The organism is Paraburkholderia sp. GAS33 (assembly GCF_050436645.1).
In the GTDB taxonomy this organism is placed as follows: domain Bacteria; phylum Pseudomonadota; class Gammaproteobacteria; order Burkholderiales; family Burkholderiaceae; genus Paraburkholderia; species Paraburkholderia phenazinium_B.
The window spans coordinates 513,911-571,125 of record NZ_JBNDMP010000001.1 but is presented as its reverse complement, the minus strand read 5'-3'; the positions used below and the strand labels follow the sequence as shown (position 1 = coordinate 571,125).

Sequence of the window (57,215 nt, the reverse complement as noted above, 5' to 3'; positions counted from 1 at the left end):
TGTCTTCGATCGGTGCATTCATTGTCGCGGACAGTCCCAGGCCGAGCACATCGCGGGTCTGAGCCGGGTCGATCACACCGTCGTCCCACAGGCGTGCACTCGCATAGTACGGGTGCCCTTGATGCTCGTATTGCTCGCGGATCGGCTGCTTGAACGCCTCTTCCTCCTCCGCACTCCAGGCGCCGCCCTTGCCTTCGATCCCGTCGCGTTTAACGGTGGCCAGCACGGAGGCCGCCTGTTCACCGCCCATCACCGAGATGCGCGCGTTCGGCCACATCCACAGGAAACGCGGCGAATACGCGCGGCCGCACATGCCGTAGTTGCCCGCACCGAACGAGCCGCCGATGATCACGGTAAATTTCGGCACCTTGGCCGTCGCGACGGCCGTCACCATCTTCGCGCCGTTGCGTGCGATACCTTCGTTTTCGTACTTGCGACCCACCATGAAGCCGGTGATGTTCTGCAGAAACACAAGCGGGATCTTGCGCTGGCAGCACAACTCGATGAAGTGTGTGCCCTTGAGAGCCGACTCCGAAAACAGAATGCCGTTGTTAGCGATAATGCCGACCGGATGGCCCCAGATATGCGCGAAGCCAGTGACAAGCGTCGTGCCGTAGCGGGCCTTGAATTCGTCGAAAGCGGAGTCGTCGACGATACGCGCGATCACCTCGCGGATATCGAACGGCTTGCGCGTATCGACAGGGATCACGCCGTAGATGCTCTGCGCGTCGTAACGCGGCGGTTTCGGCTCCTGCAGCGCCACCGGAACCTGCTTGGTACGGTTCAGATTACCGACGATGCTGCGCGCAATCCCCAGCGCATGCGCGTCGTTTTGCGCCAGATGATCGACCACGCCCGACAGGCGCGTGTGCACGTCGCCGCCACCGAGGTCTTCCGCGCTCACTACTTCGCCGGTCGCGGCTTTCACGAGCGGCGGCCCGCCGAGAAAAATCGTTCCCTGGTTCTTCACGATGATCGACTCGTCACTCATCGCCGGCACGTAAGCGCCACCCGCCGTGCACGAACCCATCACCACCGCGATCTGCGGAATGCCGGCTGCGGACAGGTTCGCCTGGTTGTAAAAGATGCGCCCGAAGTGATCGCGATCGGGGAACACGTCATCCTGATTCGGCAGATTGGCGCCGCCCGAGTCCACCAGATACACGCACGGCAGATGGTTTTCAGCGGCAATCTCCTGCGCCCGCACATGTTTCTTCACGGTGACCGGATAGTACGTACCGCCTTTGACGGTGGCGTCGTTGCAGACGATCATGCATTCCTGACCGGCGATGCGGCCAATACCGGTGATCACGCCGGCACCCGGCGCATCGTCGTTATACATGCCGAACGCCGCCAGTTGCGACAGTTCCAGAAACGGCGTGCCCGGGTCGAGCAGTTGCGCGATCCGGTCGCGCGGTAAAAGTTTTCCGCGTCCCACGTGCTTGTCGCGCGCGGCCTGCCCGCCGCCAAGCGCAAGCTTCTCGACTTTGGCGCGCAGGTCGGCAACCAGCACCTCGAGCGCAGCCGCGTTGTTGCGGAAATCGTCCGAGCGGGGATTCAGCTTTGTTTCGATGATCGGCATTGCTTGGCTCTCCTGAGCGCCGCTGTTCTATGCGCCGCCCGGTCCGACCAGGCGGGTTGAGTGGCAACTGAGTGGCAACCGGGTGCCACCAGTCAGGCCGTTTCAGCAAACAGTTCGCGGCCGATCAGCATACGGCGGATCTCGCTGGTGCCCGCGCCGATCTCATAGAGCTTCGCATCGCGCCACAGACGGCCCACCGGGTACTCGTTGATGTAGCCGTTGCCGCCGAGGATCTGGATCGCTTCGCCGGCCATCCACGTGGCCTTTTCAGCGGTGTAGAGAATCACACCGGCGCAGTCCTTGCGCATCTGGCGCACGTGCTCGGAGCCCATTGTGTCGAGTTGGCGACCCACCGCGTACAGATACGCACGGCAAGCCTGCAGCGTGGTGTACAGATCGGCCACCTTGCCCTGGATCAGCTGGAATTCGCCGATCGACTGGCCGAACTGCTTGCGGTCATGAATATACGGAACCACCGCGTCCATCACCGCGACCATGATCCCGGTCGGGCCGCCAGCCAGCACGGCGCGCTCGTAATCGAGCCCGCTCATCAACACCTTCACGCCGCCGTTCAACTGGCCGAGGATATTTTCTTCCGGCACCTCGACGTTCTCGAACACCAGTTCGCCCGTGTGCGAGCCGCGCATGCCGAGCTTGTCGAGCTTCTGCGCCACCGAGAAGCCCTTCATGCCCTTCTCGACGATAAACGCCGTGATGCCGCGCGGGCCGGCTTCGAGATCGGTTTTCGCATACACCACCAGGGTGTCGCAATCCGGACCGTTAGTGATCCACATCTTGGTGCCGTTCAGCACATAGTGGCCGCCCTTCTTGTCCGCGCGCAGCTTCATGCTGACCACGTCCGAGCCGGCGTTCGGCTCGCTCATGGCGAGTGCGCCGACGTGCTCGCCGGACACGAGCTTCGGCAAGTACTTCCGCTTTTGCGCCTCGGTGCCGTTGCGATGAATCTGGTTCACGCAGAGGTTCGAATGCGCGCCGTACGACAGACCCACCGAGGCCGACGCCCGCGAGATTTCCTCCATGGCGATCATGTGGGCTGTATAGCCCATATTGGCGCCGCCGTACTCCTCCGACACCGTCATGCCCAGCACACCCAGGTCGCCGAATTTCTTCCACAGGTCCATCGGAAACTGGTCGGTGCGGTCGATTTCAGCGGCGCGCGGCGCGATTTCTTTCGCCGCAAAACCCGCGAGGCTGTCACGCAGCATTGCGATCTCTTCACCGAGCGGGAATTGCAAACCGGGCAGGTTACTCATTGCAGTGTCTCCAGGAATTCGTGGGATTAGCGAATTTCACGCTAGATTTACGTATACGTCAATAGGTATTTTTGAGTGATACTCAGATACGGGAAATGTCCTCCAAAGCGCCGTTTCAGCGTGCTAAACTCGCCCACACCGGCAGCCTCCAAGGCTCAAAACTGAACTGGACTCATATGATGGCCGCATCGAAGCCTGCACCGACCGCCATGGCGAGGGCCACACCCAGGACAGAGGCGCTTGCATCGCGCCGCGAGCCGGCAGGGCGTAAATCGCAGCAACGCGTGAAGGAAATCCTTCAGGCGGGCCGCGACGTGTTCTCCGAAAAGGGTTACGAACGTGCGACCACGGCAGAGATTGCGCAACGGCTCGGTATCTCCGAAGCGACCGTGTTCAGTTATTTCCGCGGCAAGCGCGAGTTGTGCGCACGGGTGATCGGCGACTGGTACGACGAAATCATCGGTGCAATTGAAGCGGGCCTGCCGCGCGACGGCAGCGTGAGGCAGCAATTCGCGTTCATCGTCCGCATGCATCTTCGTTTGATGCTGGTGAACGGCACGGATCTGTGCGCGCTGGTGCTTTCCGAGGGACGTGCGCGGCATCACGAGTTGAGCGAAGCGTTGACCGATCTGCAGCGGCGCTACACGGCCCCGCTGATGCGCGTGCTCGCCCATGGCCAGGAAACCGGTCAGATTCGTGCGGATGTGCCGTTACGGCTGCTGCGCTCGATGGTGTTTGGACCCATGGAACACGTGCTGTGGGATGCGACGCTCGCCAAGCGCCGCACGGATATCGAAGCCACTGCCGACAGTCTGATCGAGGTGCTATGGGCGGCGCTGCAGCCGCCCGATGCGGCGCTCGCCGCCCTGGTGCAGTTCCGGCATGAGGTGGGTGAAGCGAGCCGGCGGCTGGAAAAGGCACAAGCGGCAGAAGCGGCGAAGGCAGCACACAAGGCCGCCAGCGCCTAGGAATGCGCGAGGTTTACACCGGCGCCACGCCAACATAGTTCTCCGCCATCGCAGTAGCCGCTGCCCGCGAGGTAGTGACATGCTCGAGCTCCGCCACCTGCAGTTGCTGCTCGAACGGCGAGGCATCGTCGAGCCGGTGCATCATGCGCGTCATCCAGTACGAGAAGTGCTCCGCGCGCCAGACGCGTTTGAGCGCGGTAGCGCTGTAGTTATCCAGCAGATCCCGGCGGTTTTCCGCGTAAAAGGCCAGCAAGGCAGCGGTCAACACACGCACATCGGCGATCGCCAGGTTCATGCCCTTGGCGCCCGTCGGCGGCACGATATGGGCCGCATCGCCAGCCAGAAAGAGCCTGCCGTGCTGCATGGTGGTCGAGACAAAGCTGCGCATGGCAACAATGTTCTTCTGGAAGATCTTGCCGTCCACCACTTTCTGACCGTCGGAAGAATCGACCCGCGCGTGCATTTCGGCCCAGATGCGATCGTCGGACCAGTTGTCGACGGAGTCCTTCGGGTCGCACTGGAAATACATCCGCTGCACGTTCGCCGAACGGGTACTGACCAGCGCAAAACCCCGTTCGTGGCGCGCGTAGATCAGTTCGTCGGAAGACGCCGGCCCTTCGCACAGGATGCCAAACCATCCGAACGGATAGACGCGCTCATAGTCCTTGCGCAAGACCGCAGGAATCGACGCTCGCGACACTCCTTGCGACCCGTCGCAGCCAATCACGAAGTCGCACTGAAGCTCGCACGCCTCGCCTTGATGGCGAAAGCGGATTGAAGGCGTATCCGTATCGATACCGTGAATCGAAGTATCCGACACGCTAAACAGCAAGGTGCCACCCGCCTCCAGCCGCGCCGCCACGAGGTCCTTGATGACCTCGTGCTGGGCATAGACGGTGATCGAGTGGCCTGTTAGTCCGGTCAGGTCGATCCGGCGGCGCTTGCCCTCGTAAGCCAGTTCAAAGCCATGATGCAGCGCGCCCTCGGCCTTCATGCGCGCGCCGACACCGGCCTCGCAGAGCAGATCCATGGTGCCCTGCTCGAGCACGCCGGCGCGGATGGTGGATTCGATCTGCGCGCGCGTGCGCGATTCGAGCACGACGGACTCGATGCCACGCAGATGAAGCAGATGGGAAAGAAGCAGGCCTGCCGGCCCGGCGCCGATGATGCCGACTTGGGTACGCATAGATGTCTCCTGTCGCGGTCGGTGAGAGTTGGCGCTTTAGCGCCGACGCTCACCCCATGCAACGCAGTTGCGATTGGCGGTAATTGATTTGTGGATCAAGTGTGCCGACCGCGGACCGTATCGCGCAACGCTATATGACAGATAACAACTATGCCGTTTTGAGATAAGGCCGTGACTTCAGGTCAACATCGGCGTCAAGTCCGGATCGCCTTTGGCCATCGCCCGCTGATAAGCAGGCCTTGCACCGATGCGCTGCAGGTACGCGAGTATGTTGGGATAAGGCGTGAGATCGAGAGGATGGAACAGGCGCATCGTGGTCAGCGAGAAAACGCTCATGATGTCGGCTGCGGTGAATTCGCTGCCCGCGAGATAGTCGTTATGCGCGAGGCGCGTCTCGACCAGTGCCAGCACTTTTTCAAGGCGATCGAGCGACGACGTTTGAACCGGATGGTCCGGCGCCAGTCCGCAACGTCCCACAGTCATGGTTCGAAGCATGACCGGCTGCAGATTGCCGTTGGCGAAGTGAAACCAGTAGAGATACGAAGCAAAATCCGCATGGTCCGATGCGTGCTGCAAACGTCCATGACCATAGCGGGCGAGGATGAACTCGACGATAGCAGCGGACTCGGCCAGCAACATGCCGTCGACTTCCACAAGCGGCGCCGCGCCAAGCGGATGCAGCGCCTTCAGCTCCGGCGGCGACAGGCGCGTGACGGAGTCGCGCGTGTATTTCTCGAGCTCGTAGGGAACGCCGAGCTCTTCGCAGAGCCACACGATCCGTTCGGATTGCGAGTGGCCCAGGTGATGGATCTTCAGCATGTAACTTTCCTTGTAAGAAGCGTGGCGGTGATCAGGCGGGGTTCAATGGACAAGCGTGCCACCTCGCGTTTCAGGTTCCATATAACCTGAATTCCAATACGTTAGCGTGAAAGTCGCCACTCTTGACATGGTCGCGCTCGCAACTCATGGACACATGCGATCGGATTTGCCAGGATAAGGGAAGGCATCGAACTTGCTGAGCCCCTTGGAAAAGTCGTCGCACCACGCGGCACCCCAAACAACGAGGACAACCGCATATGGCAACGCGCACGAAACCGCAGATCAGGGTCGGCATTGGCGGCTGGACGTACGCCCCATGGAGAGGCGTGTTCTATCCAGAGGACCTGACGCAAAAGCGCGAACTGGAATACGCGAGCCGCCAGTTGACCACCATCGAAATCAACGGCACCTTCTACGGTTTGCAAAAGCCCGAGAGCTACATGAAGTGGCACGACGAGACACCCGACGATTTCGTGTTCTCGCTCAAGGCGCCGCGCTACGCAACCAACCGGCGCGTGCTGGCAGAAGCCGGTGACAGCATGGAGCGCTTCTTCGCCAGCGGCCTCACCCACCTGAAAAACAAGCTCGGGCCGATCAACTGGCAATTCGCCACAACCAAGCAATTCGATGCAGAGGATTTCGAAGCATTTCTGACGCTGCTGCCCAAAAAGCTGGACGGGCTCACGTTGAGGCATGCGGTCGAAGTCCGGCACGAGAGCTTCCGTAGCGAGGCCTTTGTCGCGCTGGCGCGCAAATACGGCGTCGCTATCGTGCTCGCGGCGGAAGGCGAGTATCCGCAGATCGCCGACCTCACCGCGCCCTTCGTGTACGCCCGGATCATGGGGACTTCCGAAAAGCAGGCCCAGGGCTACTCGAAGAAGGCGCTCGACACATGGGCGGAACGGGCCAGCCAGCTCGCCGCGGGCACAGTACCGGACGACCTCGAACCGGTCGCGGCAGACACCGGCGCGAAAAAGGGACGCGACGTATACCTCTACGTGATCAGCGGCTTCAAGGAACGCAATCCCGCAGCAGCGCTAGGGATCATCGAGCGACTACATCAATAACTCATCCGCCCTCGAAAGAAACAGCTTCAACACTGCAGACGTATTCGATTTGCTGTAGCCGATCACCAGATCGATCGTCGGCGCCTCGCCTTCGAGCGGACGGCTCACTACCGACCATGGCAGCAGATTGTTCGCGTACTCGGGCATCAGCGCCAGACCGCGCGTAGAGGCTACTAACGACATCGCCATCGCGAGGTTGTCGACACCATGTTCGGGCGCGACCTCAATCGCCTTGTCCTTCAGATACTTCAAGATCACCTGATGCAGCACCTTGGCCTTGTTGGTCGCCATGATGAAAGGCTCACCCGCGAAATCCCCGGGGCGGATGGTGGCCCGCTCAGTGAGGCGGTGATCGCTCGGCATCAGCACGACCAGTTTCTCCTGGCTCACGACGCGATAGTCGAGATCGAAGCCCGGTTCCGCGCGTAGAAACGCGAGGTCGAGCTTGCCGCGCGCGAGGGCGTCCGCCAGATCCGGCGAGTAGTGGCTCGACACCGTCACGTCGACCTTCGGCAATTCCTCGCGCAACACCTGCATCGCGCGCGGCAACCACGTCATTTCCTGCCCTGTCAGAAAGCCGAGCGCAAAGACCGGCTTGCTCGGCTGCGCCGCGCGCCGCGCCGCTTCGCCCGCTGCATCCACCTGCGAGAGCGCGAGCCGCGCGTGATCGAGAAACGCCTTGCCTGCGGCCGTCAGTTCGACCCCGCGCGCGCTGCGGCTAAACAGGTCGGCACCGACCTCCTCCTCCAGATCGCGGATCTGCCGGCTCAACGACGGCTGCGAAGTGAACAGCCGACGCTCGGCCGCGACCGTCAGGCTGCCGGTCTCGGCAACCGCAATGAAATACCGCAAATGGCGTAGTTCCATAGGCCCTCGAATTCGATCCATGCCTGATAGGCATGCCTGCCAGCTTACAAAGTCTTTTAGCTTTCGACAAGACCTCACTACATTACCCATCAGGCGGCGACGGGACGGCGGTCCACTCATTCAATCCATGCTTGCAATATATATCTACCCAGCAAAGGAAAGATCATGGCTCACTTGTTCACTCCCAGGAACGTCGGCGCTTTCGGTGTTCGGCGCCGAGCGCGTAGGTGTACGGATCTCGCCGTCCGTCGAATGGGGCGGTATCTCCGATAGCAACCCGGAAGCCACCTTTAGCTACGTGGCTAAAGTACTCGACGGTTACGGTTTGGCCTATCTTCACGTGATCGAACCGCGCATCAAAGGAGACGGCACGTTGCATGAAGGTCACGCACCGGTGGCGGTGAAGTATCTGCGCGCGCACTTCTCAGGTCCGATCATCGCCGCAGGCGGCTTCAATGGCGCCAGTGCTGAAGCGATCGTCGCATCCGGCAATGCCGATCTGGTGGCTTTCGGTCGTCACTTCTCGTCGAACCCGGATCTGCCCTATCGCCTGCAGCACAACCTGCCGCTCACGCCATACGTGCGCTCCGCGTTCTGGGGCGGCGACGAAAAGAACTACTCGGACTTCCCGGCTTACGAAGAAGCCGAGACGGTGTGCTCCTGAGCACTCGCCGTAACGCTCAACGCACGACACCACCAGCATCCACTCACATCACGAGGTTTCTATGTCACGCACAGTTCAGTTTGCCAAAGCCGGCGCTCCCGAAGTGCTCGAATTCGTCGAGCATCAGGTGCGCGCCCCCGGCCCGCATGAAGTTCGCATTAAAGTGAAGGCAATCGGCATCAACCGCGCCGAATCGATGTGGTGTCTCGATGACTATATCGAGCCCGTCAAGTTTCCGGCCGTTCTGGGGTACGAGGCCGCCGGCGTCGTCGATGCGGTGGGACCGGAAGTGAACGGCATCGCGGCCGGCGACGAAGTCAATGTCATGCCGTCGTTCTCGATGAACAGCTACGGCACGTACGGCGAAATCGTCATCGTGCCGGAACATGCGGTCGTGAAGCATCCCAATTCGCTGTCCTATGCTGAGGGCGCCTCGGTGTGGATGATGTTCGTCACTGCATACGGCGCGCTGATCGAAGACGCCAAGGTCACGAAGGGCGACTTCGTCATCATTCCGGCGGCCTCGAGCAGCGTGGGACTTGCGGCGATCCAGATCGCCAATTACGCGGGCGCAACCTCGATCGCGCTCACACGCACCTCGGAAAAGCGTCAGCAGTTGCTCGACGCCGGCGCGGCACACGTGATTGCCACGGAAGAAACCGACCTGGTGCAAGAGGTCAAGCGCATCACGGGCGGCAATGGCGCACGCGTCGCCTTCGACCCGGTCGGCGGCCCGACCTTGACCAAGCTGGTCGAGGCGCTGTCCTTCAACGGCATCCTGTACATCTATGGCGCGCTCAGCACCGATGTCACACCGCTGCCGATCCTCGACATGATCGCCAGGGTCATCACCGTCAAAGCTCACAACATCTGGCTGACGAGTGGTGACGAGGCCCGGCGCAAGGCCGCAGTCGAATATGTCCTGAAGGGACTGGAAAGCGGCGCGCTCAAGCCGGTGATCGACCGCACCTTCAAGTTCGACGAAATGGTTGAGGTGCACCGCTATCTGGAGAAAAACGGCCAGTTCGGCAAGATCGTCGTCACTGTCTGAGCACAAGGGGCGCCTCGCCGCGCCCCTTCATTGTTGGCCGAACCCAAACATTGTTTTCAGGGAACGCGCATTTATCTCGCGTGAGCCGGCCGATAAGATGCGTTCGAGGGTGTCGCCAATGACACCAGCCTTCCGCCTTCAGCCCCGTTGTGCCGCGCGCCGTCACGACGGGCGTTCGCGTCTTTGCGACGCGTCGCGGGTTGCCGCGCTCAGCCGTCCCGACCCGTCGTGGCGGGCAGAGGCGGTCCCGGGGAGCGGAATCAGATAAAGGATTCGACGTGAACGTTACAGGACCCGAGCCAGACCTGGCAGCCACGATGAACGCACCCACGGGGCGCAGCCGGCACCTGAAGGCAGATGCGGCGCAGCGTAACACTGTGGTTGAACGTGCCTTTTCGACCGCTGGCGAGGCGCTTGCGCGTCCCCGCCTCGCAGATCCATGGGCAGTGGTGATTGCCGGATTGAAAGAAAGCGCCTTGTCCACGCAGGACGAGATGGGTGATAGCGATGTGGAAGAAGCGGCGGCTACGGGCCGCATGCAAGGCGCGCCTCGCCTCTCCGCGACGCGCTCCGGTCGCGATTGCGCCAACCCGGCGCGCCGAGGTGCAGCGGCTGATCGTTCGCGCGGAAGGGCCGCCGAAAACAAAAGCGCCGTGGTGACGTTTGTCGAGCGTTTCACCGCCAAATCGGTTTCGATTACGTGGCGCGACTCCACCGCCGCCAACTACTGCGAACAGTTGTGGATTCGCAGGATCGCGCGCTCGCAGGGCATTTGCGCCATCACGGGATCCAGCATCGTACGCGGCGACGCGGTTTATGGGCCCGCAGGCCGCACTGCGGCACGGCCGGCCAATGCCGCGCAAATGGTGCTCGCCGAAGCGATCGAGGAACTCGAAGCGTCGCTGTAACGCGCATCGAATCTGCAGGGTGGTCTTCCGGCCGCGCGACGGTACCACAGCGCGGCCAGATCACCAGGCTGTGGCTGCCTGGGAGGTTTTTTTGATCTTCCGGTCGTGCACGCCCCAACATACTTTCATTTCCCCGACACCCTCCTATAGCAAGCCTCATTGGGCCACTCAGCGCCCATCATGCGGCATTGCGTTTGCAGCACATGCCCGCGAGGCATGGCCACCAGCCCACAAAGTCTTTTTCCTTTGTGCTGTGCACCCCTAAATTAGCTCTCATGGCAGCGACGCGAACGTCCACCCCCCGCGCGTCACAGCTCTGAACTACCGGATGACGAACACGCATCCGAACTTCACAGGCACAGCAGCTTTTAACCTCACTGGAGATTGACCATGACTAGCCTGACTGGAAAAACCGCTCTCGTCACCGGCGCTTCGCGTGGCATCGGCCGCGCCAGCGCCCTCGCACTCGCCAGACAGGGCGCAGAGGTCCTGATTCACTACAGCAGTGGCGAGAAGGAGGCCGACGCTGTCGTTGCCGAGATCCGCGCAGCCGGCGGCAAGGCAGAGAAGGTTGGCGCCAATCTGCGTGCGGCAGACGGTCCGCACAAGCTAGCAGCAGCGGTGCGTGAAATGGTCGGCGAACGGCTGGACGTTCTGGTGGCCAATGCCGGCATCTCCAAGGCCGCGAGCATCGAGGACACCACCGTTGAAGATTTCGACAATCTGTTCGCGGTGAATGTGCGGGCGCCCTATTTCCTCGTGCAACAGCTGCTGCCGGTGCTTGGCCAGGGCAGTAGCGTCGTACTGCTGTCGTCGCTTGCCGCCCATTCCGCGGTGGGCGTGCTGTCGGCCTATGCCTCGACCAAAGGCGCGGTCGATACGCTCGTCAAGCATTTCGCCTCCGCACTCGGCGAACGTGGCATTCGCGTGAATGCGGTTGCGCCTGGCGTAGTCGCCACCGACATGTCGAACTTCACGAAGACGGATGCCGGTCGCGACATCACGCTAGGCATGCAGGCATTGAAGCGCATCGCGCAGCCCGACGACATTGCCGGTGCGGTCGCGTTCCTCGCTTCCGATGCGGCCCGCTGGGTCACTGGCGACACGCTGCACGTGGATGGCGGCTCGAAGCTCTGATTGAACAGTAATCTGGAGGCGGCCTTTGTTATTTCGCCGGACGTCCGAACGCGTATGGTCTAGCCTGTCTTCATGTGATCGAACCGCGTGTGACAGGCATCGAGACACTCGTGGAAGACCTGGCCACCGGTCGCGTCATCGTTCCTGCGCAAAATCGTCAAAGGGCCGATCATAGGGGCAGTGGCCCGCAACACCCGTCTCGCCGAGCGCGGCCCACGCTGCGCGGCGAATCAACCCAAGGAGTGTTTCAATGTCAAGCAACCTGAACCAGACAGGCAAGACCGTCAAGATTCCAGGCGCCGATCATCCGATCACCGTCGAGCCGAACCCGGCGCGCATCGTCGTCAAGCTCGGGGGCAAGGTGATCGCCGACACCCGCGAAGCATTGACGTTGCGCGAAGCGGCCTACCCTGCTGTCCTGTACATCCCCAGAAAGGACACGGACATGACGCTGCTGGAGCGCACCGAACATACGACCTATTGTCCGTACAAGGGCGATTGCTCGTATTTTTCGATCCCGTCGGGCGGAGAGCGTTCGGTGAATTCGGTCTGGACCTATGAACATCCGTACACGGCAGTCGCGGCAATCAAGGACCACCTCGCCTTCTATCCGGACCGTGTAGATTCGATCGAAGTGCACGCCTGAGCCGGCGAACTTCGCGACTTCATGACGGTTATGACTTACCGCGTGAGCAGCGTCCCAGCTTGCTCACGCGGTCTCTCTCTTCAACGATCTTCCACAGACGACCGCTCACCCGCCAAACACCTCGACCATCTGGGCATTGAACCCGTTCACGAGTTCATGTTCACCCGGCCCGGGATTGCCGCGGAACAGCACGGTCGCATCCACCAGCACCTCATCGGTGTCCGTACCGAGCACTGCGATAGTCTCGTTGATAAACGCATCCAGCGGCATCGCCTGTTCAGCTTCGCGGCTGTTCATCAGGTCGGTGCGCACCCACGGCGGCGCGATTTCGAGGACTCGCACCGTGGTATCGCGCAACATGAAGCGCTGCGACATGATGTATGAATGCAACGCGGCCTTGGTCGACGAATACACTGCAGTCACGGCCAGCGGCACGAACGCCAGCACTGAGGTCGTATAAGCGACCACCGCATTGTTCTTCGTCTTGAGATGCCCGAGCAGCGCCGAGGTCATGCGGATCGGCCCGATCAGATTGGTCTCGACGGTAGAAACCAGCAGCACATCGTCGATCCGGCCCGCAGCGCTATCCGGTTGCATGATGCCGGCGTTATTGATCAGCACATTGAAGTCGGGATAGTCGCGGATCAGTTGCGCCGCGGCCCGCTCGATGCTTGCCGCGTCAGTCATGTCCAGCTCGATGGCGGCCATGCCGGGGTTGGCTGCGACCACCTCGTCGAGAAGGCCGCGACGGCGTCCGCTAATGATCACCTTGTTGCCGCGCTGATGCAGCGCCTCGGCCAATGCGCGCCCGATACCCGAGGTGCCGCCTGTGATAAAAATCGTGTTTCCTGTCAGTTTCATGATGGTGTCCTAAATAATGTTCAAGGCATCGTGGTTTCGAAGTCCAATGTTTCTGGGCTAGGACTTCACTCCGGGAAACGGTCGCCGAACATCGGCAGACCGCTCGCGGATTGCTCCCTGGTTGCCTCGTCCTGCAATACGTCCCAGTGCTCGGCGAGCTTGCCGTCTTCGAAGCGGACCACGTCCGCTGCAATCCACGCGGCTGGCCTGCCGCTGCCGGAGAAACGGCCATGCGCGATCACGTAGTCGCCTTCGGCCACGATCAGCTGGTTCTCGTAACGTAGCGTGTCAGGCAGCGTGCGGATCAGACCGAACAGCCCGTCGCGCCCCGGTGCAATGTGTGCGCTGTGCTGGATATAGCGGTCCGACCAGAAGCGTTCGGCGGCCGCGTAGTCGCGCTTATTGAAAAGCGTATCGAAAGCCTCGAGGACGAGGGCCTTGTTCTGCTCAGGCGTGGTTGTGCTCATGTCAGTCTCGATAGATGAAGGTAGATGAGTCGAAGCGCCGCCGGACATCTCGGACGTCGACGGAACGCAGAGCCGGAACGGTTGCGTGGTGAAGTAAAGATAAGGGCGGCTGAACGGCAGCGGTAGCCGCTCTTTTTCGCTATCTCTTATGTATGCGGCGCATAGATGGCCGCGCTTCACGGCGCAGATCGGCCATGAGGTGTTCGACGACTGCGCGCCCTGCCGCGCGGGTTGCCCGGCCCATTGGAAAGTACGCATGCACTGGGACGGCGTCGGTCGTCCAGTCGGCGAGCAGCCTGACGAGCGAACCGTCGGCCAGCTCGCGCCGGCAGGCCCATTCGGTCGTGGAGGTAATGCCGATACCTCCTACCGCGGCGGCGACAGCGCCCTCGTTTTCATTGGTCGAGAAATGCGCTTCGAGATCGACCACCACCTCTTCGCCGGCACGCTCGAATTTCCAGCCCGACGGGACCACCGACGCCGGCCCGCCGACGATGCGATGCCGCGTGAGATCCTCCGGCCTCTCCGGCGCGCCATAACGGTCCACATAGTCGCGCGAGGCGATGATCACGCGCTGGATCTGCGTAATCAGCGTGGCGGTTGCGCTCGAATCGACCAGCCGCCCGAGCCGGATAGCGACATCCACCGCGTCCTTGACGAGATCCTGCGGACGGTCGCCCAGCAAAACCTGCAGACGTAGCTCCGGATGAAGTTCGAGAAACGGTGTTAGACGCGGGATGACCTCGCGAATCGCCACACTGGCCGGCATGCTCATGCGCAGCATGCCGCGCAGTTCGCCGCCATCGCGCACGCTGTGTTCGGCGTCTTCGAGCGCGATCAGGATTGAATCGAGACGCGCGAGGAACTCGGCGCCGGCCTCGGTCAGCACGACGGCACGCGTGGTCCGCGTGAGCAGCCGCGCGCCGAGGTCGGTTTCCAGATCGGCGATGATGCGCGATACCTGCGATTGCGACAGCCCGCATTCGCGCGCCGCAGCGGAGAAGCTGCCAAGACGGGCGACGCGGGTGTAAAGCTTGAGGGAGAGGATGTCCTTCACGGTGGCGGCTGTAGGTGGTTGCTGGAGGCGGGTGAGCCTGGGCAAAGGCTATACGATTGATGCATATTTCGCAAATGTCAGGCGAATCCAGTGCATGGTTGCCGGGCCGCGTGTCATCCTGATGTTCGAACCAGGTCGCATTGCAAAAATCGCTTGCCCTATTTTTTGGGAAAGGCTACCTTTACGCCGTTCTACACGCTGTCGCGGGAGAGACTGTCACGCCGAAAGGCGGTGGCGGCGCCGACGGAGCAACCGCCCCGGAAACTCTCAGGCACAAGGACCGCCCAGCGGGAACATCTGGAGAGCGGCGCTTTCAGCGCCCACCGAAGGGGATTTCCGTCCGCCCGGCAACGGGGTGCGCACGGAAAGAAACTCTCAGGTACATGGACAGATGGGGCATGGAAGCCGGAAACGGCCGTGCTCACTCACTCTGGACCATGACATGTCACGTATCGCCATCATCGGCGCCGGCATTACCGGCGTCACGACCGCTTACGCCCTTGCGCAACGCGGCTTCAACGTCACCGTGTTCGAACGCCATCGCTATGCTGCGATGGAAACCTCTTTCGCCAACGGCGGCCAGCTCTCGGCCAGCAACGCGGAAGTGTGGAACAGCACCGCGACGGTCCTCAAGGGCCTGCGCTGGATGCTGACCCGCGACGCACCGCTCCTGCTCAATCCCCTGCCGAACTGGCACAAGTACTCGTGGATGGGTGAATTTCTGCGGCAGATTCCGCACTACCGCGCGAACACGATTGAAACCGTGCGGCTCGCGATTGCCGCGCGGCAGCATCTGTTTTCGATGGCGGAACGCGAGGGGATCGATTTCGACCTCGAACGGCGCGGCATCCTGCACGTGTACAAAACCCGCAAGGAGTTCGATGCAGCCGCGAAGGTGAATGCATTGCTCAAGGAAGGCGGTCTCGAGCGCGAGCCCGTAAGCGCTGACGAAATCCACCGGATCGAGCCCGCGCTCGACGGCACCTTCCACGGCGGTTTCTTTACACCGTCCGATTCGACCGGCGATATTCACAAGTTCACGCGCGGTCTCGCTCAGGCATGCGAGCGCCAAGGTGTCGAATTCCATTACGACACGGAGATTGCTTCGATCACGCGTGATCAGACTGGCGCATTCAGCATTGCGGCCACGAAAACGGGGCAGCCGTTTCAGCAGTCGTTTGCGCGGGTTGTGGTGTGCGCCGGTGTCAGGAGCCGCGAATTCGCCTCGATGCTGGGCGACCACGTCAACATCTACCCCGTCAAAGGTTATTCGATCACCGTCTGTCTCGACGATGAAGCGAGCCAGCAAGGCGCTCCGTGGGTCAGCCTGCTCGACGACAGCGCGAAGATCGTCACCAGCCGCCTCGGCGCCGATCGCTTCCGCGTGGCAGGAACCGCTGAAATCAACGGCTTCAACCGCGATATCAGGGCCGAACGGATTGCGCCCCTGGTCGACTGGACGCGCCGTTATTTTCCGCAGGTGAATACGTCGCGCGTCATACCGTGGGCCGGTCTGCGCCCCATGCTGCCGAGCATGTTGCCGAAGGTGGGCAAAGGCCGTTTGCCGGGCGTGTTCTATAACACCGGCCACGGGCATCTCGGCTGGACACTTTCGGCGGCCACGGCTGCAGGTGTAGCGGACGTGATCGAGCAGACCAGCCAGCGCGCGGCCTAGCCCTCTCCGGCTGCTCGCGGGCGTTCAGAAGCAGCTTGCGCTCTCGCCTCAACGTGTGCATCATGCATATATGCACACTGCACACGTTGAGGCATCGCCATGACGCAGCGCACCGAAAACCTCCTCGGCGTACTCGCCCTGCTGGTGACAGACGAGATGAACGCGCAAAACACCGTGGCCACCCTCGCCGGCCCCACGGCGCGCGCCATGCTCAATGCCGTTGGCCAGTACCCCGATTCGTCCATCGAAGTACTGCGCGATGCGGTGGACCTTTCGCATCCGGCGGCAGTCCGTGCGGTGGCGGGGCTTGTCGAAGCGGGCCTGATCGAGAAAAAGCCCGGCCCCGACAAGCGCGCTGTAGCGCTCGCCCTCACCGCCGCCGGCAAGCGTGAAGCAAAGCGCATGCAGGCCGCGCGCGAACGGATGTTGCAGCGCGTGGTCAGCCGTCTCGACGCGGACGAACGCATCGTGTTCGAAGACCTGCTGATCAAGATTCTCTGGCATGAAACGCGTGATCCAGCGCATGCCATGCAGTTGTGTCGTCTGTGCGACGAGGGCCCTTGCCTGAAGGCAGGCTGCCCGGTCGAATGCCGTGACCAGGGCTTGCCCATGCCACAGCGGAGCGGCGCATGAATGCCGCGGTCTCTGCACGCTGGCGTGCGATTGGAGCGCTGACCGCCGTGTCGGCGTTCACGCAGATCGGCCAGTTCGGCATCGGCTTCATGGTCTTGCCTGTCTGGCTGGCTCATCAAGGGCTCGACGCACCGCGAGCCGGGCTCTTTTCCGCAGTTCAGTGGGCGGGCATGTTTACCGGGTTGCTTTCGGCGCCACGACTGGTGGAGCGGTTCGGCGCCAGGCGCACCGTGTTGCTCGCGCTGGCGGCAACGGTCATCGCCTTCGCCAGCATCCGCGCACTAACCTGGCCTCTATGGATCGTCCCCGGCTTTCTGATCGGGCTCGGCATGGGGCTGCGCTGGATCGCGAACGAGACCTGGCTTTACCGGCTGGTTCCTGCGGATGCCAGCGGGCGCGTGGTCGGCATGCACGAAGCGTTGATCGCCGTCGCGGGGGTGATTGGTCCAGCGCTGGCCGCGTGGTGCGGAGTCGACGGGCCAATCATTTTTATAGCCGGCGCGGCATGTACGTTCGCCGCGGCCGTCCCGCTCTGGCTGGCAGGTTCCGATGCCGCCGATGATGCAAACACACAAAGCAGCCAACTCGCTCGTGCGTCCGGGGTTCATGAAGTTCCTGAGGATACCGAATCTGACGAAGCCGCCGATGCGCTCCAGGCCGCCCGGTCGGCTCAGCGCGCCGCCAGCAGACAGGCAAACGGTATCGACCCGCTGATCGCCCTGGGCATGGTGGTCGTGGTGGTAGGCGGCCTGGGCGATGGCGCGCTATTCGGCCTCTTTCCCCTCTTCGCCAATGGCCGCGGCCTAAGCGTCACACAGACCGCCACACTGCTGACGTGTTTCGGCGTTGGCGGCATGGTCCTGCAGTTTCCGGTCGGCTGGCTAGTGGATCGCACCGGCCTGCCGACAGCGGTCATGTTTTGCGCCGCAATCAGTGCGCTATCGATTGTCTCGTTCGGACTCGCAGCGCCCGCTTCATGGCTGCTCGGCGCGAGCGCGCTGCTGCTAGGCGGTCTGAACAGCGCATTCCTCACGCTCGGCGTCTACGCCGCGGCCTCCGGCGCGAAAGCTGCACTCATCCGCAATATGCGGCTGATTTCGCTGACTTTCTGCGCCAGTTCGATTGTCGGCCCTTTGCTCGCCGGTTTTGCAATGAAAGCGCTCGGCAACGACATGCTGATATGGCAGTTGGCGCTGGCAAGCGGCGCACTTGCCGTCTACACGCTGGGTCTGCTCGAGGGCCGGCGTCAGCCGCGCGGAGCGTCCTCCACGAGCTAACGCCAACGTCAGTGCCGCTGAAGCATCAACGTGTACCGGCTACCTTGCGCTGCCGCCACAGGCACAACACATCGCATGCAATATGCGCCGCGGCAATCGCGGTGATCTCGCTTTGATCATAGGCCGGCGCCACTTCCACGACATCGGCGCCAATCAGATTCACACCGGTCAGGCCGCGCACGATCGCCAGCCCTTGCGCCGACGACAGGCCGCCTGCGACCGGCGTGCCCGTACCCGGTGCAAAGGCCGGGTCGAGGCAGTCGATATCGAAGGTCAGATAAGTGGGACGCTCGCCGACAATCGACATGATCCGCTCCACCGCGGCTCGCGTACCGTGCTCGTGCACCCACGCCGCATCGAGGATATTGATGCCCATGAAGTCGTCGTTCCACGTGCGGATGCCGACCTGCACCGAGGTCTGCGGGTCGATCAGGCCGTCCTTGACCGCCTTGTAGAACATTGAGCCGTGATTCAGGCTGTCCGGGCTGTCGTCGGCCCAGGTATCGCAGTGTGCGTCGAAGTGGATCAGCGACAGCGGCTTGCCATACTTCTCGGCATGCGCGATCAGCAGCGGATAGGTGATGTAGTGATCGCCACCCAGCGTCAGCATCTTCGCACCCGAGCGCAGGATCGTGCGCGCATGCTCGACGATTGCCGGCTTGATAGTCAGCGGATTGTGCGCGTCGAACCAGCAGTCGCCGTAGTCGGTCACGGCGAGATCGTCGAACGGATTGAATCCCCACGGATAAGGGTACAACTCGGACAACTGCACGCTTGCCGCACGCACCGCAGCAGGACCGAGGCGCGCACCGGAGCGAAAGGTGGTCGCCAGATCGAGTGGAACACCCGAAATAGCCACGTCGACACCGTCGAGCTCGCGCGTGTACTTGCGTCGCATGAACGACAGCACGCCCGCATAGGTGTTTTCGATCGAGGAACCGTACAGGGACGGACGGCGGATTGCACCGTCGCCATAGAGAAGTTCAGTCATGGGATGACCTGATAAAACATGCCGGCAACACGCGCGAGGTTTCCCGAGGTTGTACGCGTATCGCCCGGCTTCGGATTCATTGGGAACGCGACGGTGCCGTAATCGCGCACCGCCGCGCTGGCTTGCGAATCCTTTAGCGCAGCCGCACCAGCGTAGACTTCAGCTCGGTGTACTTCTCCAGTGCGTGCAACGACTTGTCGCGGCCGTTACCCGATTGCTTGTAGCCGCCGAACGGGAAATTCATGTCTCCCCCTTCGTCGTAGCAGTTGACCCATACAGTGCCGGCCCGCAGGCTGCGCGCCATTTCGTGAGCGGTGGTCAGATTCGAAGTCCAGACTGCGGCAGCCAGGCCGTATTCACTATTGTTCGCAATCCTGATGGCCTCTTCCGCCGTATCGAACGTGATGACCGACAGCACCGGTCCAAAGATTTCTTCACGTGCAATTTTAGCATCGGCCTGGGTGTCGAAAATGGTCGGCTCGATATAGTAGCCACCGCTCTCCTGCTTCACGCGGCCGCCCCCGAGCAGCAGCTTCGATTCCGCGCGGCCCGCTTCGATATAGCCCAGCACGCGGTCCAGTTGCACCTGGTCGACGATTGCGCCCATCGAGGTCTTCGGGTCCAGCGGATTGCCCGGTGCATAACCGCGTGCAGCGGCGATCAGCTTGTCGAGGAACACGTCCTTGATGTCGCGATGCACGAGCAGGCGCGAACCAGCCGTGCACATCTCGCCCATGTTGTAAAAGATCGCGCCCGCGGCGGCGTTGGCGGCGCGGTCGAGGTCCGCACAGTCCGGCATCACGATGTTGGGTGACTTGCCGCCGAGTTCGAGCCATACGCGCTTCAGATTCGACTGACCGGCGTACTGCATGATGAGTTTGCCCACGTTGGTCGAGCCGGTGAAGGCGAGACAATCTACGTCCGGATGCAGCGCGAGCAGCTTGCCCGGTTCACCGGCGCCCGGCACGACATTGAACACGCCCGCCGGAATACCCGCTTCGTGGGCAAGTTGCGCGATACGGATGGCCGTCAGCGGCGACTTCTCGGAGGGCTTCAGCACCACGCTATTGCCGGCCGCCAGCGCCGGGCCGAACTTCCACGACGCCATCAGGATCGGGAAATTCCACGGCACTACCGCTGCCACGACGCCGATCGGCTCACGCGTGACCAGCCCCACCAGATGATGATCGGCCGGGGCCACTTCGCCACCGATCTTGTCGATCGCCTCGGCAAACCATTCGACGCAGTACGCGGCGCCTGGCACGTCCACCGAAGTCGTATCGCCAATCGGCTTGCCGGCGTCGAGCGTTTCGAGCAGCGACAGCTCGTCGAGGTGCTCGCGCATCAAGCCGGCCCAACGCAGCAGGACAGCTTTGCGCTGGCGCGGATTCAGCCCGGACCACACACGCGAATCGAAGGCGCGGCGCGCGGCCGCAACCGCCGCGTCGACATCGTCCGCCGCGCTATCGGCCACCTTGACGAGCAGCTTGCCGTCGATCGGGCTCAGGCAATCGAAGGTGCGCCCGTTCGCGGCATGGCGATATTCGCCGTCGATAAACGCGCGGCCTTCGATCGAAAGCGTTGCGGCCTTGTCCTGCCAGTAAGCCAGAGTCTTTTCCATCAGGATGCCTCAATGTTATGCGTTCGACGTCCAGCGTGAGAGCCGCCCTCGCAGCCATCACGAGCGTCGCAACGACGTTGACGCGGAAAGTCTAGAAGCTCGGCGGCGAATTCGCCGAGACGATTTCGCAGACGTGTTCCGCGCTGGGATTGCGAAAACGGTGCGGCAAGCGGCTTTCGAAGTAGTAGCTGTCACCGGGGTCGAGCAGCCACGTAGCGCCGTCCACGGTCAACTCGATCTGACCGCTGACGATCACCCCGCCCTCGTGTCCGGTGTGCACGAGCATCTCCGGTCCGGTGTCCGAAAGCGGTTGATAGACTTCGCGCAAGATGCCCATGTTGCGGTCTTTCACACCCGCACCGGCGAGATAGAACTCGATCGACTCGTTGCCGAGATTCGGCATGTCGGCGCGGCGCGACACCACGGAGCGGTCAGCTTCCACTTCGAACGTGAAGAATTCGGCGAGGCTCATCGGTATGCACTCGAGCAGCTTCTTGAGCGACCCGACTGAGGGACTCACGCGATTTTGTTCGATCAACGAAATAGTTCCGTTAGTGACGCCCGCCCGTTTGGCCAGCTCGCGCTGAGACAGGCCATTCTTCTTACGGATGTACTGCAGGCGGGACGCAACTTCGATGGACATCGCTGCACTCTCAGAGTGGATGAACCCGTGTAAGGAATCAGCAGGATCGCGTCGGGTCTGCGCGAGTGTTGAATATTCTAATCACTTTAAGGCTGCCGCTGCTGGGGAAAACCCTTTGATGCATTCGAAATACCGGCTATTGCAATACGCATACCCAACCCGCGGGTTTTGGCCTATTGCCTCGGGTAAGCCCTGATAAATCTTTTATAAAAATGATTTGACGGCAATATTGGCTCGTATATGCTGGTTCACAGGCGGTCGTCATGCCAACGTCACAGATCCTCCAGCGAGTGTTTTGCGACGAAGCGAAGCAGTTTCGCTGCGGCACCAGGCGATCAACCCGCGTCACGTTTCTTTAAACGCCCTGTGCGTTTCTGAACGAGGCGTTCAATACTTTCAACGTCGCTAGTCGAGTGTAATCGTGAGAGTCCGAGGCCCTTTGGTTAGGTGGGAACGCAGTCAGGCGAGATGTCTTCGTCCTGAAGGCACCATCGCCGACGGCAGCAACGGCAGCCTTGCGTTTCGCCGCTTTCTGTCCGTCTTCACGATCCTGTCCCGCCGTTCTGTCCGACGCCACAATTCCGTCTCTGCGCGCGCTTTCATCGCCGTACGCACCGACGAAGTCGCTTCCCTGCTGCCCTAGCGCCTCTCTATTTACCGTTCGGTTCACCTGTTTGCCTGAGCGTATGCGTGTGCCTTTACCGGCACCAGCGCTTGTGCATGCGTCGTGTCGTCTGTTGTCTGCGCATTCGTATCCGTTGCGCCAGGTAATGGGCTGAACCGAACGGCTTTCCTGATAGCAATGCGCGGCATGGTCCGCTAACGACCTCCGCCTGCACTTCCGGTGGCTTTGCGCCCTGCGCACGGCTGCGGAATCGTGCCGCGCCTGTTTTAACGTTGTTCGCGCCGCGTCCCGCGGGGAATAAACACGTCCATTCATTTAGTCATGCGAACCAGACCCCTGGTCGGCATTAGCGCCGACAGAACGATGACGGGAGTGCACCCGTCGCACACGGTCGGCGAGAAATATATCGCCGCTGTCGTCGACGGCTCACACGCGCTGGCGATGCTGCTGCCCGCGCTCGGCAACCGTCAGGCCGCTGCCGAGATTCTCGCGACGGTCGACGGCTTGCTGTTTACCGGCAGCTATTCGAATGTCGAGCCGCACCATTACGGTGGCGAGCCCAGCGTACCGGGCACGCTGCACGATGCTGCACGCGACGCGACGACGCTGCCGCTCCTCGCTGCAGCGATCGACGCCGGTGTGCCGGTCCTCGCCGTCTGTCGCGGCTTTCAGGAAATGAATGTGGTGTTCGGCGGGACGCTGCATCAAAGCGTTCACGCGGTGGCGGGTTTGAACGACCACCGTGAGAACAAGGAAGACGAACTGGACGTGCAATACGCACCGTCGCATTCCATCGCGCTGACCGAGGGCGGCCTGCTGCAGCGCCTTGCAGCGGGAGCGAATGAGGCACGTGTGAATTCCTTGCACGGACAAGGCGTCGAGCGGCTAGGCAACGGCCTCGTGGCCGAAGCCACTGCGCCGGACGGACTGATCGAGGCGGTGAGCGTCAGGAATGCGCGTGCCTTCGCTTTGGGTGTGCAGTGGCACCCCGAGTGGAAGCACGCGAACGACGCGCTGTCCACCGCGATCTTCCGGGCATTCGGCGATGCATGCCGCGATCGAATGCGCACCAGGGCCGGCTATGGCGCGGCATCCGCCGCCACGCACGCCTGAGCTGGTCCGCGCAAAAACTGAGAGAACAATCATGCAAGACATCGACGAATTTCTGAAGCAACACCGCATCACCGAGATCGAAGCAATCATTCCCGACATGGCCGGGATCGCGCGCGGCAAGATCATTCCGCGCAGCAAGTTCGAATCCGGGGAATCCATGCGCCTGCCGCAAGCGGTGATGATCCAGACCGTCACAGGGGACTATCCGGAGGACGGTTCACTGACCGGCGTCACCGATCCCGACATGGTCTGCGTTCCCGACGCTTCGACCATCCGCCTGATTCCGTGGGCAGTCGATCCCACCGCGCAGGTGATTCACGACTGCGTGCACTTCGACGGCACACCGGTCGCCATCTCGCCGCGCCGGGTACTGCGCCAGGTGCTCGAACTGTACAAGGCCCGCGGCTGGAAGCCGGTTATTGCGCCGGAACTCGAGTTCTACCTGGTCGACATGAACAAGGATCCGGACCTGCCGCTGCAACCGCCGATCGGCCGGACCGGCCGTCCGGAGACGGGCCGCCAGGCGTACTCGATCGAAGCGGTCAACGAATTCGATCCGCTGTTCGAAGACATCTATGAGTATTGCGACATTCAGGAGCTCGAAGTCGACACGCTGATCCACGAGGTCGGCGCAGCGCAGATGGAAATCAACTTCATGCACGGCGACCCGCTCAAGCTCGCGGACAGCGTGTTTCTGTTCAAGCGCACGGTGCGCGAGGCCGCGCTGCGTCACAAGATGTATGCGACGTTCATGGCCAAGCCGATGGAAAGCGAGCCGGGTTCGGCGATGCACATGCATCAGAGCCTCGTCGACGAGGAGAGCGGGCACAACCTGTTCACCGGCCCCGACGGCAAGCCCACGCAACTATTCGACGGCTATATCGCCGGCCTGCAGAAATACACGCCCGCGTTGATGCCGATTTTCGCACCGTACATCAACTCCTACCGCCGCTTGTCGCGTTTTATGGCGGCTCCGATCAACGTGGCGTGGGGCTACGACAACCGCACGGTGGGCTTCCGGATTCCGCATTCGGGGCCGGCTGCACGACGCATTGAAAACCGCATTCCAGGCGTGGATTGCAATCCCTACCTCGCCATTGCCGCAACGCTTGCGGCCGGCTACCTCGGCATGACGCAAAATCTGCGGCCTACCGAGCCGCTGATCAGCGACGGCTACGAACTGCCCTATCAATTGCCGCGCAATCTCGAAGAGGGCCTGACGCTGATGGGCGGGTGCGAACCGATCGCCGAAGTGCTCGGCGAGAAATTCGTCAAGGCCTATCTGGCATTGAAGGAAACCGAGTATGAAGCGTTTTTCCGCGTGATCAGTTCGTGGGAACGCCGGCACCTGCTGCTGCACGTTTAAGACGTGCGTAAGCCAAGAGAACAACTGGAGGCAACATGAGCTACAGAACAGAAGAGGTCGCGTACGTGCAACCGGCCCAGCCGGTGGCGTTCGCGCAGGTATCGCAACAACGCAGCACTGCTGAGTATCGCGCGCTCGACGCGGCACACCATATTCACCCGTTTTCGGACATGGGTTCGCTCAACAAGGCCGGCAGCCGCGTGATCGTCAAGGCCAAGGGCGTGTATGTATGGGATTCCGAAGGCAACCAGATCATCGACGGTATGGCGGGTCTGTGGTGCGTGAACGTCGGCTACGGCCGCAAGGAACTCGCCGACGCCGCCTACCGGCAGATGCTGGAACTGCCCTACTACAACACCTTCTTCAAGACCACGCATCCGCCGGTGATCGAACTGTCGGCGCTGCTCTCGGAACTGGCGCCGGCTCCGTTCAATCACTTCTTCTATTGCAACAGCGGTTCGGAAGGCAACGACACCGTGCTGCGCATCGTCCATCAGTTCTGGGCCACGCAGGGCAAGCACGCGAAGAGGTACGTGATTTCGCGCAAGAACGGCTATCACGGTTCGACAATCGCCGGCGGCACGCTCGGCGGCATGGGCTACATGCATGAGCAGATGCCGTCGAAAGTCGAGAACATCGTTCACATCGACCAGCCGTATTATTTCGGCGAAGCCGAGGGCAATCTGACGCCGGAAGAATTCGGTCTCGCCCGCGCACAGCAGCTGGAAGCCAGGATCCTCGAGATCGGCGCGGAGAACGTCGCCGCGTTTATCGGTGAGCCTTTCCAGGGGGCGGGGGGCGTGATTTTCCCGCCGTCGACTTACTGGCCGGAAATCCAGCGCATCTGCCGCAAGTACGACATCCTGCTGGTGGCAGATGAAGTGATCGGCGGTTTCGGGCGCACCGGTGAATGGTTCGCACATCAGCACTTCGAGTTCGAGCCCGACCTCATCACACTCGCCAAGGGCTTGACGAGCGGCTATGTGCCGATGGGCGCGGTCGGTCTGCATGACCGCGTCGCCAAAGTCATTGTCGAAAACGGCGACTTCAACCACGGCCTCACCTACTCGGGCCATCCGGTTGCGGCAGCGGTGGCGGTCGCCAACCTGAAGCTCTTGCGCGACGAGAAAATCGTCGAGCGCGTCAAGACCGACACCGGTCCGTACTTCCAGAAGCAGTTGCGCGAGGCCTTCGCGAACCATCCGATCGTCGGCGATATCTCCGGCGCTGGGCTGGTAGCCGGTCTGCAACTCGCGCAGGAGCCTAAAACGCGCAAGCGTTTTGCCAATGGAGGTGAAGTCGGCACCATCTGCCGCGACTTCTGCTTCAACGGCAACCTGATCATGCGCGCTAGCGGCGACCGGATGCTGCTGTCGCCACCGCTCGTGATCACGAAGCAGGAAATCGACGAGATCGTGTCGAAGGCGAAAAAAGCCATCGACGCGACCGCACAACAACTCGGAATTTCGTAACGGCAGTTCTTTTCCGGCCCGGGCGCAACAACCATGACACGCGCCCATGCCGGGATTCTAACTTCAAGGGAAAAACGCCATGAGCGCTAGTCATACTGGACGTCATCTTCGACATGCGGTTGCGGGGGCCGCGCTTCTCGCCGTCACGAGCTTTACTGCGCTGTCGGTCTCACCGGCGCTTGCGGCCGACACGGAACTGAACGTGTACAACTGGTCGGACTACATCGCCAAAGACACGATTCCGAACTTCGAGAAGCAGGACGGCATCCACGTGAAGTACGACAACTACGACAGCGACGATACCTTGCAGGCCAAGCTGCTCGCAGGCAGCTCGGGCTACGACATCGTGGTGCCGACGTCCAACTACATGGCCAAACAGATTCAGGCCGGCGTCTACCAGAAGCTGGATAAATCCAAGCTGCCGAACCTGGCGAACCTCGACCCGGTTCTGATGAAGATGATTACCGACGCCGACCCCGGCAACCAGTACGGGGTGCCCTGGGCATACGGCACGGACGGCATAGGCTATAACCTGCAAGCCGTACAGAAGGCACTCGGCGCCGATGCGCCGGTGGATAGCTGGGCGCTGGTGTTCGATCCGGCCAACCTCTCCAAGCTGAAGGGCTGCGGCGTGTCGTTCCTCGACCAGGCTGTCGACGTGTTCGCTGCCGTGCTGCAATACATGCACAAGGATCCGAACAGCACGAACCCGGCTGACTATCAGGCCGCCTTCGAAGTGCTGAAGAAAGTCCGCCCGTATATCACCCAGTTCAACTCCTCCGGTTACATCAACGACCTCGCCAACAACGACATCTGCGTCGCCGTGGCGTGGTCGGGCGACGTCGGCATCGCCAGCCGCCGTGCCGCTGAAGCGAAGCGCTCGTACACGGTCAAGTTTTCCAACGTCAAGGAAGGCGGCCTGCTGTGGTTCGACGTGATGGTGATCCCGAAGGATGCACCGCACGCTGAAGCCGCACTGAAGTGGATCAACTACATCGAAGATCCGAAGGTCAACGCCGCGATCACCAACGAAGTCTTCTACCCGACCGCCAACAAGGCTGCACGTCAGTTCGTGACGCCGGGCGTCGCTCAGGACACCACTGTTTATCCGGGTGACGACGTATTGAGCAAGATGACGCTAATGAAGCCGATGCCGAGCGACATTCTGCGCCTCGAAAACCGTCTTTGGGCTCAGCTCAAAACCGGCCACTAATCTTTAGACACCGCTTATCAGCGGATATAACCGCGGAGCAGGGATCGCTCGATCCCTCTCCGCCTGAATCAGGCAATAAGGCAGTCAGCCTGCGCCTTGCAAGCGCAGTCCCATGTTTCCCGATCGCAGCAGACCTTTGTGAGCCGCCCCGCGCGCCCCACACGGGGACGCTTACGCCCGCGATCCGCAAGGAATGGTTACGCCATGAACTCGACGACCTCAAATAGCGCCGCCCAGGCGGCTCGTAATGCTGCAAAAGCCGCGGTTACGACTAAAAGCAAGTCCGACGAATTCGTCCGCATCGAAAACGTCGTAAAGAAATTCGGCGACAGCACCGCTGTCGATAACGTCAATCTGACCATCGCGAAGAATGAACTCTTCGCACTGCTCGGCAGCTCGGGCTGCGGCAAGTCCACGCTCCTGCGCATGCTCGCCGGGCTGGAAACGGCCACCTCGGGACGCATCTTCGTCGACGGCGAAGATCTCGCGGCGATGCCGCCGTACAAGCGCCCGGTCAACATGATGTTCCAGTCGTATGCGTTGTTCCCCCATATGAGCGTGGAGTCGAACATCGCCTTCGGCCTCAAGCAGGAAGGCACGCCGAAGAACGAAATCAAGGAACGCGTTGCCGATGCGCTGCATCTCGTGCAGATGAGCCGGTTCGCAGGCCGCAAGCCGCACCAGCTTTCGGGTGGCCAGCAGCAGCGTGTGGCGCTGGCCCGCTCGCTCGTCAAGCGTCCCAAGCTGCTGCTGCTCGACGAGCCGATGTCCGCGCTCGACAAGAAGATCCGCCAGAAGACCCAGCTCGAGCTGGTCAACATCATCGAGAAGGTCGACGTGACCTGCGTGATGGTGACCCACGATCAGGAAGAAGCGATGACCATGGCCGGGCGCCTCGCCGTGATGAGCGAAGGCCGCATCGTGCAGATTGGTACGCCCTCCCAGGTTTATGAGTTTCCGAACAGCCGCTTCTCGGCCGAGTTTATCGGCACGACCAACATGTTCGAAGGCGTGGTGGTGGAGGACGAGCCCGATCACATCTTCGTCGAAAGCGAGGATCTCGAAGCACGCATGTATGTGAGCCACGGCATCACGGGTCCGCTCGGCATGCCGGTGGGCATCTCGGTACGCCCGGAGCGCGTCAGGGTTTCGCTCGAGAAGCCGGGCACGCCGCACAACTGGGCTCGTGGAGTCGTCTCGGATGTCGCTTACATGGGCAGCTATTCGCTGTATCACGTACGCCTGCCGAGCGGCAAGACCGTGGTGTCGAACCTGTCCAGCTCGCACCTGATGAGCGAAGGGGCGCCCGCCTATAACGACGACGTGTTCGTCCATTGGTCGCCGGCGAGCGGCGTGGTGGTGACGCAATGACACCATCCGTCTCCACCTCCTCCGTGGCGCCCGGCACCCTCACCCGGCTGCTGAAGCGCCTGAGCGCCCTGCTTCCGTCGGGCCGCACAACGGTGATCGGCGTACCGTTCATCTGGCTAACGCTGTTCTTCGCACTGCCCTTCGTGCTGGTACTGAAGATCAGTTTCGCCGATCTGCGCCTGAGCATTCCACCGTACTCCGACCTCGTCAGCATGAAAGACGGTGTCGTGCATCTGGCGATCCAGCTCGGTCACTACGCGTTTCTGCTGCAGGACGACCTGTATATCGCGACCTACATCAGTTCCCTGAAGATGGCGGCCATCTCGACCTTCTTCTGCCTGCTGATCGGCTATCCGATCGCGTACTACATTGCGCGTTCGGAGCCGGCCAAACGCAATCTGCTGATGATGGGCGTGATGCTGCCTTTCTGGACCTCGTTCCTGATCCGCGTCTATGCATGGATAGGCATCCTGAAGGACGACGGCCTGCTCAATCACACGCTGATGGCGATCGGCATGATCCACTCGCCGCTGCGGCTATACCACACCGATATCGGGGTCTATATCGGCATGGTCTATTCGTATCTGCCGTTCATGGTGATGCCGCTGTATGCGCACCTGGTGAAGATGGACCTGACGCTGCTCGAAGCCGCCTACGACCTCGGCGCCAAGCCGTGGACCGCCTTCACGCGCATCACGTTGCCGCTGTCGAAGAACGGCATCATCGCCGGCAGTCTGCTGGTGTTCATCCCCGCAGTGGGCGAATACGTGATCCCCGAACTGCTCGGTGGCGCAGACACCCTGATGATCGGCCGCGTGATGTGGGACGAGTTCTTCAACGATATGGACTGGCCGATGGCGTCCGCCGTCACGGTCGCGATGGTTCTGCTGCTGCTCGTGCCGATGGCCGTCTTCCAGTACTACCAGGTCAAGGAACTGGAGGGCGCGAAATGATCCGGCCGAACAGAAAGCTTTCCAACACCGTCCTGACGCTCGGGTTCCTGTTCCTTTATATCCCGATCATCAGCCTCGTCGTGTACTCGTTCAACGAGTCGAAGCTCGTCACCGTGTGGTCCGGCTTTTCGCTGAAATGGTACGGGGCGCTGCTGCAGGACGACGAGTTGCTCAGCGCGGCGTGGCTGTCGCTGAAGATCGGGCTGTTGACGGCATGCGCCTCGGTCGTGATCGGCACGTGGGCGGGTTTCGTACTCGCGCGCTTCGGGCGCTTTCGCGGCTTCACGATGTTCGCCGGGATGATCAACGCGCCACTCGTGATTCCTGAAGTGATTCAGGGCATCTCGCTGCTGCTGCTGTTCGTCGCGCTCGAACAGATGCTCGGCTGGCCAAAGGGCCGTGGCCTGTTCACGATCTGGATCGGCCACGTGATGTTGTGCGTCTCCTACGTCGCAATCATCGTGCAGTCACGCGTCAAGGAGCTGAACAAGTCGCTCGAGGAAGCCGCGCTCGATCTCGGCGCAACGCCGTTCAAGGTGTTCTTCCTGATCACGCTGCCGCTGATCTCGCAGGCGCTGATGTCCGGCTGGCTGCTGTCGTTCACGCTCTCGTTCGACGATCTGGTGCTGTCCGCGTTCCTTTCCGGTCCCGGTTCCACCACGCTGCCGCTCGTCGTGTTCTCACGAGTACGTCTCGGTCTGAATCCGGAAATGAATGCGCTCGCAACGATCTTCATCACGGTTGTAACGATCGGTGTGATTGCAGTGAACCGCTGGATGCAGATTCGCGAACGCAAGCGCACCCGCGATATGCAAATGGCGTTTGCCGTTGCCGAAGCCGCCGATGCGGCAACCGTTACCCCTCAACCCGCCGCCGTGCGCAAGTCGCTCGGTACCGTCCGAGTTTAAGCAGTTCCTGGCAATACGACCAACAAGGAGAATGTGCATGAGAAAGAAACTCATCTGCCTGCTAGTGGCGGGGAGTCTGCCTGGCGTTGCCATGGCGGACGCCACCAGCGATGAGATCAAGGCGCTTCAGGCCCAGCTGAACGCCTTGCAAAAAGAAGTGAAGCAATTGCGCTCGGAGGTCGCAGCCAAACCCAAGGCGGTAGCCGCCGCACCGGCGCCAGCGCCGGCTGCGGCACCTGCCGTGGCCGCAGCCCCGGTGGACATTTCGTCGCCTGACTACGGCAAGTCGCAAGCGACGCTGACCAACGACCAGGTCGACTCGATGAAGCAGCAGATCGCCAACCAGCAGCTGAAGGTCGATTCGCTGGTGGATGCGCAGAACACCGGTCCGATCGCAGGCCTCTCGATCACCGGCTATATCGATCCGACCTATGTCTATAACCGCGCGCCAGGCACCTCGTCGTTCCTGTTCGCGAACCACGAAAGCAGCTACAACTACTTCAACAGCACGTTCGGCGATCTCTACCTCGACATCAAGAAGACCTTCGGTGTCGGCCCGATGGCGCCGTCGGCCGAAATCACGTTGATGCCGAACCGTGGCAACGGCATTACGCTGCTGCAGAACGAGCACGGTACGATCAGCGACAACATCCTGAACACGGCGGTCGTGACGGTACCGGTGACGGCGACGACGACCTTCGTGGCCGGCTTGATGCCGAGCTTCGGCGGCTACGAAGTGCAGCAGTCGAACCAGATGACCACGCTCACGCACAACCTGCTGTATGACTTCTCGGATCCGGGCAGCTATGTCGGCGTAGGTGTGAACTACACGGGCGACGGCAGCAACTGGGCGTGGAAATTCATGCTGGGCAACGAACAGTACCGCACGTATGGTTCCGTGGTGCAGACGGGCACCAACGCGTTGGGCGATCCGATCACCAGCAGCAACAAGATCCCCACTTTCACGGCACGGGTCGACTACACGTGGTCTAGCGCGCTGGATCTGGGCGGCTCGTTCAACATCGGCCGGCAAACGCTCGCCTCCGGCCTCGACTCCAACGGCAATCCGGTGTACGGCGTGGGCGGTGCAGCGCCAAGCGCCTTTGGCACTTTCTTCTTCGCTGAAGCCGATGCCGCTTACACGCTCGCGGACGTCCAGTACAACGCCGAGCTCGACTACGGTCAGCAACAGAACGCTGCATTCAACGGCGGCCAGGCGCAGTGGTACGGCATCTCGTTGCTCGCGCACCGCAAGTTCACTTTGCCGACGGTGGGCCGCATGGGTGTGACGGCGCGTTACGACCTGCTCGCCGACACCAAGAACGGCGGCGGCGGCGGTGGCATCGCGCTGAACTCGAACGGGATGGACACGGCAGATGGCTTTGGCATCGGTGCAAGCTGCCTCGCGAATTCGAAGGCGAACGGTGGCCTGGGCTTCGAGTGCAAGGGCGCCGTCCACCAGGACGTCGCACTGGACCTGCTGTTCTATCCGACCCAGCAGATCACGGTGAAGGTGGAATACCGGCATGACTGGGCCACCCAGGATACGTTCCTGCGCAACGATGGCTCTTATAGCAAGTCCAACGACATGCTGGCCACGCAGTTCATCTACGCGTTCTAACCTGTACCGCCGAAGCGCGATTGCCTGCCTCGAGGCGTCGCGCCTCGGCCCTTATTGTGTTTTCTGCCTATGCTCCGGTTCTCGAACCAGCCCCATGCCGCGTCGTACTACGCCGCGACGCTCAACGATACGACCCGTCATGCCCCGCTCGACGGCACATTGAAGGTGGATGTCTGCGTGATCGGCGCCGGCCTCACCGGCATCTCGACCGCGCTCAACCTCGCGGAACGCGGCTATTCCGTTGCGGTGCTCGAAGCCTCGAAAGTCGGTTGGGCGGCGAGCGGGCGCAATGGCGGCCAGTTGATCGGCGGCTTTGCGTGCGATATGGATACGTTCGCGAAGCACATGCCCGCCGAAGACGTCAAACGTATGTGGGAGATGGGACTCGAGACGCTGGATATCGTCAGGGATCGCGTCGCCAGACATCAGATCGACTGCGATCTCAAGTTCGGCTATTTTCATGCGGCGAACAAACCGCGCGATGCCGCAGCGCTAAGGCAATGGCGCGATGAAGCACACACGCGCTTCGGTTACGACCGTTTCCGTTACATCGAGCAAGACGGCCTGAGCCACTACGTGCAGTCGACGCGCTATCTGGGCGGCCTGTTCGATCCCGACAGCGGCCATTTGCATCCGCTCAATTACACGCTTGGCCTAGCGCGTGCGGCGTGCGCAGCGGGCGTGCAGATTTTCGAAGACAGTTGCGTGACCCAGATGCGTAGCGAGGGCAATGGACATGTGATCGAAACCGCTCATGGCGAGGTGCAGGCACAATTCGTTACGCTCGCCTGCAACACCTGGCTGGGTGCGCTGGCACCTGAACTCGCGCGCAAGATCATGCCGGTGGGCACGTACGTGATTGCCACCGAACCGCTCGACCCCGCGCGTGCGCGGGCCTTGATGCCGGCGCAAGCCGCCATCTGCGATAGCCGATTCGTGCTCGACTACTTCCGCCCCGCGCCGGATCACCGCGTTTTGTGGGGCGGCAAGGTCAGTTACTCGACGTTTGCGCCGCGCGATCTGGGCGAAGCAATGCGGCGCGATATGCTGAAGACTTTCCCGCAACTGGCCGACGTCAAGGTCGACTATGCGTGGGGCGGTTTCGTCGATATCACCATGAACCGCGCGCCGCATTTCGGACGCCTCTCGCCCACTGTGTACTTCGCGCAAGGCTTCTCCGGTCACGGTGTCAATACCACGGGGCTGGCAGGCAAGCTGATCGCCGAGGCGATCGACGGCCAGGCCTCGCGTTTCGACCTGTTCGGCAAGATTCGCCACCGCGATTTTCCGGGTGGCGCTACACTGCGCACCCCTGCCCTCGTGCTCGCGATGGCCTGGTATCGAATGAAGGACCTGCTTTGATGGCTGACAGTCTCGACCGCCGTGCGGATGCACTGATCCGCGACTCCTATTACGAAGCGAGCGCCGTGCGCCCGCTCGCGGATGATCCGATGCTCGATGCCGCACTCGAAGCCGACGTCTGCGTGATCGGCGCGGGTTTTGCCGGGCTCTCGGTTGCGCTCGAGTGCCGGGCGCGCGGCATGTCGGTGATCGTGCTCGATGCGCACCGTCCCGGCTGGGGTGCGTCGGGGCGCAATGGCGGACAGACGCTGGTGGGTTTCGCCAAAGACGAGATCATCGAAAGGCAGCTCGGGCTCGATGGGGCACGCGCGGCCTGGGCAATGTCCGTGGAAGGCGTGGCGCTGGTGCGCGAGCGCATCGAACGGTATGGGATCGATTGCGATTTCACACCGGGCTATCTGACCGTCGCGACCAAACCGAAGCGCGTGCCCGATCTGCGCTCGTGGATGGACGATGCTTCGTCGCGCTGGGGCTATACGAAGCTTTCGTGGATCGACACCGATGAGATCCGCGCCCGCGTCGCATCGGAGCGTTATCTGGCCGGCGTCTATGATCCGTTCTCCGGGCATCTGCATCCGCTGAAATATTGCCTGGGTCTTGCCGAAGCAGCGCGGCGTGAAGGGGCGTTGCTCTTCGCGCGTTCGCCGGTGGTCGAAGTGGTGCGCGGCGAACGGCCGGTCGTGCGGACTGCGACTGGTGAAGTGCGTTGCCGCTTTGTCGCTGCGTGCGGCAACGCGACCATCGGCAATGTGCTGCCCGCGGCGGTCGCGGCGCGGATCGCGCCGATCGCGTCGTATATCGTCGCCACCGAGCGGCTTGGGCAAGCGCGTGCGTCCGCCTTGATCACCAGACGGGAAGCCGTGTGCGACAACAATTTCTTCCTCGACTACTTCCGCATCTCGGCCGATCACCGTGTGCTGTTCGGCGGCCGCGCCAGTTCGACGGGTGCGTCGCCTGCCCAGTTGTCCGAGCAGATTCGCAAGCGGATGGTGGACGTGTTTCCGCAGGTGGCCGATGCGCGGGTCGAATATGCTTGGGGCGGCTTCGTGGATGTCACGCGCAATCGCGCGCCGGATTTCGGCTCGATCGATCCGAATTACTTCTATGTGCAGGGATTTTCCGGGCATGGCGTGGCGTTGACCGGGATTGCCGGGCGCGTCATTGCTCAGGCCATTGCCGGTGAGACAGCGGCATTCGATCTGTTCGCCGGGCTGCGTCATACGCGCTTTCCGGGTGGGCCGGCGTTGCGCGGACCGGCGCTTGAGCTTGGGATGCTGTATCACCGGATTCGCGAACTGCTGTAGCTGTCACTCGGCAAAACGGACCCGCGCCACCGCTGGCGCGGGTCGCCTCGCCCGAACTGAAGACCGGAACGGCGTGATCAAGGCACAATGACGTACCGCACTACTGCTGTTGACCGTCAACACCGTGCTGATGTACCTCTTCATATTCCGCTTCCGACCCGCTACAGGCGAGACGCCATGACTGCCCAACTCACCCCCGCTATCGCATCCAGATTCGCCAATCTGGCGCTGGATCACCTCACCCGCGAGTATCCGAACAAGCTGACGCATTCGCTTGAAGGTCCGCAAGACGTCCAGGGACCACGCGCACTGCACCCGATCTTCTACGGCAGCTACGACTGGCATTCCTGCGTGCATGGCTACTGGCTTATCCTCCATCTGCTCGAACGCTTTCCCGGGTTGCCCGAGGCGGCGCGCATCGTCGCCGTCGTCGACGAGCATTTCACCGAAGCCAATGTGGCCGGCGAGCGCGCCTATCTCGACCTGCCGCAAAATCGCGGCTTCGAGCGGCCGTACGGCTGGGGCTGGCTGCTGGCGTTATCCGCACAGATCGACGCGCTGAAGCTGCGCAAGCATCCCCATGCGGCGCGCTGGAGCGAAACCTTCGCACCGCTAACCGAAGTCTTCATCGAACGCTTTGAAGAGTTTCTGCCCAAGGCCACCTATCCGCTACGCGTGGGCACGCATTTCAACATGGCGTTTGCGCTCGCCCTGACGCTCGACTTCGCACGGCAAACCTCACATGAATCGCTGGCGGCGCTGGTGACCGAAACCGCGCGCCGCTGGTATCTGGATGACGTCGCGTGTCAGGCGTGGGAACCGGCAGGAGATGAATTCCTCTCGCCGTCGTTGATGGAAGCCGAGTTGATGCGGCGAGTGCTGCCGGGCGCGCAATTCGCCACATGGTTCGACGCGTTTCTACCGGAGCTCGCCGCGCAAAAACCGGCCACCCTGTTCGAACCGGTCACCGTGACCGATCGCAGCGACGGCAAGATCGCTCACCTCGACGGCCTCAATCTGAGCCGCGCGTGGTGTCAGCGCTCGATCGCCCGCGCGCTGCCGGACGACGACGCGCGTCGCACGCTGCTCAACGAAGCGGCCGAGCGGCATCTGGACAGCGCGCTCGAGCATGTGGCCGGCGACTACATGGGAGAGCACTGGCTCGCAACCTTTGCGACGCTCGCGCTCGAAACGTAATGAGTGCCTCGGCTCCGGCGCACTGACACACCACCCCTCACGACCCACGTCCACTGTTTCTGTAAACGGTGGACACAATTGTTCTGGAACTTGGCGAGCGCGTTTCTTTCTTAAGAGAATCGAGGGAGACAATCATGCTTCGCCTAATTGCGGCGCTCGGGGTGGTGGCAGTTCTGGCCGGCTGCGCCGTCGCGCCAGGTTATGGATATCCGTACTACGACGGGCCGGCCTACCCGGACTACGGACAAGCCTACTATCCCGACTACGGTTACGGGTACGGCTATGGATACGCACCGGCCTACGGTTCGGTCAGCATCTGGGGTGGCGGCGGCGGTTGCTGTTACTACGGGCACGGCGGCCGGTACTGGCATGGCGGCAGCGGCTGGCACGGAGGCGGTGGCTGGCATGGTGGCGGTGGCCACGGCGGTGGCGGCGGTAACTGGCACGGTGGCGGCGGACACGGTCAGGGGCATTGAGCCGTTCGGCCCCTCTCGCTTCGGCCGGCCATGAAGCCGGCCGGTCAGGTTTTTGCAATTCCTTAACATTAACGTTCCACAACTGGGGCTAAGATAGCGGGCCGTTCACCAACAAGGTCGATCTGACCCAGGAAAACCCCATGAAGAAAATTTTGCTTGCCATCACGCTCGCCGCCGTCACTATTGGCGTCATCGCTCCGGCTTCCGCCGAGGAACACCATCCGGTGTGCCACAAAGTAAAGGTTCATGGCCACTGGCAAAAGCGCTGCCACTAAGGCGCTGCCTGAGCCGCGGCTGACGCCGGGGCTTGCTGCCGCTGGAAACTACAGCGGCTGCGCAAACCGGCAGCAAAGAAAAAAATGGCCGCAGATTGCTCTGCGGCCATTCCATATGCGCGGCTTCACTTCACCACGTTCTCATCACTGTGCGCCCAATCTGGCGCGGCCCCGTTAATCATCCCCGTAATCAGAATTAGCAACACTTAGTTACGTTTGGTTACAGTCTAGGCGTTTTGGGAAAGCTTTCTATCATGGTTTTCCTTAGTATCCTCGCGACCCGCCACAGCCCGGCCGCAACCGCCCGTAGCGCTTTCCTGGCGCTTCATGCAGCTTGCCATCCTGCCAATTTGAGCTAGAGTTTTAATTAGACAAAACAACAAAAAGCTGGCGCAGACCAGGTACAAACCACCGCGGGGGCGGAAGATGCTTACACTAATCGATCAGGACATCGCGCATATCACGCGCGTTATGAAGCCATCGGTGTGCGGGGATTTCGGCGGATGCATCCTGCCACCGGACTACTGGCGCAAGCGTCTGTTCAGACTGCTCGACGCCCATCACGTCACCAAACCCCAACTCTGCTCAATCGACGACTTGCTGTTGCAACTCGATGAGCTCGATGCGGCCATCAGGCACGGCAAGGTGACCGCCGATACGTAGCTCCATCGCTTTACTGCAGTCCCGGTCAATCCATCGCTGCGCTTCAATGCGGCGCGGCGGCGGTCTGCGCGTCATTCACATGCGTGTCCCGGCTCGGCTTCGATGCGGAATCCTCGTCGATCCGCAGTAGCCGTCCGGCGTTCGCGATCACGATGAACGTGCCGACGTTGTGCAGGATCGCCACCCACACCGCTCCTAGCAAACCGAGCGCAGCAAGCGCCATGATCTCGACAGTCCACAGCAATCCGATCGCCGCATTGATGCTGGCGGTGCGGCGGCAGCGCCGGCCAAGCCGGATGCAGGTCGGGATGCGGCGCAGATCGTCGCCGAGCAGCACGATATCGGCAGAGGCCACCGCGATATCGATCCCGCGTTCGCCCATCGCGATGCTGGTCGCGCCAGCCTTGATCGCCAGCACGTCGTTCAGGCCGTCGCCGACCACGAGCGGATGATGGCCCGCTTCGAGTTCGTGCATCACGTAGTCGAGCTTGTCGTGCGGCAGCGCTTGGGAGACGACCGTCTCGATGCCGACCTCGGCGGCCACCTTGCGCGCCACGGCATCGCGATCGCCCGTCAGCAGGGTTTGGCGCACGAGGCCAAGCTCGCGCAGTTCGGCGAGCGCACCGGCGGCTTCGGCGCGCAAGGCATCGGCGAAGCCGAACCAGGCGAGCAGCTTACCGTTGAGCGCGAGGCCGACACACGGGCCGTCGATGGAATCGGGCGACGGTTGCAAAGCCGTTACGTGGTCGCGCAGTAATTCCGCGCGACCGAGCACGGCGGTGCCGTCCGGCGTTTCCGCGACGACCCCGAGGCCGCGCAATTCGCGGGTGCGCTCGAACGGCGTGGCGTCGTGCCCGGTGGCTGATGTGGCTGACGTGGCTGAAGTCGCTGACGCGGATGATGTAGCCGATGCAGTAGACGCGTCCAACGCCGCATACCGCGTCAACGCCCGGCTCACCGGATGCGCACTTCCAGCCCCCAGCCGCGCCGCCAGCGCAACGGCCTCCGCTCGCGCCACGCCGGGCTGCGCGAACACATCCGCCACGCGCAGTTCTCCATGCGTGAGCGTGCCGGTCTTGTCGATCACCAGCGAATCGATCTCGGCAATCCGATCGAGAAATGCGGCGTTCCTGAACAACACGCCGTGCCGCGCACCCACCGCGATCCCGGCAATCGCCGTGGAAGGCGCGGCCAGCACCAGTGCGCACGGACATGCAGCGACGATCACCGCCAGCATCGCCGACGCATTGGCCGACGCGAACCAGACAATCGCCGCGATCAGCAGCACCAGCGCCAGATAACCGCCCATGTAGCGCTCGAGCACCTGGGTGATCGGCGGCTTCACCTGTTCTGCGCGTTGCAGCAGTTCGACGATTTTGCCGAGCGTCGAGTGCTCGCCCGCATGCGTAACTTCGATGCGCAGCGGGCCGTCGAGATTCAACGCGCCGCCGAACACCGCGGCGCCTTCATCCACATCGAGCGGCAACGACTCGCCGGTGATCGGCCCGTTGTCGACGCTCGAGCGGCCGCGCCGCACCAGGCCGTCGGCGGGAATCCGCGAACCGGCGGCCACCTCCACCATATCGCCGGCGCGGATCGCCTCGTAAGCCACTTCTTCGATCGTGCCATCGGTCCTGACGCGCCGGACGTTGCCCGAGGTCAGCCGGCCAAGCGCGCGGATCGCCTCTTGCGAACCCAGCACGCTGCGCTCTTCGAGCGCATGTCCGAAGGTCATGACGATCGGCAGCAAGGCCGCGGTCGTCATGTCGCCGGTCGCCCACGCTGCCAGCATGGCGAGCGCAATCAGCCGGTCGGTGACGCCATGCAGACTCGGCGACTTCAGGCTGTACCAGGCGCCGGTGAATACTGGCCCCGCCACCAGCAGCGACGAGAGTCCCGCCAATACTTCGGCGAGCTGCGCGCCGCCGGGTGCGAAGTAGCGCCATGCCATCGACAGCAGCAGCAGGCCGCCCGCCAGCAAAGCAAGCGCGATCTGCCGCGTGACGATGCTCCGTTCTGTAGCTGAGAGCGCGATGCCCGGTCCATCGTCATCGTGCGAATGAGCGGCGTGCGGGTCGTGGTCGTGGCTATGGCCGTGTTCATGCCCGGCGCCGTCAGCACCATGGGCACCATGCGCCAAATCACCCGCCCCACCGGGCGTAGCACGCTCAACCGGATCGATATGCGCGCTCATTGAATTTTCCCCGGCAGCACCAGACTCGATGCGTCGTGCGGATCGATCGTCGTCACACGTCCAGCCTTCGACAGGATCTGCTGGATCCGGTCGCGATACGCACGCGCCAGCAAGCCCGGATCGCTGTTGGCATCGAGCGGCGTCTCGAGTTGCAGGATCGTGGTGGTTTCGGCCTGCGCCGTCGCGACACGCTCGCTGGCGCTCGCCTGCGCGCTCTGCAGAATCTGATCCGCTGACTGCTGCGCGCCCTGGCGGATGTTCTCAGCCGTCGTGCGCGCATCGGCGATATTGCGGTCAGCGGTCTGCAGCGACGTGAGCACCGAGTTGAACGCATCGACCGCAGTTGCCGGAAACTGCGCCTGCACATCCATGCGCGCTACCTCGATACCGAGGCCCGTATGCGCAGCCGCGAGCGCATTCAAATGGCGCTGCACCGCCTGCGCCATGTCGCCGCGCAACTGCTCGCGCTTGACCGCCATCTGCTGGTCGGACGACAGCAGTTCGGGACGCGCCACCAGAATCGAATCGAGGTCGCGCCCCGCCGTCACTTCGACCACCGCCGCTGCAACCACACGCTGTAACGCCGATTCGAGGCGCTCTTTTTGCAGCACGTAGGCGTACGGATCGACGACGCGATAGTAGAGCGTCGCGCTCAGTTGCACGACGCCTTCGTTGCCGGTCAGCACATAGCCTGAGCCGGCCAGCGCATCGGGCAACGTCGGGCCGGCGTTATCGGGCGAGCCGGCGTCGGAGTCGGGCGAGGCAGAGCCGAGCGATGTAGCTTCTGATGGGATTCCTAACGAACTGGCCTCACCAGGCGGCAGCGGCATCGTCTGACTGGATTGACCCGATTGCCCGGACTGCGTCGTAGCAACCGGATCCGCAGCGCGAGCGCGCGGGTCGCGATCAAGCGAACTGATGCGCTGTTCCAGCACACGCGCGCTGCCGGGAATCAGCAGCACGGTTTCGAACGGTTGCGGCATCGCCACCAGCAACCCCGCGTCCTGCGTGCGCACGAAGGCGCCGAAACGCATCACGACAGCCCGGCTATCCGCGGGAATACGGCGGATATTCGAAGTGGCCCACACCCCTGCCGCGAGTAGCGCAATCACCACCACGAACCAGAACGCAAGGCGCACGGCCTGTGCGCCGGGTCCGAGCGACGGTGGTGTTGGCGACGACGTCTCCATGGCGGTACTCATGGGGTGTGCTTGCCCTTCTTCGACGGCGCAGGAGCTTGCGCTTGCGCCTGCGTCTGCTCGGCTTGCGTCACACCGAGTCCTGCGGGACCCTGCACGAGCACATTGAACGGCGCGGCGTCGGTGCGCAGGATCAGGTTCGTATTGGTGTTGACCACGCCGTTCAGCGTATCGAGCGAACGCAGCATCGTATAGAGATGCGGGTTGCCCGCATAACTCTTGCCGTAGATCGCCGCCGCATCCTGGCGCGACTGTGCCTCGATCTGCGCAGCCTTGACGTTGGCATCGGCAACGGCAATGCGTGCATCGCGATCCGCATCGGAACGGATCTGGGCGGCTTGCCGTTTGCCATCCGCGGTGCGTTGCGCAGCCACTGTTTCGCGCTCGGCACGCATGCGCTCGACAGTCGCCGAGAGCGTCACGGCGGGCAACGTCAGCTGCTCCAACCCGACCTGCACCACATGCACGCCATACGCCTGATAGAGCTGCGAATCGACCTGACGGCGCAGTTCATCTTCGAACGCGGCGATGCGCACCTGGCCCGGATTGGTGTTCACGAGCGAAGCGAGATCGAAGTCGGCCGAGGTGGTCTGCAACGCGGAGCCGAGCAGCGAACGAATCTGCCGCGCCGCTTCATCAGGTTCGTTGCGCACGGCACGCACAAAACGGCCGACATCGCTCGCGTTGGCCGGCACACGCCACGCCACATAGGCTTGCACGATGATGCGCAAGCCATCACGCGTGCCGACGTCCTGCAGGCCACTCGAGGTCGTATGCAAACGCAGGTCGACCGGCACGGCTGCTTCGATCGGCGCCGGCAAGCGCCACGCGAGGCCGGGTTCGAGCAGCACTCGCACCGGTTCGCCGAAGCGCGTCACCACGGTAGCCTGACCCGCCTGGACCTGAATGAAGCTCGCGACCGCAAACGCGATCACGACGCATAGCGCCGCCAGCGCCACACGCCAGTAGAAACCGGGGCCGCCGGTTGCCGCACCGCCGTGGCCATGCGCATCACTGCCGTGATGGTGATGCGCGTGACCATGCGCGTGCGCATGCGAATGATTCAGACTCACAATATCCCCCGAAGCCGTCTGTCCGATGTCAAGCGGCGAGTACGTCGCCGTCAATAAACCCGCCGCGCCCCTGCCGCGTCGCCCGCACCGTATGAGCGCAGATCGATCGTGGCGCGGTTGCCGTCGACGAGCCGGTCGTCGATCACCGTGATATGGGCGTTCTGCAAACCCTTCTGCAGGCTATGCAGGTAGTACTCGAGCACAAACGCCGGGCCGCCTGCCTGGGCTGCGATCACGTCGGCGCTGAAACTGGTTTGCTGGACTTGCGCGGCCGAGGTGATATCGGCGGCCTGCGCGGTGGCTTGCGCAACCGCAGTCTCGGCCTGCTGCTGCGCATCGCCGAGCGACTGCGCGGCAAGTCCGCGTGCCTGCGCGACGCTCGCCTCCGAGCGGATCTGCGCTGCCTGCACGCTGTGCCACGCCGCCGATGCCCCCGCCGGCGGATGCACGCTTTCGATCACCACTGCCACCACATCGATGCCGCTCGACAGGCGATCGAGCTGGGTTTGCACCGCCCGCCGCAGCGTGTCGGCCATCACGGTCTGCCGCGTTTCGAGCAACGAATCGATCGTATGCGAGGCGAGGTAGCGCACCACTTCGCGATTGGCAATGGCCCGCACGGTGCCCGGTACGTCCTCGGCGCGATATAGCGAAGCACGCGCGGCGGCGTCCGAGAGACCAATGCGGTAATCGAGCCGCACGTCGGCGCTGACAATCTGGAAGTTCTGCCGGTCGCCACTCGCGCCGGCGATCACCTGGCTCGTCTCGCCCTGATGCACGACGTCCCACAAGCGGTTCACCTGCTCGGGCGTCTGCGCGTCGGCGGGCACCAGCGGCGACGCGGCCGCGCTCTCTTCCGGCGAACCGGAGACGATCAGTTGATGGACCGCGCCGTTATCGATTGCGCGCGCCTTGCCGAACGGCCACGGCAGCGCCACATGCAGACCCGGTTGCCAGACCGCGACCGGCGCGCCGAATCGCTCGTAGACTGCACGTTGCTCGGGCCCGAGGATCACGATGCCCGTCAGCAGCCAGGCACATACGACGATCGTGCCGATGGCCGCGGGCAGCAAACGCACCACGCTTTGCAAGACCCAGTTCTGACGCAGATCGATGCCGTAGCGATTGCGCAGTTGCGCGCTGAAGCGGGCCAATGGCGAGGGCCGCAAACGCAGCAGACTCGCGATGAGACTGTCGGGCACGCTGGCGTCGCCGCTGCGCATATGGGGCGGCGCGAACCACGAGAACACGGCACGCAAGGCGAATTCAAGAGCGATGGCTGCGTTGAAAACCGCGAGGGCCCGCACCGGCCACACCGCGGCGATTTCCGCATAGGCAAGCAGCACGGCGCAGATCGCTGCGACCATCGCGCTCAGGAGCGCCACGCGCAGCACATTGGCGAGCGAGCCCCAGGCGCGGCCACGCGCGGCGTGCATCGCAAAGTACAGTTCGGCGACCAGCGTGCCGAAGGCCAGCGCAAAGGCGGCGAGGCCGGCGATCAGCGCGGCGCTGGGCGGCCGCAGCACGGCAGCGATCGCAAACTGGACGGGCGCGCGCCACGCGAGCGAGGCGACGGCCACGGAAAGCGCCGCGCACAGCAGCACCGCGAAGGGCTGCCAGCGAATCGCGCGCAGCGTCGCAAAGATCGTGTTGCTTAACGCGCCCCACCACGCGCGTTGCCACACACGGAAGCCTTGTGGACGGGGTGTTTTTTCCGCGGCGCGCGAACCGCCGGTATGAGCGAGACGGGCCGCCAACGCGACCGTAAACACATCGAGCCATGCGCTCGACAAGGCGGCACACCAGCGGATATCGAACCAGCCGCCCTTGATGAGCGGCAACGCGGCGAGCACGAGAGCCAGCACCACGCTGACCGAGGCGATCCGAGTGGCGGAAACCGGATAGCTGTGCGGTGTTTGTTCGTCGCTTTGCATCTGATGCAACATCGCTATCCTTGGATGACCCGCGCCGGGCCCCTGAACCCGGTCAACTAAAAACTGTATGTATTTCGTCAGGATTTTTTGGCAGCGCCGGCGGCGTGCGAGGCGAATTTAACGCGTCGGGATTCGAAACTCAAGCGAATCATGAACCTGGTGTGTTTAACGGCCGGCACGCTATTGCTGGATTGCATCCGGCGAATATCGACATTCAAACAGGCTTGAAAACGATTTACGCTGCCGGTTTAGTGACTGCCCCCGCAAACCCATTGCAGGCAGCAGAATCCGCAACACGCCTGCCCTGAAAATAAATAATCTGAAAAGCGAGGGCTTTTAAGGCGGTGGCGTCGTGGCTTGTCCGGGTTTTATGCGCGCGGTATGATTCTTCCTGAACGCCTACGAGATCACCTACGCAAAAACGGCCACCCAGGGTGGCCGTTGGTTTTTCTACCGCTTAATCGACGCCCAACACCCGCGCGTGCGCGCGAGCTCAACTCAAGCGCGTCAACTTTCTTCTTCGCCACTATGGACATCAACAAACAACTCGCCGCTCTCACCACGTCCGAACTGCAGACGGCCGGCGCCAGCCAGGCGACCGCCATCGCCGTGAGCGTGCTGCTTCGCCACTTTCAATCGCCCGCGCTTTCGAAGCTGCTGACAAATGCGTTCGAAAATCATCAGGCTGTGATGCTGCAGACGCCGTGGCCCGATCAGATGCTGCAATCGTTCGAAGCGACACGGCGCTTTCTCGAAGGCGCCGCTAAACCGGCCGCCAGCGACGACACTGCGCAAAACGCAGGCTGAAACTGACGCGGCTGAAACTCACCGCGCAAATGCGCCGGCCGAAACTCGCCGGCCGGCGCCAGCACATTACGACTGACGAGCCACTACAGCACGCGTACGCACGCGAAGCTTGCCGACCATCTGGCTCTGCAACGCGGTGCGGCTTTGAGCGTGCGCCACCAGCTTGTCGATCGTCACGCGTGCCACGGCCCGATGCGTGCGCCTGACCAGATGGGTCAAACGCTTTTCGGTGGCTGGGCGACGTGCCCACATAAAAGCCGCAAGCCAGCCGATCACCGTCCAGCCGAGCAGCACATTGACCATCGTGATCGCAAAAGCGTCGTCGCGGTTATGCGCGTCCGCTTCGATCGACGGGATCATGTAAAGCGTAAATGCGCCGAGAACGGCTATGCCTTCAAGTATTTGCGTCATGACATCACCTCATTTTTCTGCCGCTCTAGTGCGCGATGACGTGACGGGCGGACCGGCTGCCTTGAGCCTTCAGGCCCACGCACACGTCCGACACCGTCACGCGACGCAATCAATGACCTGCGTACAGGCTGCGCGTCGTGGCCGAGAACTGACGGCTGCCCGATTCCGACGTAGCGCTAGCCACGCCGCCGTATGAGCTGTCTGCCGTTGCGTTGCCGGTGCTGTCGCGTTCGGCGGCAACCACTTGTGCGCTCTGGCCGCGTTGCGAGACCGGTGCGCCGACCGACGGACGATAGAACGGTGCCGGGCCGTAGCCGCTGGCAAAAGCCGGAGCAGCCACGGCTGCGGAAACGGCGACGAGCAATGCTGCGATCAGTTTGGTTTTCATGATGAACCTCCAATGTGCTTTTGAGTAACGGGGTGCGCTGCGAACTGCCCTGTGCAGCGCGACATTGGAAGGTAGTTTAGGGGAACCCTATCGAAAGTCTATGTCGATAGGGCGAAATCACAATTTTCAGATTTCGAACAATTCCGCTGGGCAACCCTACTGGCGAGTCAATCGCGGTCCGGTGCGCCGAGCGGGAAGTACGCGCGGTACGGACGCGCTTCGTCGACGGCGCGCGCGAAAGACGGTCGCGCGAGCAGGCGTCGACGGTAGGCCAGCACATTGGCAAACGAAGCATCGATCCGATGCGTCCAGTCCGCGTAGAACAGGAACGGCGCAGCGGCGCAATCGGCCAGACTAAAGGTATCGCCCGCCGCCCATTCGCGGCCGGACATGGTCTTGTCGAGCCATGCGTAGGCGGTATCGAGCATGGCGCGGGCATCGGCCACGCCACGGGGATCGCGCTCGGCTTCGCCGCGCAGGCAGTCGCCAACCACCTTTTGCTGCGGCGTCGAGATGTAGTTGTCGAAAAAGCGGTCCATGCTGCGGACCTCGAGCGCCGCGCGCGGATCCGTCGGCAACAGCGAGACCGGCCCAGGGTGGTAAAGGCCCAGATATTCGATGATGACAGTCGCCTCCATCACCGGACGGCCAGCGTCGACGAGCACCGGAAACTTTCTGAACGGCCACAACGCCGTGAGCTCTTCCATCACCTCCGGTTTGTCGTGGGACAGTTGGCGGAACTCGAACGGCGTGTGGTTTTCGTACAGCGCGACCAGCACCTTCTGGCAATACGAGGAAAAGGGGTGAGCGTAGAGCTTCAATGTCATCGCGATCTCCGGGTGTCAGGAAAGCTGCCCGGGCAAGGATAGCCGGGAAAAGCAGCTTTACCCTACGACGAACCACGGTCGCCTGAATCGACAAGCACACCAGGTTGAGCGCGCCTGGTGGCGAACGCCTGACGAGACATCCTCAATTAGCCGGCAAAACAAGCCGCACCCACAGACCACCATCGGGATGATTACCCAATTTCAGACTGGCGCCGCAACTACGCGCCAGTCGCGCGACCACCGAAAGCCCCAGGCCCCAGTGCTGGGTCAGGCTGTGTGTCTCGTTCAGACGCACGAACGATGGCGTCGCGCCCGGCATCTGGCTCGCGCTGATGCCAGGGCCATGATCGCGCACGCTGAGGTGCCAGCCGTGCTGATCGCGTGACGTCCTGATCTCGATGGGCGGCTCGCCGTGCGCGAGCGCGTTGTCGACCAGATTGGTCATCAGGCGTTCGAGCAGCGGCCGCGACATCATGAACTGCGGCCCCGCCTTCAGATCGCAGGCGAACAATGCGCCGTCCATGGTGCCGATCATCGAAAAGCGGTCGCGCAGGAAACTATCCACGGAAACCTGTTGCTCTTCGCTGTCGCCGTGTCCCGCCACGTCGAGCAGTTGTTGTGCGATGTCGGAAAACGAATCGATATCTTCGACGAAGCCCACCCGCTTGTTCCACTCGCTGACTTCGAGCGCACGGGTTCGCAGGCGTGCAGCCTGGTACTCCATATGCCGCGCGAGTCCGGCAAGCACCGCGGCCTGCGCTTCGATCGCCTCGTTGCGGCGCCGGGCCATTTCGTTGAAGGCGCGCACCACGTGACGCAATTCGCTCGGTCCTTCCTCGCGGACGGTTGGCGCGACGCGGCGGCCACAAGCTGTTTCGCGCGCGGCGTGTGCCACGTTGCGCAGCGGGCGCTGCACGCGCCAGAGGCTCAGACACGCGAGGATGAGCATCACGAGCGACATCACCCACTCCGCGACCGCGAAGCGCGAGTCCAGCGGCGATGCCGGAGCATCGCCGGCGAAAGGCGAATCGTCACGAAGTCCGTTCGACGAACCCGGCGTCGACGGTGCGGCGATGTCCATCAAAGCGCCGGCAGCGGGTACTTCATAGACGGCCGGGCGAACATCGACAATCCTCGGCCTGGCTGCGAGATCGAGCTTCATCGTCGCCGGCACCAGCGAGACGGGCGCCACCGGCGCACCCCACGTCCCGCCGGCGTTGTCCAGCGGATCGTCGGCGAAAGCGCGCCCGGTGAAGACAGCAGTCTGCAGAGCACGGTCGTCGCTACCCGCCGCCGGCTCGGAAACCAGCAGCGTGACGCAGGCATGGACCGAGATCAGCACCAGCATCGACAGCAATATGGTTCTTACAAACAAGGTATTCAACGATTCCTCTTCGTTGTCAGTCGAAGGTCACTCGGGCCGGATGGGGCGCCGGGCAAACGGGATGTTTGGCGGTCAGGGTAAAGAATCTGCTTTTGCGTCCGTTAACCTTAAGAGAGACGGTAGTGTATGGATGCGAACCGCACGTACGAACCCGCACCCTGATAGTCCCCCACTCCGGCCACATTAAAACCTGCGAATAAGCCCCTGCGCGCGACAAGTCCTTACACAATATTTCCCAGACTTTCAAAAAGTAAGATCAGCGGGAGATTTTCTCCAGCTCCAGGCCCCTGGTGCGCGGGCCCATCAGACCGATCGCCAGCATCACGATCAGCATCGCGCCTGCGATAAACACGAACACGCCCGTGGTACCGAACTCCTTGAGCACGGCGGCGATCAGAAAAGCCGTAAAAATCGCCGAGAAGCGGCTCCACGAATACACAAAGCCGACGGCCCGCGCACGGATGCTGGTCGGAAACAGTTCCGACTGGTAAGCGTGGAAGCTATACGACATGACGTTGTTGGCCAGCGTCAGGCCCACGCCGAGGCTCACCAGCAGCACGGCCTCCGAGACCTGACTGAACCATAGCCCGCAGACGATGTTGGCCGCCGCCATCACGACGATCACCGTCTTGCGCTCGAAGCGGTCGCCGATAAACAGGCCGATGACCGGCCCGATCGGCGCCGCCAGCGCGATCACGCTCGAATACATCAGGCTCGTCGTCACCGTGATGCCCTGCCTGATCAGCAGCGTGGGCACCCAGTTCGCAAAACCGTAGAAACCAACGGTCTGAAACACGTTGAAGATCGTCATCATCAGGGTGCGGTTGCGGTACGGCGGCACCCACATGTCGCGAAAGCTGCCGCGCGGAGCAACCGGCATCGGCGCAGCGGGCAGCGGCAGTTCGCGGCCATATTCGCTGCGCACGATGGCTTCGAGTTCGCTCATCACGCGATCCGCTTCGGCGAGCCGCCCCTGCTGGGCAAGCCAGCGCGGACTCTCCGGTAAGGCGCGGCGGATCCACCAGACGAACAGCGCACCATGCGCGCCGATCAGCACCACCCAGCGCCAACCGTCGAGACCCAGCAACGTGTGTGGCACGAGCAGATAAGAAAGAAACGCCACCACCGGCACGGACACGAAGCCGACCGCCTGCTCGCAGGCGAAGGCTCGTCCACGGATTTCCTTGGGCACCAGTTCAGAAATGTACGTCCCGATCGTGACAAGTTCGACGCCGATGCCGACGCCCGCCAGGAAACGCCAGAAGTTGAGACCCGTAGCGCTCTCCTGGAAAGCCATCACGACGTTGGCGACGGTGTACCACAGCAGCGAATACGTGAAGACCGCGCGGCGGCCGAAGCGGTCGGCAAGAAAGCCGCACGCGATAGTGCCGATAAAGAGGCCGGCGAACAGCGCGGCGATAAAGCTCGCGACACCGGTCGTGCCGAACAGGCCATGGGTCGTAGCCGTCAGCAGCCCGCTTTTGACGAGACCGGGCGCGACGTAACCGGTGTAGAGCAGATCGTAGAGTTCGAAGAAGAAGCCGAGGCTCAGCAGAACCACGAGCTTCCAGATGGAACGCGTGGCGGGCAAGCGGTCGAGGCGCGCGGAAATCGTGCCGGCATCCAGCACCGCTGCGCCGTGCGCGGACGTGACGGACCCGGACGGGTCGGGGCTTGCCATGAGGTCTCCTTCTTCGGGTATGAGGCCGGTCTTGAGCCGGCGCCCCGAAGCAGGAGTGCCGGGCCAAAGACCCGGCGAGCATTCTAGCCGCGTGCGCGCTTCACGTGTTCGAAGGATGCGATCGCGTCATTGCAGACCTAGCGGATTTCTCTGGCCACGTTCTGCAACTGCTTGAACGCGCGGAACCGGGCCTCGTGCCTTGCTGCGACGTCGCCAGTGGCCGGCTCGTAGGTCTTGCTGATCTGCGACATCCGCGCCATTGCCGTGCGCACGTCGTCGAACTGTCCGCCCGCCACGCCGCCCAGCATGGCTGCGCCGAGCAGGACGGGCTCTTCCGCCTGAATGGCGAGAACGGGCTTGCCCGTCGCATCGGCGAGCAGTTGGCGAACCAGATCGAGCCGCCCCGCTCCGCCGCTGATCACCACGCGCTCGATCGGCGCACCAGCCGCAGCCTGCACTTCGATGATCTGGCGCAGGCCGTAACCGATACTGCAAATGCCGGCAATGTAGAGAGCAACCAGGCTGTCCAGGTCGTCTTCCATTCCAAGGCCTGCAATCACGGCTCTGGCGTGGGGATCGGCGAACGGCGCACGGTTTCCGAGGAACTCTGGAACGACATGCAGCCCGTCGGCCAGCGATACCACCCCGGACAGGTTGTCCGCCGCCTGCGCGGCAAGCGAGGCGAGCAAGGTAGGCAAGGACTGACCCTCCTGCTCCGCACGGCTTCGGGCATCGGAGGCCGCGGGATGCATCGAAATCAGCCGTTCGATCGCAGCGCCCGCCACCGATTGACCGCCCTCGTTGAGCCATGCGTCCGGTACCATCGCCGAAAAATAAGGCCCCCATACGCCGGGCACGAACACAGGCGTGCGGGTCGTCGTCATCGTGCATGATGAGGTGCCGAAGACGTAGGCGAGACACGACTCGGGCGCACCATCTGCGCCCACCGTGCCGATGCCACCGGCATGCGCATCGATCACGCCCGTGGCAACCGGCGTTCCGCTGCCCAGGCCGAGCTCTGCCGCGGCGTCTGCCGTCAATCCGTTGCCCAACGGCGTCCCCGCGTCGACGACACTCTGCCCGATACGCGCAAAGCCCTCGTCCGCCAGCACGCCCAGGCCGACGCTGCGGAAATAGCTTTCGTCCCAGCGCCGCTCGTGCGCCAGATAGGTCCATTTGCAGGTGACAGTGCAGGTGGAACGCGAAAGATCTCCGGTCGCGCGCCAGGTCAGGAAGTCGGTCAGATCGAAGAACTGCCATGCGGCCGCGAAGACCTGCGGCCTGTTCTCGAGCAGCCAGAGCAGCTTCGGCGTCTCCATCTCCGGCGAAATCTTGCCACCGACAAACTTCAGCACCTCGTGGCCGCCCGCGTTGATGCGCTCGGCCTGCTCAACCGCACGATGATCCATCCACACGATGATGTCGCGCTCGGCCTGCTCCGACGGCCCCACGGGCAACGACTGCCCGCTCTCGCCCAGCACGACGAGCGAGCAAGTGGCGTCAAAGCCGATCCCGGCGATCTGATGGGGCGATACCGCAGCCTGCGCCAGCGCATCCTTCACGGAATCGCAGACGGCGTTCCAGATCTCGGCGCTCGACTGCTCGACAATCGAGCCGCTCGCGTGAAACAGCGTGATGTCGCGTTTTGCCGTGGCCACCATGTGGCCGGCGAGGTCGAAGATGCCAGCCCGGGCGCTGCCCGTGCCCACGTCCACGCCGACGACGTAGCGCGCGGCGTGCGCGCTGCCTGCCGGGCTGGAGGTTGGATTGTCAGAAGTCATAGTCACAGATCGACGCTATTCGGAAGTATCACGATATCGCGAATGGTCACATTGCGGGGCCGCGTCAGCATGAAGAGCACCGCTTCGGCGACCTCGTTCGGCTGCATCAGGCTGCCGGAGGCGAGCGCCTCGTCCATCTTCGCCTTCGGCCAGTCGTCGAGCAATGCCGTGACGACCGGACCTGGCGCCACCGCGCCGACCCGCACGCCGTGCTTCGAGAGCTGGCGCCGGGTTGTATGAACGAAGGCCTGCACCGCGAATTTGGAAGCGGTGTAGATCGGCTCCCACACTACCGGGACGATCCCCGCAATAGAACTGGTGAAGACGATATCGCCCGATTTCTGCGCGACCAGATGCGGCAGCACGGCGTGCACCGAGCGGAACGCGGCATTGATGTTCAGGTTCAGCATGCGGTCCCACTCGTCGGGATTGCCGTCCTTGATTTCACCGCCGACGTAGGCGCCGGCGTTGGCGTGGAAGATATCGAGGCCGCCGGCGAGGTCGAGGATCTTCGGCAGCATTCCCGAAACCTCTGCGGGCTGAAGCAGATCGACGACTAGCGGAAAAGCGTTCGGTCCCAGTTCGGCGCAGAGTTGTGCGAGCCGGTCCTGTGCCCGATCGATCAGCACGACTTTCACGCCTTCCGCGATGAGCGCACGCGCGCATGCGAGGCCGATACCCGAGGCCGCACCTGTGATGGCGGCGACCTTTCCTTTGATGGATTCAGACATTGATTACTCTCCGGTGTCGACCGGAGTTAGCGCTTTAGCGCTTACTCCGGTCCCATGCAGTTGACTGCGGTCGACCGGAGTTAGCGCTTCAGCGCTTACTCCGGTCCCATGCAGTTGACTGCGGTCGACCAGCGTTAGCGCTTTAGCGCGTTACTCTGGTCCCGCGCAACGAAGTTACAAAATTCTCTGGATTTACGCGCGGCCATGTGAAACGCGGGACTGACGCGCCAGCGAATCGACGATCACCGCAATCGCCAGCACCGCACCGGTGATCATGAAACGCAGCGACGACGACAGATTCAGCAAGGTCAAACCACTCGCAATCGACTGGATCACAATGATCCCCAACACCGCCGAATACGCGCTGCCGCGTCCGCCGAACAGACTGGTGCCGCCAATCACCGCCGCCGCAATAGCGTTCAGATTGACGTCGCCGGTGCCCGCCTGCTGACTGGCCGAAGCCAGCCGTGCCGCGGTCAACACGCCGCCGAGCGCGGCAAGACTCGCGCACAACACAAACGCGCTCGTATAGATAGCGCCGACATTGATACCCGCCCGCCGCGCCGCTTCGTGATTACCACCGACCGCATGCATCGAGCGGCCCCAACGCGTCCTCTTCAGCGCATAGTCCATGGCGACCGCTATGCCGAGAAAGAGGCCAAACATCAACGGAACGCCTCGTCCGCGGTTGAGGTAAGCCACCACGATCTCCAGCAGCACCGTGATGGCAAGCGCGCGTATGACGAGGCTACCGACCGACGGCGCCGAAAGATTCGACGCCTGACGCCGCTCCCTCGTCCGCAGCCCAAGCACCAGCATCACCGCACCCGGTACCAATGCAATGACGTAAGAAACGACAGCGGGAATGACGATCAGCTGACCGAGGTTCACCATCGCCGTGTCATAAGGCAGATTGATCGACCCGCTGGCACCAAGCACGTAGAGCTGCATCCCGAGGATCGCGAGCAGACCAGCCAGCGTCGCCACAAAGCTTGGCATGCCTAACCGGTTGAGCAGCAGCGCATACACCGCACCCACCACCGCGCCGACGACAATGGCCGCGAGGATAGCCAGCAGTACCGGCCAGCCGTGATTGACCCACAGCATCCCGAGGAGGGCCGAAGCGAAGCCGCTCATCGAACCTACCGATAAATCGATCTGCCCCACCATCAGCACGCAAACGATGCCCAGCGAAATCACGCCCACCGTGGAGCAGTCGAACAGCAGATTGACCAGGTTATCAGCCGATAGAAACACCGGGTTCAGGCTAGTGAACACGGTCCAGATAATGATAAGACCCGCGACCACCGGCAGCGATCCGAGATCGCCCGAGCGCACCCGCTCGACGAACGCGTACACGGTGCCGCCAATCCCGCTGGCGTGCTTGACACGCACGTCGCTGCGATCGAGCAGCGTGGCAGGCTTCACCGCGCCTTGCGTATCAGGCTGTGGAGCGCCTTGCAGTTCTTTGCTCATGATGGTTCCTTTGTCTAGGCGCCCTGCTCGGCCTGGCGCCGCCCGGCGCGGCGCGACACAGCGTTCTCGGTGGCGCCGGTAATTGCCGCCACCAGTTCCTGATTCGACGAGTCGGGATAGAACACGCCGTTGTTGCATCCGAGACGCAGCACGACGATCCGGTCCGCCACCGCGCGAACGTCCTCCATGTTGTGGCTGATCATGATCACGGCATGGCCACGGTCGCGGACCCGCTCGATCAGGTTCAGCACCTCGGCGGTCTGCGCTACGCCGAGCGCCGCCGTCGGTTCATCGAGCATGATCAGCTTCGGATCCAGTAGCAGTGAGCGGGCGATTGCCACCGTCTGGCGCTGACCGCCCGAAAGCGACGCGACCACATCGCGCACACTCGGGATGCGGGCCGATAGTTCGTTCAGCAACGTCCAGGCCTTGACCTCCATTGCAACCTCGTCGAGGCGCAGCGGATTCATCTCGCGCCCAAGGTAGATGTTCGCGACGACATCGAGGTTCTCGCACAGCGCGAGGTCCTGAAACACTGTGGCGATGCCGAGATCGAGCGCCGCGGCCGGATTGGTCAGCGCGACCTCCTTGCCGCCGAAGGTGATCGTTCCGGAGCTGGGTTGATGGACACCGGCGAGCACTTTCACCAGTGTCGATTTACCGGCACCGTTGTCGCCCACCAGGGCGACGACTTCGCCGGCATGCACGTCGAGTTCGATGTCCGTCAGAGCCGAGACCGCTCCGAAGTGCTTTGAGACGCCGCGCAGGCTCAGCACCAGCTCGCCTCGCGTGGACCGTGTGTTGGAGTTGTCAGTCATGGGACGGATACCTCATCAAAAGTAGCCGGATCCGGCACGAGCCGGATCCCATCCAGCGTCTGCTTGCGCTGGATCAGTTCGCTATACCGAGTTTCTTGCACCCTTCGGCATAGCGGTCGGTGCACAGATCCTTGGCGTTCGCGAACCCCTTGTCGACCACCTCCGCCTTGAGGTTCTTCGCCGTGATGACGGCCGGTTTGAAGAGTTGCGTCGGTGTGTTGAAGAGCGTCGTTTCACCCTTCGGCGTCTGGCCGTTCAGGAAGCCAACGGCCACCTTCGCTGCCGCTGCCGCGACGATCTCGCTCGGCTTGAGAATCGTGTTGTACTCGTCGCCTGCGATGATCAACTGCAGCCCGGCGAGCGTTGCGTCGTTGCCCGTCACCGGCGGCACCGGGTTGACGCCAGCCGCCTTGAAGGCCGCGACGGCCCCGCCGCCCGTGCCATCGTTGGCCGCCACCACGCCGACGATCTGCGAGCCGAAGCGCGTGATCTGACCGCTGACCCACTGCTGTGCCTTCGGCGGCGCCCAGTCCGGCGTGTCATATTCGGCGAGCGTCTTGTAACCGCTGCCCGCTAACCCGGCGTGGATGCCCTTCTTGATCAGCCCTGCCGCTGCGTCAGTCGGCGAACCGTTGACCTCGAGCACACCACCCTTGCTCGTCGGCACATTGGTTTCCTTCAGATGCTCGACGAGCGATTGCGCAATCGCCTTGCCGATACCTTCGTTGTCGAACGACACGTAGTAGTTGGCCGGCGTCGATGGCACCGGGCGGTCATACGCAATCACCTTGATGCCCTGCCCCTGCGCCATATGCACCAGCGAAGCGGCGGCCGTCGAATCGACCGGGTCCAGCACGATCACCTTGGCACCCTGTGCGATCACCGAGTTGAACTGTTGCTGCTGCGTCGCGACGTCGGCATTGGCGTTCTGATAGAGCACCTTGCAGTCCGGACAGAGCTTGCTCATTTCGGCCTTGAAGCCGGGGAAATCATGTTGCTCGTAGCGAGTCGACGCCTGATCGGGCATCAGAAAGGCGACCGTGCCACTGGGCGCGGCGAACGCCGCCGTCGTGCCGAGCATGCTCAGGGTAAGTGCGCTGGCGCCGATCAGTTTGTTAGGAAAGCTATTCATTGAGTGTCTCCGTTTATTAGAAAAATTCCGGCGCTATTGCTGCCGTGGTGGGGCGTAAAACAGGTGCTGGCCGAACGCCTACGAGGCGTGCGCGGCCTCGGGCGATTCCTTGGCGCTTGCAGCGTTGAGCTGCTGATACGCGCGCCATCGCGACGGCGGCATTTCCTTTAGCAACAGGAACTGCCGGTTAAAGTTCGAGAGGTTGTTGAAACCGACCTGATAGCAGATGTCGGTGATACTCAGTTCGCCCGCCATCAGCAACTGGCACGCGAGATTGATGCGCAGCCGGTTGACGTACTGCACGAAGGTGAGGCCCGCGTGCCTGCGGAAGTATCGTGAGAAGGCGCTCACGCTCTGCCCCGCGAGTTCGGCTAACTCTGTTTCCCGCAACTCCTGCGACAGGTTCTTGCCAATGTAGGCAAGCACGTGATTGATATGCGTCTCGACGTACGAGGCAGGATCCGAACGATAAGCGGCGCTCGCCAGCTTGACCTGTTCGGTGCTTTGCAGAAGCACATCGAGCAACGCAACGAACAGCGTGATGCGCCGGATGCCTTGCGCGCCCAGCATCTCGCGCATGATCGGTTCGGCCGCGATGCCGGTTTTCGGCGTGAACAGGACACCCCAGCGCGAGGCGTCGAGCAAGGGCTCCACGCGCTTGAGTTCGGGGAAAGCCGCGATGGCACGCGCAGCGAATTCGGCATCGAACTGCAGGACAAGACAGCGTTCGTCCACACGCGTCTCTTGCGGCACACTGCTCACCCAGTTGTGCGGCAGATTCGAGCCTGTCATCACGAGATTGCCGGGCTCAAAGCTACCGATGTGATCACCGACGAAGAATTTCCCTGTTGTCGATGTGATCAGATGAATCTCGTATTCGGGGTGGAAGTGCCAGCGCACGGTGCGATAGGGGTACCCGTGCGACCAGACCTTGAACGATTCGTCGCGCGGCACGGCGACCAGTTCCAGATCGGGCTGGGCGATATTGGCGCTGCGGGCATCCGCGCGCGCCGTGGCACCCCGGGTGGTGTGCATCTGTCTTCCTCCTGAGTCTCTTTTCAGCCAGTCCGCGTACGCTGCACCGCGCCCAGCCATGACTGAAAATTAACCCTCTTGCAGATGTTCCACCACTGAAAATCGGGCCGCTAACCGATACTTTCTTGCATTCGGGTTAGCCCGTATGACGTGACGATTTCAGGCGGGAGAACACGAACTGGTAGTGGTAACCCTTGGCGGCGAGAACGCGCGCCATGTCCTCGTTGGCCGCGGTCCAGTCATGCATACCGTCGGCAAGCGGCGCGACCGGCCATCCGGATCCTTCGTCAACACCACATGCGCATTCTGTTCGACACGCGGCAACACCTCCTGCTCGACCCGTTCAGCATAGGTGCCGGACACCGCGTCATATTCGCGGCCCCGTTCGGCGCCCTGCGCATCCTGTCCGCCGGCGCCTATACCGATCGCTATCATCGGCGGCAGTTTGTGCGCGTGGATGAGATTGTCCAGCACGTTGAAGAGCTTCTGCGCCTTGAAGAAGCCGTGCGGGCCGCCATCGCCATACACGATGAAGGGGGCTGCCGTACCTGGGACGTAGTCGGCCGGGACGTAGACATCGACCTCGCGACTCCAGCTGAGATGACACTATCTGCCGAGTCCATGATGAAAGTATGGACCGTGCCGTGAGGCACATCGGCTTGGGCAACGATCTCTGGTGACGGCTGATGCGTACGGCGTGAGTCTGGAATCGCTGCATCATCTGTCGAAGCGCAAAGGCTTTGAACTGGTGTGTTGCGACGACATGGGCAACAACGCGTTTTTCGTAAGACGCGACCTGTACCCGCTTCTCGGTATCGTCAGCAACGATCCATCAGTCCTGTTCCGGCCTGCCACGTACAAGCGGCGCTACGTCGGCCACAACACGTTCCTGAGCGGCCATCCTTATCGGTACGGTCCAGCTGAACAGATCTGAATAGACCAACCGAACGCCACCTTCGCCGCGATTTGCGAGGCCTATGCGCTAAAGCCTCACGGCCCGGCACGCCGGATCAGCGAGCGGGTCTGGCATT

General features: G+C 62.5%; 53 protein-coding genes, 2 pseudogenes and 1 riboswitch (2 of these 56 running past the window's edge). Of the genes and pseudogenes, 28 read left to right on the top strand and 27 right to left on the bottom strand.

Features of this window, described 5'->3' with window-relative positions; all coding sequences use genetic code 11:
* Together P3T24_RS02630 and P3T24_RS02625 are read right to left on the bottom strand one after the other, a co-directional pair.
* Nucleotides 1-1,582, bottom strand: partial view of a carboxyl transferase domain-containing protein gene (locus P3T24_RS02630; protein ID WP_429432134.1) — the 5' portion only. The gene continues 26 nt to the left of window position 1, outside the view; only the first 1,582 of its 1,608 coding nucleotides appear in the window; it begins with the start codon at nt 1,580-1,582; its stop codon lies off the left edge, out of view.
* Between the two features lie 92 nt (nt 1,583-1,674).
* Entirely contained in the window at nt 1,675-2,856 is a 1,182-nt protein-coding gene (locus P3T24_RS02625) for an isovaleryl-CoA dehydrogenase (protein ID WP_429432131.1), read from the bottom strand.
* Nucleotides 2,857-3,065: 209 nt separating this feature from the next.
* Between P3T24_RS02625 and P3T24_RS02620 the strand changes: the two genes are divergently transcribed.
* Entirely contained in the window at nt 3,066-3,824 is a 759-nt protein-coding gene (locus tag P3T24_RS02620; protein ID WP_429433226.1) for a TetR/AcrR family transcriptional regulator, read from the top strand.
* Nucleotides 3,825-3,837: 13 nt separating this feature from the next.
* Here the strand turns inward: P3T24_RS02620 and P3T24_RS02615 are convergent, their stop codons facing one another.
* Both P3T24_RS02615 and P3T24_RS02610 read right to left on the bottom strand, forming a co-directional pair.
* Nucleotides 3,838-5,010, bottom strand: coding sequence for a 4-hydroxybenzoate 3-monooxygenase (locus P3T24_RS02615; protein ID WP_429410299.1), 1,173 nt, complete (start codon nt 5,008-5,010; stop codon nt 3,838-3,840).
* A 177-nt stretch (nt 5,011-5,187) separates the two neighbouring features.
* On the bottom strand, nt 5,188-5,829 hold the full coding sequence (locus P3T24_RS02610) for a glutathione S-transferase family protein (protein WP_429432128.1): 642 nt from the start codon (nt 5,827-5,829) through the stop codon (nt 5,188-5,190).
* Nucleotides 5,830-6,086: 257 nt separating this feature from the next.
* On the opposite strand from P3T24_RS02610, the gene P3T24_RS02605 reads away from it, so the two are divergent.
* Nucleotides 6,087-6,896 carry a DUF72 domain-containing protein gene (locus P3T24_RS02605; protein ID WP_429432125.1) on the top strand — a complete coding sequence of 270 codons (810 nt, stop codon included), beginning with the start codon at nt 6,087-6,089 and terminating at the stop codon, nt 6,894-6,896.
* Here the strand turns inward: P3T24_RS02605 and P3T24_RS02600 are convergent.
* Nucleotides 6,885-7,763, bottom strand: coding sequence for a LysR family transcriptional regulator (locus P3T24_RS02600; RefSeq protein ID WP_074268824.1), 879 nt, complete (start codon nt 7,761-7,763; stop codon nt 6,885-6,887). The two genes, P3T24_RS02605 and P3T24_RS02600, sit on opposite strands and share 12 nt — an antisense overlap.
* A 199-nt stretch (nt 7,764-7,962) precedes the next feature.
* On the opposite strand from P3T24_RS02600, the pseudogene P3T24_RS02595 reads away from it, so the two are divergent.
* The 5 genes and pseudogenes from P3T24_RS02595 to P3T24_RS02575 all read left to right on the top strand — a co-directional run.
* Nucleotides 7,963-8,427, top strand: a pseudogene (locus P3T24_RS02595) (alkene reductase); the annotation flags it as partial.
* Nucleotides 8,428-8,488: 61 nt separating this feature from the next.
* The gene (locus P3T24_RS02590; protein WP_429432122.1) at nt 8,489-9,478 is read left to right on the top strand and encodes a zinc-dependent alcohol dehydrogenase family protein; all 990 of its coding nucleotides are present in this window, start codon (nt 8,489-8,491) and stop codon (nt 9,476-9,478) included.
* A 278-nt stretch (nt 9,479-9,756) separates the two neighbouring features.
* Nucleotides 9,757-10,386 (top strand): DUF3331 domain-containing protein, encoded by a 630-nt coding sequence (locus tag P3T24_RS02585; protein WP_429432119.1) that lies wholly within the window; start codon nt 9,757-9,759, stop codon nt 10,384-10,386.
* A 390-nt stretch (nt 10,387-10,776) separates the two neighbouring features.
* Nucleotides 10,777-11,523: an SDR family NAD(P)-dependent oxidoreductase gene (locus tag P3T24_RS02580; protein ID WP_429432116.1), complete on the top strand. Its 747-nt coding sequence runs from the start codon at nt 10,777-10,779 to the stop codon at nt 11,521-11,523.
* Between the two features lie 250 nt (nt 11,524-11,773).
* A complete protein-coding gene (locus P3T24_RS02575) occupies nt 11,774-12,169 on the top strand; it encodes a DUF427 domain-containing protein (protein ID WP_074268828.1) in 396 nt (131 codons plus the stop codon).
* 105 nt (nt 12,170-12,274) lie between these two features.
* Here the strand turns inward: P3T24_RS02575 and P3T24_RS02570 are convergent, their stop codons facing one another.
* The 3 genes from P3T24_RS02570 to P3T24_RS02560 form a co-directional block, all read right to left on the bottom strand.
* Entirely contained in the window at nt 12,275-13,030 is a 756-nt protein-coding gene (locus tag P3T24_RS02570; RefSeq protein ID WP_429432113.1) for an SDR family oxidoreductase, read from the bottom strand.
* A 65-nt stretch (nt 13,031-13,095) separates the two neighbouring features.
* Nucleotides 13,096-13,497, bottom strand: coding sequence for a nuclear transport factor 2 family protein (locus P3T24_RS02565; RefSeq protein WP_074268830.1), 402 nt, complete (start codon nt 13,495-13,497; stop codon nt 13,096-13,098).
* A gap of 139 nt (nt 13,498-13,636) precedes the next feature.
* Nucleotides 13,637-14,554: a LysR substrate-binding domain-containing protein gene (locus tag P3T24_RS02560; RefSeq protein WP_429432110.1), complete on the bottom strand. Its 918-nt coding sequence runs from the start codon at nt 14,552-14,554 to the stop codon at nt 13,637-13,639.
* Between the two features lie 287 nt (nt 14,555-14,841).
* A riboswitch (glycine riboswitch) is annotated at nt 14,842-14,955 on the top strand.
* A gap of 41 nt (nt 14,956-14,996) precedes the next feature.
* Between P3T24_RS02560 and P3T24_RS02555 the strand changes: the two genes are divergently transcribed.
* The 3 genes from P3T24_RS02555 (at nt 14,997) to P3T24_RS02545 (ending at nt 18,139) form a co-directional block, all read left to right on the top strand.
* Nucleotides 14,997-16,229, top strand: coding sequence for a D-amino acid dehydrogenase (locus tag P3T24_RS02555; protein ID WP_429432107.1), 1,233 nt, complete (start codon nt 14,997-14,999; stop codon nt 16,227-16,229).
* A 99-nt stretch (nt 16,230-16,328) separates the two neighbouring features.
* A complete protein-coding gene (locus P3T24_RS02550) occupies nt 16,329-16,862 on the top strand; it encodes a MarR family winged helix-turn-helix transcriptional regulator (protein ID WP_429432104.1) in 534 nt (177 codons plus the stop codon).
* Entirely contained in the window at nt 16,859-18,139 is a 1,281-nt protein-coding gene (locus P3T24_RS02545) for an MFS transporter (protein ID WP_429432101.1), read from the top strand. The genes P3T24_RS02550 and P3T24_RS02545 overlap by 4 nt, the downstream gene beginning before the upstream one ends.
* 25 nt (nt 18,140-18,164) lie before the next feature.
* On the opposite strand, the gene speB is transcribed toward P3T24_RS02545, so the two are convergent.
* From speB to P3T24_RS02530, 3 genes are all read right to left on the bottom strand, one after another.
* Entirely contained in the window at nt 18,165-19,130 is a 966-nt protein-coding gene (speB, locus tag P3T24_RS02540) for an agmatinase (protein ID WP_429432098.1), read from the bottom strand.
* Between the two features lie 133 nt (nt 19,131-19,263).
* Nucleotides 19,264-20,751 (bottom strand): aldehyde dehydrogenase, encoded by a 1,488-nt coding sequence (locus P3T24_RS02535; RefSeq protein ID WP_429432095.1) that lies wholly within the window; start codon nt 20,749-20,751, stop codon nt 19,264-19,266.
* Between the two features lie 91 nt (nt 20,752-20,842).
* Nucleotides 20,843-21,394 (bottom strand): cupin domain-containing protein, encoded by a 552-nt coding sequence (locus P3T24_RS02530; protein WP_074268837.1) that lies wholly within the window; start codon nt 21,392-21,394, stop codon nt 20,843-20,845.
* Nucleotides 21,395-21,815: 421 nt separating this feature from the next.
* On the opposite strand from P3T24_RS02530, the gene P3T24_RS02525 reads away from it, so the two are divergent.
* From P3T24_RS02525 to P3T24_RS02455, 15 genes are all read left to right on the top strand, one after another.
* A complete protein-coding gene (locus P3T24_RS02525; protein WP_429285803.1) occupies nt 21,816-22,037 on the top strand; it encodes a hypothetical protein in 222 nt (73 codons plus the stop codon).
* Between the two features lie 303 nt (nt 22,038-22,340).
* Nucleotides 22,341-23,132, top strand: a complete 792-nt coding sequence (locus P3T24_RS02520; RefSeq protein WP_074268839.1) for a gamma-glutamyl-gamma-aminobutyrate hydrolase family protein — start codon at nt 22,341-22,343, stop codon at nt 23,130-23,132.
* Between the two features lie 31 nt (nt 23,133-23,163).
* On the top strand, nt 23,164-24,498 hold the full coding sequence (locus P3T24_RS02515) for a glutamine synthetase family protein (protein WP_429410329.1): 1,335 nt from the start codon (nt 23,164-23,166) through the stop codon (nt 24,496-24,498).
* A gap of 35 nt (nt 24,499-24,533) precedes the next feature.
* Nucleotides 24,534-25,970 (top strand): aspartate aminotransferase family protein, encoded by a 1,437-nt coding sequence (locus P3T24_RS02510; protein WP_429432093.1) that lies wholly within the window; start codon nt 24,534-24,536, stop codon nt 25,968-25,970.
* Nucleotides 25,971-26,049: 79 nt separating this feature from the next.
* Nucleotides 26,050-27,183, top strand: a complete 1,134-nt coding sequence (locus P3T24_RS02505) for a polyamine ABC transporter substrate-binding protein (RefSeq protein ID WP_429432090.1) — start codon at nt 26,050-26,052, stop codon at nt 27,181-27,183.
* 204 nt (nt 27,184-27,387) lie between these two features.
* Nucleotides 27,388-28,554, top strand: a complete 1,167-nt coding sequence (locus tag P3T24_RS02500) for an ABC transporter ATP-binding protein (RefSeq protein WP_074268843.1) — start codon at nt 27,388-27,390, stop codon at nt 28,552-28,554.
* The gene (locus P3T24_RS02495; protein ID WP_429410331.1) at nt 28,551-29,507 is read left to right on the top strand and encodes an ABC transporter permease subunit; all 957 of its coding nucleotides are present in this window, start codon (nt 28,551-28,553) and stop codon (nt 29,505-29,507) included. The genes P3T24_RS02500 and P3T24_RS02495 overlap by 4 nt, the downstream gene beginning before the upstream one ends.
* Complete coding sequence (locus P3T24_RS02490) at nt 29,504-30,415, top strand: ABC transporter permease subunit (RefSeq protein WP_074268845.1); 912 nt, start codon at nt 29,504-29,506, stop codon at nt 30,413-30,415. Before P3T24_RS02495 ends, P3T24_RS02490 begins: the two co-directional genes overlap by 4 nt.
* A 37-nt stretch (nt 30,416-30,452) precedes the next feature.
* On the top strand, nt 30,453-32,036 hold the full coding sequence (locus P3T24_RS02485; protein WP_429285808.1) for a DUF3138 family protein: 1,584 nt from the start codon (nt 30,453-30,455) through the stop codon (nt 32,034-32,036).
* Between the two features lie 69 nt (nt 32,037-32,105).
* Nucleotides 32,106-33,398 (top strand): NAD(P)/FAD-dependent oxidoreductase, encoded by a 1,293-nt coding sequence (locus tag P3T24_RS02480; RefSeq protein WP_429432087.1) that lies wholly within the window; start codon nt 32,106-32,108, stop codon nt 33,396-33,398.
* A complete protein-coding gene (locus tag P3T24_RS02475) occupies nt 33,398-34,702 on the top strand; it encodes an NAD(P)/FAD-dependent oxidoreductase (RefSeq protein ID WP_429432085.1) in 1,305 nt (434 codons plus the stop codon). Before P3T24_RS02480 ends, P3T24_RS02475 begins: the two co-directional genes overlap by 1 nt.
* A gap of 177 nt (nt 34,703-34,879) precedes the next feature.
* Complete coding sequence (locus tag P3T24_RS02470; protein WP_429432082.1) at nt 34,880-35,899, top strand: DUF2891 domain-containing protein; 1,020 nt, start codon at nt 34,880-34,882, stop codon at nt 35,897-35,899.
* Between the two features lie 134 nt (nt 35,900-36,033).
* Entirely contained in the window at nt 36,034-36,375 is a 342-nt protein-coding gene (locus tag P3T24_RS02465; protein WP_429285812.1) for a hypothetical protein, read from the top strand.
* A gap of 140 nt (nt 36,376-36,515) precedes the next feature.
* Nucleotides 36,516-36,650 (top strand): hypothetical protein, encoded by a 135-nt coding sequence (locus tag P3T24_RS02460; RefSeq protein ID WP_429285813.1) that lies wholly within the window; start codon nt 36,516-36,518, stop codon nt 36,648-36,650.
* Between the two features lie 426 nt (nt 36,651-37,076).
* Nucleotides 37,077-37,313 carry a hypothetical protein gene (locus tag P3T24_RS02455; protein WP_074268851.1) on the top strand — a complete coding sequence of 79 codons (237 nt, stop codon included), beginning with the start codon at nt 37,077-37,079 and terminating at the stop codon, nt 37,311-37,313.
* A gap of 43 nt (nt 37,314-37,356) precedes the next feature.
* Here the strand turns inward: P3T24_RS02455 and P3T24_RS02450 are convergent, their stop codons facing one another.
* Genes P3T24_RS02450 through hflK form a run of 4 tightly spaced genes read right to left on the bottom strand, consistent with a single transcriptional unit; the run spans nt 37,357 to nt 43,725 of the window.
* Nucleotides 37,357-39,507 (bottom strand): heavy metal translocating P-type ATPase, encoded by a 2,151-nt coding sequence (locus P3T24_RS02450; RefSeq protein WP_429432079.1) that lies wholly within the window; start codon nt 39,505-39,507, stop codon nt 37,357-37,359.
* Nucleotides 39,504-40,709 carry an SPFH domain-containing protein gene (locus P3T24_RS02445; RefSeq protein WP_429432076.1) on the bottom strand — a complete coding sequence of 402 codons (1,206 nt, stop codon included), beginning with the start codon at nt 40,707-40,709 and terminating at the stop codon, nt 39,504-39,506. Before P3T24_RS02445 ends, P3T24_RS02450 begins: the two co-directional genes overlap by 4 nt.
* Nucleotides 40,706-41,779: a protease modulator HflC gene (hflC, locus tag P3T24_RS02440; RefSeq protein WP_429432073.1), complete on the bottom strand. Its 1,074-nt coding sequence runs from the start codon at nt 41,777-41,779 to the stop codon at nt 40,706-40,708. Before hflC ends, P3T24_RS02445 begins: the two co-directional genes overlap by 4 nt.
* A 50-nt stretch (nt 41,780-41,829) precedes the next feature.
* Nucleotides 41,830-43,725, bottom strand: coding sequence for a protease modulator HflK (gene hflK / locus P3T24_RS02435; protein ID WP_429432070.1), 1,896 nt, complete (start codon nt 43,723-43,725; stop codon nt 41,830-41,832).
* Nucleotides 43,726-44,241: 516 nt separating this feature from the next.
* On the opposite strand from hflK, the gene P3T24_RS02430 reads away from it, so the two are divergent.
* Nucleotides 44,242-44,520, top strand: coding sequence for a hypothetical protein (locus P3T24_RS02430; protein ID WP_074268854.1), 279 nt, complete (start codon nt 44,242-44,244; stop codon nt 44,518-44,520).
* A 66-nt stretch (nt 44,521-44,586) separates the two neighbouring features.
* Here the strand turns inward: P3T24_RS02430 and P3T24_RS02425 are convergent, their stop codons facing one another.
* The 12 genes and pseudogenes from P3T24_RS02425 to P3T24_RS02370 all read right to left on the bottom strand — a co-directional run.
* On the bottom strand, nt 44,587-44,931 hold the full coding sequence (locus tag P3T24_RS02425; RefSeq protein ID WP_074268855.1) for a superinfection immunity protein: 345 nt from the start codon (nt 44,929-44,931) through the stop codon (nt 44,587-44,589).
* 109 nt (nt 44,932-45,040) lie between these two features.
* Nucleotides 45,041-45,319: a hypothetical protein gene (locus P3T24_RS02420; RefSeq protein ID WP_074268856.1), complete on the bottom strand. Its 279-nt coding sequence runs from the start codon at nt 45,317-45,319 to the stop codon at nt 45,041-45,043.
* 167 nt (nt 45,320-45,486) lie between these two features.
* Nucleotides 45,487-46,146: a glutathione S-transferase family protein gene (locus tag P3T24_RS02415; RefSeq protein ID WP_429432067.1), complete on the bottom strand. Its 660-nt coding sequence runs from the start codon at nt 46,144-46,146 to the stop codon at nt 45,487-45,489.
* A gap of 142 nt (nt 46,147-46,288) precedes the next feature.
* Nucleotides 46,289-47,530, bottom strand: a complete 1,242-nt coding sequence (locus P3T24_RS02410; protein ID WP_429432064.1) for an ATP-binding protein — start codon at nt 47,528-47,530, stop codon at nt 46,289-46,291.
* Nucleotides 47,531-47,786: 256 nt separating this feature from the next.
* Nucleotides 47,787-49,211 carry an MFS transporter gene (locus P3T24_RS02405; RefSeq protein ID WP_429432061.1) on the bottom strand — a complete coding sequence of 475 codons (1,425 nt, stop codon included), beginning with the start codon at nt 49,209-49,211 and terminating at the stop codon, nt 47,787-47,789.
* Between the two features lie 137 nt (nt 49,212-49,348).
* Nucleotides 49,349-50,992, bottom strand: coding sequence for an FGGY-family carbohydrate kinase (locus P3T24_RS02400; protein WP_429432058.1), 1,644 nt, complete (start codon nt 50,990-50,992; stop codon nt 49,349-49,351).
* Nucleotides 50,993-50,994: 2 nt separating this feature from the next.
* On the bottom strand, nt 50,995-51,723 hold the full coding sequence (locus P3T24_RS02395) for an SDR family oxidoreductase (RefSeq protein WP_429432055.1): 729 nt from the start codon (nt 51,721-51,723) through the stop codon (nt 50,995-50,997).
* A 192-nt stretch (nt 51,724-51,915) separates the two neighbouring features.
* Nucleotides 51,916-53,199: a sugar ABC transporter permease gene (locus tag P3T24_RS02390; RefSeq protein ID WP_429432052.1), complete on the bottom strand. Its 1,284-nt coding sequence runs from the start codon at nt 53,197-53,199 to the stop codon at nt 51,916-51,918.
* Between the two features lie 14 nt (nt 53,200-53,213).
* Entirely contained in the window at nt 53,214-54,017 is an 804-nt protein-coding gene (locus P3T24_RS02385; protein WP_429432049.1) for an ATP-binding cassette domain-containing protein, read from the bottom strand.
* A gap of 73 nt (nt 54,018-54,090) precedes the next feature.
* Nucleotides 54,091-55,149: an ABC transporter substrate-binding protein gene (locus P3T24_RS02380; RefSeq protein WP_429432046.1), complete on the bottom strand. Its 1,059-nt coding sequence runs from the start codon at nt 55,147-55,149 to the stop codon at nt 54,091-54,093.
* A gap of 78 nt (nt 55,150-55,227) precedes the next feature.
* Complete coding sequence (locus tag P3T24_RS02375; protein ID WP_083611741.1) at nt 55,228-56,184, bottom strand: AraC family transcriptional regulator; 957 nt, start codon at nt 56,182-56,184, stop codon at nt 55,228-55,230.
* A gap of 354 nt (nt 56,185-56,538) precedes the next feature.
* A pseudogene (locus P3T24_RS02370) lies at nt 56,539-56,724 on the bottom strand (hypothetical protein); the annotation flags it as partial.
* Nucleotides 56,725-56,860: 136 nt separating this feature from the next.
* Here P3T24_RS02370 and P3T24_RS02365 point away from each other — a divergent pair.
* Both P3T24_RS02365 and P3T24_RS02360 read left to right on the top strand, forming a co-directional pair.
* Entirely contained in the window at nt 56,861-57,118 is a 258-nt protein-coding gene (locus P3T24_RS02365; RefSeq protein ID WP_429432042.1) for a hypothetical protein, read from the top strand.
* 32 nt (nt 57,119-57,150) lie between these two features.
* A protein-coding gene (locus P3T24_RS02360; RefSeq protein ID WP_429432039.1) for a ThuA domain-containing protein crosses the window boundary here: on the top strand, nt 57,151-57,215 show its 5' end (the start). Its footprint extends 460 nt past the window's final position; 65 of the gene's 525 nt are visible here — the first part of the coding sequence; it begins with the start codon at nt 57,151-57,153; its stop codon lies off the right edge, out of view.

Bases quoted from the DNA above. Each gene is read 5' to 3' on its own strand.
- P3T24_RS02625 (WP_429432131.1), bottom strand. From the start codon at position 2,856: ATGAGTAACCTGCCCGGTTTGCAATTCCCGCTCGGTGAAGAGATCGCA.
- P3T24_RS02620 (WP_429433226.1), top strand. From the start codon at position 3,066: ATGGCGAGGGCCACACCCAGGACAGAGGCGCTTGCATCGCGCCGCGAG.
- P3T24_RS02615 (WP_429410299.1), bottom strand. From the start codon at position 5,010: ATGCGTACCCAAGTCGGCATCATCGGCGCCGGGCCGGCAGGCCTGCTT.
- P3T24_RS02610 (WP_429432128.1), bottom strand. From the start codon at position 5,829: ATGCTGAAGATCCATCACCTGGGCCACTCGCAATCCGAACGGATCGTG.
- P3T24_RS02605 (WP_429432125.1), top strand. From the start codon at position 6,087: ATGGCAACGCGCACGAAACCGCAGATCAGGGTCGGCATTGGCGGCTGG.
- P3T24_RS02600 (WP_074268824.1), bottom strand. From the start codon at position 7,763: ATGGAACTACGCCATTTGCGGTATTTCATTGCGGTTGCCGAGACCGGC.
- P3T24_RS02590 (WP_429432122.1), top strand. From the start codon at position 8,489: ATGTCACGCACAGTTCAGTTTGCCAAAGCCGGCGCTCCCGAAGTGCTC.
- P3T24_RS02580 (WP_429432116.1), top strand. From the start codon at position 10,777: ATGACTAGCCTGACTGGAAAAACCGCTCTCGTCACCGGCGCTTCGCGT.
- P3T24_RS02575 (WP_074268828.1), top strand. From the start codon at position 11,774: ATGTCAAGCAACCTGAACCAGACAGGCAAGACCGTCAAGATTCCAGGC.
- P3T24_RS02570 (WP_429432113.1), bottom strand. From the start codon at position 13,030: ATGAAACTGACAGGAAACACGATTTTTATCACAGGCGGCACCTCGGGT.
- P3T24_RS02565 (WP_074268830.1), bottom strand. From the start codon at position 13,497: ATGAGCACAACCACGCCTGAGCAGAACAAGGCCCTCGTCCTCGAGGCT.
- P3T24_RS02555 (WP_429432107.1), top strand. From the start codon at position 14,997: ATGTCACGTATCGCCATCATCGGCGCCGGCATTACCGGCGTCACGACC.
- P3T24_RS02550 (WP_429432104.1), top strand. From the start codon at position 16,329: ATGACGCAGCGCACCGAAAACCTCCTCGGCGTACTCGCCCTGCTGGTG.
- P3T24_RS02545 (WP_429432101.1), top strand. From the start codon at position 16,859: ATGAATGCCGCGGTCTCTGCACGCTGGCGTGCGATTGGAGCGCTGACC.
- speB (WP_429432098.1), bottom strand. From the start codon at position 19,130: ATGACTGAACTTCTCTATGGCGACGGTGCAATCCGCCGTCCGTCCCTG.
- P3T24_RS02535 (WP_429432095.1), bottom strand. From the start codon at position 20,751: ATGGAAAAGACTCTGGCTTACTGGCAGGACAAGGCCGCAACGCTTTCG.
- P3T24_RS02530 (WP_074268837.1), bottom strand. From the start codon at position 21,394: ATGTCCATCGAAGTTGCGTCCCGCCTGCAGTACATCCGTAAGAAGAAT.
- P3T24_RS02520 (WP_074268839.1), top strand. From the start codon at position 22,341: ATGCGAACCAGACCCCTGGTCGGCATTAGCGCCGACAGAACGATGACG.
- P3T24_RS02515 (WP_429410329.1), top strand. From the start codon at position 23,164: ATGCAAGACATCGACGAATTTCTGAAGCAACACCGCATCACCGAGATC.
- P3T24_RS02510 (WP_429432093.1), top strand. From the start codon at position 24,534: ATGAGCTACAGAACAGAAGAGGTCGCGTACGTGCAACCGGCCCAGCCG.
- P3T24_RS02505 (WP_429432090.1), top strand. From the start codon at position 26,050: ATGAGCGCTAGTCATACTGGACGTCATCTTCGACATGCGGTTGCGGGG.
- P3T24_RS02500 (WP_074268843.1), top strand. From the start codon at position 27,388: ATGAACTCGACGACCTCAAATAGCGCCGCCCAGGCGGCTCGTAATGCT.
- P3T24_RS02495 (WP_429410331.1), top strand. From the start codon at position 28,551: ATGACACCATCCGTCTCCACCTCCTCCGTGGCGCCCGGCACCCTCACC.
- P3T24_RS02490 (WP_074268845.1), top strand. From the start codon at position 29,504: ATGATCCGGCCGAACAGAAAGCTTTCCAACACCGTCCTGACGCTCGGG.
- P3T24_RS02485 (WP_429285808.1), top strand. From the start codon at position 30,453: ATGAGAAAGAAACTCATCTGCCTGCTAGTGGCGGGGAGTCTGCCTGGC.
- P3T24_RS02480 (WP_429432087.1), top strand. From the start codon at position 32,106: ATGCTCCGGTTCTCGAACCAGCCCCATGCCGCGTCGTACTACGCCGCG.
- P3T24_RS02475 (WP_429432085.1), top strand. From the start codon at position 33,398: ATGGCTGACAGTCTCGACCGCCGTGCGGATGCACTGATCCGCGACTCC.
- P3T24_RS02470 (WP_429432082.1), top strand. From the start codon at position 34,880: ATGACTGCCCAACTCACCCCCGCTATCGCATCCAGATTCGCCAATCTG.
- P3T24_RS02465 (WP_429285812.1), top strand. From the start codon at position 36,034: ATGCTTCGCCTAATTGCGGCGCTCGGGGTGGTGGCAGTTCTGGCCGGC.
- P3T24_RS02460 (WP_429285813.1), top strand. From the start codon at position 36,516: ATGAAGAAAATTTTGCTTGCCATCACGCTCGCCGCCGTCACTATTGGC.
- P3T24_RS02455 (WP_074268851.1), top strand. From the start codon at position 37,077: ATGCTTACACTAATCGATCAGGACATCGCGCATATCACGCGCGTTATG.
- P3T24_RS02450 (WP_429432079.1), bottom strand. From the start codon at position 39,507: ATGAGCGCGCATATCGATCCGGTTGAGCGTGCTACGCCCGGTGGGGCG.
- P3T24_RS02445 (WP_429432076.1), bottom strand. From the start codon at position 40,709: ATGAGTACCGCCATGGAGACGTCGTCGCCAACACCACCGTCGCTCGGA.
- hflK (WP_429432070.1), bottom strand. From the start codon at position 43,725: ATGTTGCATCAGATGCAAAGCGACGAACAAACACCGCACAGCTATCCG.
- P3T24_RS02430 (WP_074268854.1), top strand. From the start codon at position 44,242: ATGGACATCAACAAACAACTCGCCGCTCTCACCACGTCCGAACTGCAG.
- P3T24_RS02425 (WP_074268855.1), bottom strand. From the start codon at position 44,931: ATGACGCAAATACTTGAAGGCATAGCCGTTCTCGGCGCATTTACGCTT.
- P3T24_RS02420 (WP_074268856.1), bottom strand. From the start codon at position 45,319: ATGAAAACCAAACTGATCGCAGCATTGCTCGTCGCCGTTTCCGCAGCC.
- P3T24_RS02415 (WP_429432067.1), bottom strand. From the start codon at position 46,146: ATGACATTGAAGCTCTACGCTCACCCCTTTTCCTCGTATTGCCAGAAG.
- P3T24_RS02405 (WP_429432061.1), bottom strand. From the start codon at position 49,211: ATGGCAAGCCCCGACCCGTCCGGGTCCGTCACGTCCGCGCACGGCGCA.
- P3T24_RS02400 (WP_429432058.1), bottom strand. From the start codon at position 50,992: ATGACTTCTGACAATCCAACCTCCAGCCCGGCAGGCAGCGCGCACGCC.
- P3T24_RS02395 (WP_429432055.1), bottom strand. From the start codon at position 51,723: ATGTCTGAATCCATCAAAGGAAAGGTCGCCGCCATCACAGGTGCGGCC.
- P3T24_RS02390 (WP_429432052.1), bottom strand. From the start codon at position 53,199: ATGAGCAAAGAACTGCAAGGCGCTCCACAGCCTGATACGCAAGGCGCG.
- P3T24_RS02385 (WP_429432049.1), bottom strand. From the start codon at position 54,017: ATGACTGACAACTCCAACACACGGTCCACGCGAGGCGAGCTGGTGCTG.
- P3T24_RS02380 (WP_429432046.1), bottom strand. From the start codon at position 55,149: ATGAATAGCTTTCCTAACAAACTGATCGGCGCCAGCGCACTTACCCTG.
- P3T24_RS02375 (WP_083611741.1), bottom strand. From the start codon at position 56,184: ATGCACACCACCCGGGGTGCCACGGCGCGCGCGGATGCCCGCAGCGCC.